Source organism: Nonomuraea sp. NPDC059023 (assembly GCF_042740095.1).
Taxonomy (GTDB): domain Bacteria; phylum Actinomycetota; class Actinomycetes; order Streptosporangiales; family Streptosporangiaceae; genus Nonomuraea.
The window spans coordinates 164,804-221,648 of record NZ_JBHYIO010000018.1 but is presented as its reverse complement, the minus strand read 5'-3'; the positions used below and the strand labels follow the sequence as shown (position 1 = coordinate 221,648).

The window sequence follows — 56,845 nt, the reverse complement described above, 5'->3', positions numbered from 1 at the left end:
CCTGGCGTTCGTGGCCGCGTTCCTGGTCGGCGCGCTCGTCCTCGGCGAGTCCAAGGACGACATCGTCGGCGGGTTCCCCGGCGACCTGTTCGTCATCCTCGTCGGGGTCACCTACCTGTTCGCGATGGCCAAGGCCAACGGGACGGTCGACTGGCTGGTCCAGGCCGCCGTCCGCCTGGTACGCGGCCGCATCGCCCTCATTCCCTGGATGATGTTCCTGGTCACCGCCGCGCTGACCGCGGTCGGCGCCGTCGTGCCCGCGGCGGTGGCGATCATCGCGCCGGTCGGCATGGGCTTCGCCCTGCGCTACCGCATCAACCCCATGCTCATGGGCCTGCTCATCATCAACGGGGCCAGCGCCGGCGGCTTCTCCCCCATGAGCATCTTCGGCAGCATCGTCAACGGCGTCGTCACCCGCAACAACCTGCCCGGCGATCCCGCGCTGCTGTTCGTCAGCTCCTTCGCCTTCAACCTCGTCCTGTCCGCCGTCGTCTTCCTCCTGTTCGGCGGGCGTGACCTGCTGCGCCGCGGCCGGGAGGTCTCCGAGGACGGCGTCGCCGGTGATGGCGGCGGTGGCGGTGGCGGCGGTGGCGGCACCGCTGTGGCCACGCGGCTCGGCAAGGAGCGGGTGCTCACCCTCGGCGGGCTCGCCGTCCTGGCCGGGGGCGCGCTGCTGTTCGGCCTCGACGTCGGGTTCACCGCCATCACCGTCGCCGTCGTGCTCTCCCTGGTCTCGCCCAAGGGCGCCAAGGACGCCATCGGCCAGATCGCCTGGCCGACCGTGCTGCTCATCTGCGGGATCGTCACCTACGTCAGCCTCATGGAGCGCGTCGGGACCATCGACTTCCTCGGCGGCAAGGTCGCCACCATCGGCATCCCCCTGCTGGCCGGACTGCTCATCTGCCTCATCGGCGCCGCCGTCTCCGCCTTCGCCTCCACCACCGGAATCCTCGGCGCACTCATCCCGCTGGCGGTGCCGTTCCTGCTGACCGGGGACATCGGCGCCGTGGCCCTGGTCATCGCACTGTCGGTGTCGTCCTCGGTGGTCGACTCCTCACCCTTCTCCACCAGCGGCGCCCTCGTCGTCGCCAACTCCCAGGAAAGCGAGCGCGACTACGTCTTCCGCGGCCTCATGCGCTGGGGATTCAGCATGATCGCCATCGCGCCCCTGCTCACCTGGCTGATCTTCCTCGCACCCAGCTGGTCCTGACGCATGGTGGCCCTACGGAGGATGTACTCTTCCGTATGGTAGAAAACGCCACCTGCCTCCGGAGACTGTGGACATGTCGGCACCACGCTCGTCCAACGGCGTGCAATCGCTGGAACGGGCTTTCGCGATACTGGAGCTGATGGCGGAAGCGGGCGGAGAGCTGCAGCTCAGCCGCCTGTCCACGCTCTCGGGCCTGCCGCTGCCGACCATCCACCGGATCATCAGGACCCTGGTGGGGTCGGGCTACGTCCGCCAGCTCCCCTCCCGCGGCTACGCGCTGGGGCCCCGGCTGATCCGGCTCGGTGAGAGCGCCTCCAGCATGTTCGCCACCTGGGCCCGGCCCGTCCTCACCGACCTCGTCGCCGCGGTCGGCGAGACGGCCAACATGGCGGTCATGGACGGCGACCGCGCCGTCTACGTCGCCCAGGTACCCTCCACCCACTCCGTGCGCATGTTCACCGAGGTCGGCCGGCGCGTCTACCTCCACTGCACCGGGGTGGGCAAGGCCCTGCTCGCCCAGCTCCCGCCCGAGGACGCCCGCGCCCTTGTCGAACGCGCCGGCATGCCGGCCCAGACCCCCAACACCATCACCGACCCTGACCTGCTCATGGTCGAACTCGCCGAGATCAGGCGGCGCGGCTACTGCGTGGACGACGCGGAGCAGGAACCCGGCGTACGCTGCCTGGCCGTACCGGTCACCGGGGCGCCGACGCTCTCGGCGATCTCGGTCTCGGGCCCGGAGGGCCGCATCGGGGCCGACGCCGTCGAGTCCATCGCCGCCCAGCTCCAGGCGGCCGTCCCCAAACTCCTCGCCGAGATCACCTGACCCCCGCGCCGGTGGCGCCCTATCCGCTCCATGAACACCGCAACGTACTTGGAGATACAGCGATGGACACGTCCGCGTATTTGAAGGCCGTCGTCGAGCAGACGAGCACGTTCGCCGGCTGGGTGCACGGCAAGGACGCGGCGGCGCCGGTGCCGACCTGTCCGGAGTGGAACCTGGCCGATCTGGTCGACCACGTCGGCGGGGTACAGCGCATGGTCACCATGCTCGTGGGCGAGCGGATGACCGAGCCGGGCAAGGCGTTCGCCGGCTACGTCCCGGGTCCGGCCGACCCGGGCCGGTGGCGCGCCTGGCTGAACGACTGCGCGGCCGAGGCGAGCCGGGCGTTCGCATCGGTCACCGACGACACGCCGGTGTGGGATCCCTCGGGCGCCGCCTCGGGTGTGACGTTCTGGTCCCGCCGGCTCCTGGGCGAGGTCTGTGTGCATCGCGCCGACGCGGCCGCCGCGCTCGGCCTGCCGTACGAGCTGGCGCCGGAGTTCGCCGTCGCGGCCCTCGAAGACTGGCTGGAAACGCTGACGTCCCGCGGCTACTGGGAGAACCGGCCCGGCTTCGCCGACGCGATGCGCGGGAGCGGCCAGACGCTGCACTTCCACGCGACCGACGCGCCCGGGGAGTGGGTGGCCCGCCGGGAGGCTGACATGGTCGTGCTGGAGCGCACGCACGCCAAGGCGGACGTCGCGGTACGCGGCCCGGCCGCCGACCTCCTGCTCGTGATCAGCAGGCGCCGCCCCCTGGACGCTGCTCCCGCGCTGGAGGTGCACGGGGATCGGGCGCTGCTCGACCACTGGATCGAACACATGGACTGGGTCGCCAACGGCTGACCCCCGCCTGGGCCCAACCTCGCGCCCCGCACACCCGGCCGCCGCCGTCTGGGCCTGATCCGTTCGACGGTTGCCGGTGCGGGGATCCGCATCCTGTCGTGTGCCTGCGACATCTGCCGGTCCAGCTCTTCGCCTGTTGCGACGAATGCCGATATCGAGCGTGGTGGCGGCATGAGTAACGTGCGAATGGCCCGGCTCAAGGATCAGCGAGGAGCCCGATGAGCACGCCTGTCTACATGTCCCACGAGCACATCGAGCAGATGAACGACCTGCTCGCGAGGTCTGACGAGGTGGCCGCCGCCTGCGCGGAGCTGGACCGGGACTACGTGATCGCCTACGAACTCGGCGACGGACCCGGGGGCACGGTCTTCTGGGTGCTGAGCTTCGACCGGATCACCGGCGCCAGGTTCTCCCTCGATGAGCCCGCGCACGCCGACGTGACGTTCGCCGGCGACTGGCGGCGGCTGGTGCGGGCCGGGCAGGCCCACCGGCAGGGGACAGAGGTGGATCCGGCCGTCGAGGTCCGTGGCGATCCGGGCGTGCTGGACGCGGTTTCCCCGGCCATGGCCGTGGCGCGCCGCGCCGCCACCGTCGACGTCGAGTTCCCCGAGGTCTGACATGACGACGGTGAACGGCCCGGCCGACGACGCCGGGGAACACGCGTTGCGGACGGAGCCGCGGTTCGCGCCGCGCGCGGGCAGAGCAGACCGGTGGAGCGTCTGCCACGCGGCTCTGGTCCCACCCAAGTCAAGGTTTGGAGGCGGAGTGAGCACCGACCCGTATGAGTGGCTGCGGCCCGACACCGGCGATTCGCGCGCCTGGCAGGAACGGCAGGACGCCATCGCCGGCTCCTATGTGAGCGAGTGGGAACATTTCCCGCGGATCCGCGATGAGCTGGCGGCGGGGACCGCGGCGCCGAGCGCCTCGGACAGTCTCGGCGGGACGACCCCGCGCCGTCTCGGCGGCCGCTGGTTCCGGCTGGCGCCCACGTCGGCGGAACGGGCGGCGCTCGGTCTGTGGGTGTCGGACTCCCCGGACGAGCCCGGCAGGTTGCTCGTCGATCCGCAGGCCGCCGGTTACGCGCGCGACGGCGAGCCCGCTCAACTCGTGTGGTACGAGCCCACGCGGGACGGCTCCCGCGTCGTCTTCGGCCTCTACCACGGCGGCGAGATGATCGGCCCTCTGCGCGTCGTCGACACCGCGACCGGCCGCGATCTCCCCATCGGGGCGCACCGGCACCTGCTCACCGGAGCCGTCCCCGGCTGGCTGCCGGACGGCAGCGGCTTCTACGTGTGCGATCGTTCCGAAACCGGCGATCACCAGGTGTGGTTCGTGCCGGTGGAGCCGCCCGGTGAACCCGGCGAGCCGATCTTCGTGATCGACCGCAGCGAGCTGGGCACGTCCCCGTCCGGGCTCACCCCGCAGGTCTCTCCCTCCGGCCGCTGGATGATCACCTTGACCGGGCAGCACGAACAGGTGGCCGGCCACGTCCTCGACCGGCGTACCGGAGAGTGGCGGCGCTTCCTGCCCGGCGGCTACGCGGGTGAATGCCATGGCGTCTGGTACGGCGAGGACACCTACGTCGCCGTGGTCACCGGAGACGCCCCGCGCGGCCGGCTCGCCGCCATCCCGGTGGCGACCTCCGCCGACCCCGGCACCTGGCGTGAGCTGGTGCCCGAGTCCGACGCGGTGCTGCGCTGCGTCACCAAGGCCGGCGACCTCCTGGTCCTGTGCGAGGTGGTCGACGCGGTCGTGGGATTCCGGCTCGTCACCGCGGACGGCGAGCCGGCCGGGCGCATCGAACTTCCCGGCATCGGCAGTTCGCCGACGGCCATGGTCAGCCGCCGCTTCGACCGATCGGAGGTGCTCACGTTCTCCCACAACACGTTCGCCGACCCGCTGACCGCTTATCGCTACGACGTCGAGCGGGGCGAGACGGTCCCGATCGGCGCCCGGCGGCCGGGGCTGGCCGGAATGACCGTCGCCCGGCGTTACGCCACCAGCCGGGACGGGACCCGCGTGCCGTACTTCATCGTGCACCGCGCCGGCCTCGACCTCGATCGCCCACATCCCGCGGTGGTCAACGCCTATGGCGGGTTCAACGTGGCCTGGATGCCGCGCTTCCTCGGCAACTACGCGCCGTTCCTGCGCGCGGGCGGCGTCTATGTGCACGCGATCCTGCGCGGCGGCGCCGAATACGGTCGCGACTGGTACGAGGACGGGCGCCTGGCACGCAAGCAGAACACCTTCGACGACCTCTACGCCGTCGCCGAGGACATGATCGCGGCCGGTCTGACCGAGCCCGCCAAGCTGGGCTTTCACAGCGCCAGCCACGGCGGGCTGGTGGCCGGGGTGGCGCTCACCCAGCGGCCCGATCTGTGGCGCGCGCTGGTCGCCGAGGTGCCGCTGTTCGACATGCTGCGGCCGCTCAGCGCCGATCATCCGGCCCGCCAGGCGGTCCGCTCGGTCTTCCTGGAGGACTACGGAGATCCGGACGAGCCCGCGGACGCCGACGTCATCCGCGCCTACTCCCCCTACCACAACATCAGGCCGGATACCGCGTACCCGGCCATCCTGCAGGCGTTCGGCGAGCATGACCTGGGTTGCCAGCCCTTCCACGGCCGGCTGTTCACCGCCAGGCTCGGCCCGGCGAGCACCTCCGGGCATCCCGTCCTGCTGCGGGTGTGGAAGGGCGCCGGCCACGCCGCGCTGGACAGCGCCGAGGTGACCGGCCGTGCCGCCGAACTGCTGGCCTTCCTCATGCGGGAGCTGGGCATGACCCCCGCGTAGCCTGGTGCCCATGGCATCGGAGCTCCAGCGACTGGTCGACAGCCTCGGCGCCCGCCTGAGCCGGTCGGTGGCGCTCGACGACGTGAGCATCCGCCTGCTCGCCTACACCGCGCACACCGGCGAGGTGGACTCCGCCCGCGTCGAGTCGATCATGCGCCGGCGCGTCTCCCCCGAGGTGGTGGCCCACATCCACGCCAGCGGTGCGCTGGCGGCCCACGACCTGTTCACCGTGCCGGCCATGCCCGAACTCGGGCTCGACGTGGCTCGCGTCGGCATGGCCGTCCGCCACGAGCAGTCGCTTCTGGGCTTTCTCTGGTTGCTGCAGTCGGACGGCCCGGTCAAGGACAAAGATCTCGCCGCCGTACGGCAGGCCGCCGAGAGCGCCGCGCTCACGCTCCACCGGGAGTACTTGATCGGCGAGCTCAGCCGTGGCCGCGAACGCGAGCTGGTACGCGATCTGATCTCGGCCGACCCGCGGCTGCGCGATGACGCCGCGCAACGGCTGATCGAGGAGGAACTGATCACGGCCGGCCCGGTGCGCGCGCTGGTGGCGACGATCACGCACGACCGGACCCGGCCGCTCGGCGAACGGGACCGGCTCGCCCTGACGGCCGGTCTCGACCACGTACGCCGCCGCCTGCCGCCGCGCACGACCATCCATCTGGAACGCCCCGACCACGGCATCCTGATCCTGGTCCAGCCCGTCTCAGCCGGCGCCGAGATCGACGACCTCGCCGCCACGCTCCACCGGCGCCTGGCCGCCGAGAGCGGCAGGACCCCGCAGGAATGCTGGGTCGGCATCGGCGGCCATCAACCGGGCCTGACCGGCGCGTACCATTCCTATGCCGAGGCCAGGCAGGCCGCCGACGTGGCCGGCATCATCCGCGTCCTCGGCCCCGTCGTCGCCCACGCCAAGCTCGGCGTTTACGGGCTGCTGGCCGAACTGCCCGCCGACCGCCTCGGTCACAGCCTTCACCCCGGCCTGCGCCGGCTGCTCGACCACGACGCCGGTCACGAGGCGCTGGTCACCACGCTGGAGACGTTCCTCGACCACGCCGGCGACGTCAAGCGCACCGCGGCGAGCCTGTGCATCCACCGTGCCAGCCTCTACTACAGGCTGCGCAGGATCGAGGAGATCGCCTCCGCCGACCTGTCCAGCGGAGACGACCGGCTCACCCTGCACCTGGGGCTCAAGATCGCCAGATTGACCTCTCTGAGATGAGCGCCCCGTGGCGCACGGGCCGTCGGGTCAGGGAGTGCCGCCCGGCTTGTGCCGCCCGGCTCCCCGCGCGGCTCAATGTCAGCGCAGGCCTCTGAGGCGGCCGGCGGCGGCGAGCACGGGGGTCGCCGCGGTCGTGACGGCCGCGCCCAGCGGGGTGTCGGTGGCCAGGATCCAGCGGACCGTCCGCATGGCCAGGCCGAGGATCTCCGCGCCACGCACCCGCATGTCCGCCTCGAACCGGCTGACCGCCACGGAGAGGGTGGTGGTCCCGGCGGTGACCTCGCACAGGTTCGTGAACAGGCCGGCGGCGTCGCGGATCGCGGCGCCCGCTCCCATGCCGGCGGTCGGCGGCGTGGCGTGGACGGCGTCGCCCAGGGCGGTGATGGACCCGGCGGGCCAGGGAGCGAGGTCCTGTGCCCGTGTCGAGGCGGCGTTGAACCGGAACGCGGCGATGCTGTCCGCATCGGCCTTGGCGATGACCTCGAGCGGGCCCTCGCCCCACCCGTGGCGGCGGAACCTGGCCAGCAGGGCCTCCCGCAGCTCGTCTCCGCGCAGCCCGCGTACCGAGCCGGTCTCGGCGGACTCGGGGAACATCGCGCCCCAGATGTAGGTGGGGCCGGTCGTGACCGAGGCGCGCAGGTGAGGGGCATCCAGTACGGCATTGCCCACCGGGTCGAGGAAGCCGACGTACAGTGCCGCGCCCCGAGGCGCGATCACCATCCCCGACCGCGGCCCGAGCCGCTTCCGCTCCACCGGGCTCAGGTCCTCGGCCGCCGTCCGGCCGGAGAAGCCGATGATCCCGACGGGCTTGTTCGTGGGGCCTCCGGCGAGGTGCCTGGCGACCAGCGAGTGGGCGCCGTCCGCGCCCACCAGCAGGTCGCACTGCCGCGTGGTCCCGTCCGCGAGAACGACCTGCGGCGTCCCGTCGCCGGCGTGCCCGATGCCGGTGACGGTCTGTCCCAAGTGAAGGTCGTCGCCGACCGCGTCGGCCAGCAGGGTCCGCAACGTGATGCGGTCGATGTCCACGCTCGGGCTGTCGGCCAGCCGCGGCCCGTAGCCCAGGAGGCGTCCGTGCCAGTCCCAGAACGCGTCCGGGTCGCGGAGCCGGAGCGCCGATGACGAGGCCAGCAGTCGTTCGACGATCTCCGGCGGGACGAGCCGGCGCAGGGCCTCCTGGGCCCGGCCGTCGAGGGTGATGTGGTAGCCCCCTGTTGCCGTGACGTCGGTGTCTCGTTCGAAGACCGCCACGTCGAATCCGTGCCGGCGTAGACCCGCGGCCAGCGCCAATCCGCCGATGCCGCCCCCGATGACGATGATGCGCATCCTTCGCAGGACTCCTTTGTTGCTTGTCCGAACAGGTATCGCCGGAGACAGTGCCATCGGTGGTGGACATCAAGTGTCCACTACTCGTGCAGGATGAACCTCATGGCCGAAACCTCACGACGTGCGCTGCGACTGCTGTCGCTGCTCTCGACAGCTCGATGCTGGTCGCTGGGTGAGCTCGCCTCGCGACTGGAGGTCAGCGAGCGCACCGTCCGCCGCGACATCGAGACCCTGCGGGCGCTCGACTACCCCGTCACCACCGTCCACGGCCCGGGCGGCGGCTACCGTCTGGGCGCCGGGCACGCTCTGCCGCCGCTGCTGCTCGACGACGAGCAGGCGCTCGCGATCACGGTCGCCCTGCAGACCGCGCCCAGCAGCGTCTTCGGACTCGGCGAGGACGCCGAACGAGCACTGGACGCGCTGAAACGCATCATGCCGGCCAGGCTCAGAACGGCCATGGAGTCGCTGAACCTGACCAGCCTGCAGAACTACTGGGAGTTCCCGGCCGATCCCATCGGTTCCGAACGGCTCAGGGCCGCCGGAATCGCGGTACGCCACCGCCACGTCCTGATCGTCGACATGGTGAGGGCCGACGGCACCCGCCCGGCCCCGGGCGAGGACGACTTCTCCCCCGCCCGCCGGATCGAGCCCCACCACCTGGTGATCTGGGCCGGGCGGTGGTACCTCGTCGCCTACGACCTCGCCGACGGCGCCTGGCGGGTTCGCCGCCTCGACCGCCTGCACCTGCGCTCCCCCACCGGCGTTCCCTTCCCGCCCAGAGACCTGCCCGGCGGCGACGTCGCGCGCTTCGTCATGACCAGCCACGACCGCGGCGACACTCCCGCCACGTGGCCGTGCACCGGGACCGCGCGCCTGAACCTGCCCGCCGAAACCGTCGCGCGCTGGGCGCCGGGCGGATCGGTGGTCGAGCACCTCGGCCCCGATCACTGCCGTCTCACGCTCGGAGCGTGGTCGTGGGCGGGTGTCGCCGGCATCCTCGCCACCTTCGACGCCGATCTGGACCAGGTGACACCGTCCGAGCTGAAGCACGCCTGCCGCCGGCTCGTACGCAGGTGGCGTGCCGTGGCGGCCGGCAATTGACAGCCATGCGGCCCTTGCCGCGAATCCGCGCACGGCTCTTTCCGCCCGTATATCGACCTGATGGGGTGGCCGATGTGAAAAAGCTGCTGAACGCCGTACTCATATCGACCGCTCTCGCCGGCGGGCTGACGACCGCCGTTCCCCTTCCCGCGTCCGCGTCCGCCGACGGGAAATTCCACGTCTGCTACAAGAACTCCGACTGCAGAATGGGCTTCTCCCAAGGGGAGATCCACTGGAGCCTTCCAAGCTCGCTGCCGAGCATTTCGGGGAGTGTTTACAGCCGCACGAACAGGAGTTACTCGACCACGGTGGTTTTCGAGGGCTTCAACGACAAGGACCAGAAGCTGACGTCGGACAGCCGGACCGTGGCCGACGGCACCAAACGCTTCGCCTTCCACCTCAGCCGGTCCTGGATCTACCGGGTCAAGATCACCGTCTGCCAGAACTTCGCCGACGGGCAGCAATGCGGGAGTCCCAAGAACTATTATCGCTAGACATGAGCGATCGTTCATGGTCCACGAGTGGTCCCGCATTGGCGCTCAGAGCGGGATAGCCGCACGATGAGGGTCATGGACCGAACACTGCGGGTCGCGGTCATCGGCGACCGCGACCCGGCGTTTCCCCCGCACCAGGCCACCGATGGCGCGCTGGTGCACGCGGCCGCGTACCTGGGCGTCGGTGTGGACGTGCGCTGGCTCGGCACGCAACCGCTCGAATCCGACCTTGCCGAGGTCAGGGCCGCCGACGTGCTGTGGTGCGCGCCCGGCAGCCCGTACCGCAGTCTGCGTGGCGCCCTCGAAGCGCTCCGGTACGGCCGGCGGCACCACGTGCCCACCCTCGGCACCTGCGGCGGCTGCCAGCACATGATCATCGAGTACGCCCGCCACGAGCTCGGCTACGAGGATGCCCAGCACGCCGAGTACGACCCCTACGCCTCCACGCTCTTCATCTCGTCGCTGGCCTGCTCGCTGGCGGGCAAGACCATGCCCGTCACGCTGAGCCCCGGCTCCCGGGTGGCCGGCTGGTACGGGCGGACCGAGGTCGAGGAGGAGTACTACTGCAACTTCGGCCTCGACCCCGCGCGGCAGCGGACCCTGCACGACGGCGGCTTCTCGGTCACCGGGGTGGACGCCGACGGCGAGGCCCGCGTGCTGGAGATCCCCGGCCACCCCTACTACGTGGCGACGCTGTTCGTGCCGCAGGCCCGCTCGCGCCCCGAGGCGCCGCACCCGCTGGTCGTCGGCCTGCTGCGGGCGGCCCTGTGACCTTCACCCAGCTCAGGATCCTGCAGGCGGTCGCGCGTACCGGCAACATGACCCGGGCCGCCGAGGAGCTGTGCGTCACGCAGTCCGCCGTCAGCCACGCCCTGCGTACGCTGGAGAGCGAGCTCGGCGTCGCGTTGCTGGTGCGCGGCAACCACGGGGTGAGCCTCACGGCGACCGGACGGGCCGTGTGCCGCCGCGCCACGCTCATCCTCACCCAGGTGGAGGCGCTGGAGCAGGAGGTCGCCGGGGTACGCGAACGCGGCAGCCTCCGCCTCGGCACCATCCCCAGCGCCAACGTCCGCCTGCTGCCGCCGATCCTGCGCCGCTTCGAAGACGCCTGCCAGCAGGTGCGGCTCACCGTCATGGAAGGCTCGGACGACGAGGTGCTGGAGTGGCTGGAAACGGGCGCGGCGGACGTCGTGACGGTCTCGGCCGGGATCCCGTTGCCCGCCGGGACGATGACGCGGACGCTGGCCACCGACCGCATGCTGGCCGTCCTGCCCAGCGGCCACGACCTGGCCGTGCGCGGCTCCGTGACGATGGCCGAGCTGGCCCGGCGCCCGTTCATCATGTCCACGGGCGGCTGCGAGCCCCTGATCACGAAGGTCGCCCAGGCGGCGGAGGTCAGCCTGCGCTGCCATTACCGGGTACGCGACACCAACAGCATCCTGGCCATGGTCGCCGAGGGGCTCGGCGTGAGCATCATCCCCGAGCTGTCCCTTCCCGCCCACAGCCCGGGCGTGCACGCCATCCCGCTGGACCCGCCGGCTGAGCGCTCCGTCCTTCTCGCCCTGCCCGCCGACCCGCTCCCCACCGCGGGCGCCTTCGCCGAGCTGGCGGCCGTCCCGCCGGCGCCGCGCCCCGGGTCGCTTGAGTCCTCAGCGCATCTGGCCTGAGCACTTTTCCCGCATCGCCCGTATGACAGGAGGAGGATTTGTTGTGTGGTTGTGGGGTTCCACGGACGAGGTGGCGGCCGGGGAGCGGGTGGAGTGGTACCGGGATCTCGTGTCCCGGTCCGCGGTCCCTTACGACCTGGCGGTCACCGACCCCGCGACGTTCCGCGTCCACTCGGCCATGCTCAGCCTGGGACAGGTCACCCTTTCCCGCCACATCGCCGCGGGGCACCAGGTCTGGCGGAACATGCGGCTGATCCGCCGCGGCGATGCGGAGCACTACCTCCTGGGGCTGGTCACCCATGGCAGCTTCGACCTCTCCCAGGGCCGTGCCGCCGTCCGGCTGGAGGCCGGGGACGTGGTCCTCTGGGACACCTCCCACCCCTGCACCGCCGCGCTGCCCGGGCCGGGAAACACCGAGCTGACGGTACTCAACATCCCCCGCACGATGATCACCCTGCCGGCCGACCGGCTGGACGCGGCGCTGGGCAGCAGATTCACCACCGGGCAGGGCCTGGGCGCCCTGTTCCGCCAGTTCCTCACATGCCTGCACACCCACGCCGCCGAATGCGCCCCGCAAGAGCTGCCCGCGCTGGAGCAGACCGCGCTGGACCTCGCCTCCGGGCTGCTCGCCCAGCGCCTCAACGCCACCGACCGGTTACCGCCCGAAACCCGGCAGCAGGTACTGCTCCGCCGCATCGACACCTTCATCGACCACCAGCTCACCGACCCCCAGCTGGCACCTCGATCCATCGCCGCCCACCACCACATCTCCCTGCGCACCCTCTACGCCCTGTTCGACAACCGAGACGAAGGTGTCGCCTCGCTGATCCGGCGCCGCCGCCTGGAACGCTGCCGCACCGACCTGGCCAACTCCAGCCAGCCCATCCACACGATCGCGGTCCGCTGGGGCTTTGCCAGCCCGTCCGCCTTCACCCATGCCTTCCGCCGCGCCTTCGGCCTCACCCCCCGCGCCTACCGCCGCTCCCTACCGGCCCCACCCGGACAGTGACGTTCTCCTCCCTTCCAAAGGAAGTGGCGACAGTGCTGTACTCCCATCCGTGCGCGGATCTTCCTGGCCGTGGCGGCGGCCTGCCGGGTCAAGAAAGGTCAGCAGAGTGTCCGACGACGCCGTCCCCCGGCCGGGCACCACCTCGCCGGGACCCCCGTCAAGATCGATCCTGTCGGGGCTGGAGCGCGCGTCGACCAGGTGGGGAGACGCGGTTTACCGGGCTGGGCAGAATTCGGCTTCCACCGTGGCGGTGAGGCCGGCCAGGGTTCGTCCGCCCCTTCCCCGCGCACGTGACCCGGTACTGGTCCATGCCCCACGTGCGGTGGCTGCCCATCACGGACATGCCCGCCCTCCGGTACGCCCTGATCCGGCGCACCGCGGCTGGCAGTGCCGCCGTCCGCGCCCTCGGCCAGGTCGTTCACGACCTCGGAACGCTGGAACTGTGATCCCCTCCGCGTGCCGTCTCTCAGGAGTTCTCGGCCCGGATCGACGCGCGGAAGTCCGCGAAGTCGCCGCCCTGGCCGCCGGCCACGGGCATGGCGTCCAGCAACGCCTGGGTGCGGGCCTTGATGAGGTCGATTCCCGCGCGGTCGGTGTGGACGTAGAGCCGGTCCTCGCGGATGGCCGCCACCACGAGTTCGCCGACGTGATCGGGGGCCACGCCGTACCTGGCGAGGGTGGCCTCGACCTTCGGGGTGAGTCGTTCGACCCGGTCCCGGGCCGTGGACAGGCCCGCGGACGGGTCGGCGAACGCCTTGCGCGTGCTCGCGGCGATCTCGGTGGTGACGGCGCCGGGGCACAGCACCGTCACCCCGACGAGGCTCTTGGCGGCCCGCAACTGGTTGCTGAGCGACTCCGACAAGCCCACGACCGCGTACTTGGACGTGGAGTACATGTAGCCGACGGCGGCGACCAGTCCGGCGGCGGACGCGGTGTTGACGATGTGGGCGGGGGTGCCGCGCTTCAGCATCCGGGGCAGCAGGGTCTGCACGCCGTTGACGACCCCGCCGAGGTTGATGCCCAGGGTGAGGTCCCACAGGTCGTAGGTCATGTCGTCGACGGTCTCGGGGAAGGCGATGCCCGCGTTGTTGCACAGTACCGAGATCAGGCCGAGCCGGCGTTCCGCCTCGTCGACGGACTCGGCGAAGCGATCCCGGTCGCGGACGTCGAAGGCGAACGTGGCCACCTCGGGGCCGGGCCCCAGCTCCGCCTCGGCCGCTCGCAGCGCGCTGGGGTTGATGTCGGCGAGTGCCAGCCGTACGCCCTGGTCACGCAGGGCGCGGGCGATGCCGAACCCGATTCCCTGGGCGCCGCCGGTGATGAATGCCGTGGTTCCCGCAAGTTGCTTCATGGGGTGATCCCTCTGATCGGTGTTTCGTTACCTTCTATGCGAAAAACTTAGACAGTGTCAAATTTTAGTCGTCGTCTACTATTGGTAAGCATGAACACCGAGTCCGGGCTCCGTGAGCGCAAGAAGCTGCGCACACGACGCGAAATCGCCACCACCGCCCTCCGCCTGTTCGCCGAGCACGGCTACGAGCCGGTCACCGTCGCCCAGATCGCCGCGGCGGCGAACGTCTCACGTGCCACGTTCTTCAACTACTTCCCTGACAAAGAAGCCGTGCTCTTCGACGACACCACCGCGCACCGCGACCTCCTCCGGGAGGTCCTCACCGACCCGTCCCACGCGACCACGCCCCGGCAGGCCCTGCTTGAGGCCGTGGACCACATGCTCGACGAGCCGGTCTGGAGCCTGGATCCGGACAGCGAACTGGTCCCGGTACGAGCCCGCCTGATCTCCACCGAACCGGCTCTGCGGGCCCGCGCGCTGCTCCGCGTCGCCGACGTACACACGATCTGGGCCCGCACCCTCCATGAGGCGTTCTCCGAGCAACTGGACCAGGTGGAGGCCGCCGCGCTGGCCGGCGCCGCGATCGGCGCGGTGCTCGGCGCCGCCGCCGTTCACCTGAACAGCGGCGCCGAGCACGGTTCCCTCCCCGAGATCGTCCGCAGGGCGGCTCGCTCCGTCCTCGTTTCCGAAGCCACGTCCTAGGGACTACCGAGATCATGGGACTTCCCGCCCATCTCCCCCCAAAGACCTGTTCGACGCCTTTCGCACGGTCGGCCTCCCCTGGCCCGACCTCCTCGACGGGCTGGTCGCCGAGCTGGTGGGCCCGCTGACCGCCGGCGACCCTGCTCGCCTACACCCCGTAGTCACCGATGCGGGGCCGCGTTGGACGCACCGGTGTCAGCCTCGGGCGAGGACACGGCGAGCTGCCTCAAGCTGCCGGTCCTTGACCGCCTTCAGCTCCCGGAACTTCTTCGGATGAGCGCGGATCGCGTCGTTCTGCAGGCGGGTGTCGGCGGCTGCCCAGAGCGCCACGAGACCGGTCCTCTCCTTGCAGCGCACGTCCGCCTGGGCCGTGCGTATCTCCTGCTCGGTGGGCTGCTTGGTCGACCAGCGCCGGTCGGTGATCGCGCTGAGCGGATCCGGGTAGCGCGAGCCCGCCTCCGCCATGCAGGCGCTCCACGCGCCGAACGCCCGGGTGACCCGCTCGTCGCGCTGGGAGGCGTCGAAGGTGGCGAAGATGGTCTTGTTGAAGAAGGCCGCGTCGGCTTTCGGGGTTCCGGCGCCGAGGTGGTCGCGAGCCTGGCCGAGGCACTTCCTGGCGGCCTCGCGCACGTACGGCGTCGCTCCGGCCAGGCGGGCCAGGGCGTCAGCCTTGCGCGCGGCCACTCCTGGCCGGTCCGGAGGCGGGTGGTAGCCGAAGAGGCCGGCCGTTCGCGCCTCGATGACGCCGTAGCGGCGGAGATGCGGCGGGGCGCTCTCGCTCTCGGCGGGACCGGGCAGCGCCCGCCAGGCCAGGCCGCGGCCCTTCATGCAGTCGCGGACGAGAAGGTCCTCGGCGACGTCGAGCGTCATGACCTCGGCCGGGCTGAAGTTGTAGGCGTCGAAGGGCAGCGTGAGCCGCCGCGCCTGCACGCCGGGTTCGGGAATGGTGATCTTCGCCGGTGGGTCCGAGCACGCCGAGGCCGTACCGGCGAGGAGCATGACGAGGGCCGCGCCCCATCGCCGGAACGGCATGGCTCATCTCCTACGTTCGGGTGGGCGTTCGTGCTCCCGCGGGAATCACAGCAGGAGCGAGCTGGTCTTGTTGTCGAAGCCGTTGTTCGTCAGGTCCTTGTCCTGGCTTTCGGCCCGAGCGCTGTAACCGTGCGTTCCGGAGCAGTTCGCGCGGTCGTAGAACCACACTGACCGGCCGTTGGTGTTCTTTTGTGAACTCGCCCAGTTGTTGTATTCGGCGGGCAGATTCCCGCAGATACCCGCCCTGAGTTCGATCTGCAGGTAATAGCGACCGGCGAAATTGTCGTGCTCATACAGGCAAAGCCGGTTGTTGCTGCATGCGGCTTGGGCGGACACATCGGAAGTGTCGACGACTTCGACGAGCGCCTCCTCCACAGACTGAGCGGGGGGCTTGTCGGCAGCCTGAGCGGCAGGACCGAATCCCGCGAACCCCGCGACACCGAGCGAGAGAGCGCCGATAATAAGAGCGGCTTTCCGTTTCACGCGCATTCCCTTCCTTGCTTGCGGACGCTTCACAAAGTAATTCGCCGCGGGAATCACCGGAAGATCGTTGCACGGAATCCTCGAAACCCCGCACACCGGTCAAGCGCCTTGACCGCCACGCAAGATGGCTGTGGCACGGGAACCGATCCTGGTGTTCGGGGTAGGCGTCCAGGCACAGCATGTCCGCCCAGCGCTTGAACAGTTCGCGGTCGCTCGCGGGCACGCCGAGGAGTTCGGCGATGACGACCGGCAGCGGGTACGCCAGATCCGCCACGAGTTCCAGCCGGCCGCCCTAGCGGGAGGCGTCGAGCAGCTGGTGCGGGATGTCGTACTTCTTGGCGAACTCGACCATGGTCAACCTCACTGTCCGAAGTCTCGGCGGCGCAGGGTGTGCAGCCCGCCGTACAGCAGAATCGCCGTGATGATGAGCAGGGCGGCTTGGGCGCCCGCGTTGAACGGCTCCCCGCCGAAGGGGTTGGGGATGTAGTGGAACGGCTCCAGCGGGCTGCCGCCCCACAGCCCGTACAGCGGCCCGGCGACCTGGCCGAGCGCGGCGGTCAGGATCCAGGCGATCCAGCAGATCGCGGTGCAGGCCCGGGGAAGCAGGCCGTAGGCGAGCACGCAGATCGCCCCGACGCACCACGCCGCCGGCACGACGCTCAGCGCGCCCCCCAGAAATCTGGGCAGATCGGTGGACAGGTCGCCCACGAGCACGGAGAAGAGCGTGCCGAAGACGAGCCCGGCCACCGCCATCAGCGCCGCCGTGCCGAGCCCGGCCACGACCAGGTGCCCGCCGGCCCACCGCAGCCGGGTCAGCGGTGTGGCCTGAACGGCTTCCGCCCGCCCCGAGGTCTCCTCCTCGCGCAGCCGCAGCGTCATGAGCACCGGGTACAGCGCGACGACGTAGGCCAGGATGAGGATCAGGTACCAGGAGTAGCCGCCGATGGCCGCGGCCGGCATGCCGAGCAACTCGATGATGCCGTCGGTGACGACACTCGGCCGCGCGAGCAGGTCCCGGACGAAGGGGCTCAGCCCCGCGGCAGCCGCGGCGAAGAAGGCGACCCCGGCCGCCCACGCCATCAGCAGCGAACGGTGCAGCCGCCAGGCGATGCTGACCGGGCCGCGCAGGCGCGTGGTTCCGGCGGGCCCGAGGCGTTCTGGCAGGATGCCGGCGCCCAGGTCGCGCCGGTCGAGCAGCCGGTAGGCGAGCGCCAGGAGCGCGACGCCGACCAGGATCGACAGGCCGAGCATCCACCACCTTTCGTCCTGGTACGGCCGCACCAGGTGGCTCCACCCGATCGGTGACAGGTTGATCAGATAGTGCTGCCCGGTGGCGTCGCCCGCGTAGCGCATCACGTACGACACGGCCAGGACGGACAGGCCGATCATGGTGGCGGTCCGGGCGTTGCGCGCGAGCTGGGCGGCGACGGCGGCGATGCCGCCGAACACCCAGCCGGCCGCCGTGACGGCGGCCGCGTAGGCGAGCGAGCCGACCGGCTCGAACCCGATCCCGATCAGCACGGCGGCGACGGCGAGCCCGCAGGCCACGCTGACACCCGCCGCCACCAGGATGGCGGCGGTCAGCGGGGCGCGGCGGCCGACCACGGCCGAGCCGACCAGTTCGGCGCGCCCGCTGTCCTCCTCCCTGCGGGTGTGCCGGACGACGGACATGACGGCGGCGAACGCGCTGAACACGTACAGGAATCCGCCGCTGCGCCAGGTGGCGAGCACTTCCAGCCGGGGTTCGACGGTGCCGCCGCCGAGGGCGTACAGGAAGGCGTTGCGGCTGATGGTCTCGGTGTATTCGACCTTGAGCGCGTAGGTGCCCATACGGGTGGTGATGTAGTTGACCATGATCAGGGCCAGGGCCACGATGAGCAGCACCCACCAGGGGGCGATGACCCGTTCGCGGCGTAGCGCCAGGCGGGTGAGCCGGCCGGTGCCGGTCAGCGCGCTCACCTCTGGGCTCCGGTCCGGTCGTAGTGCCGCAGGAACAGTTCCTCCAGTGTGGGCGGCTGGCTGACGAGGCCGCGTACACCTGCCTGGGTGAGGTGGCGCAGCGCGCCGTCCAGCGCGGGCGCGTCGACCTCGAAGGCGACGTGGGCGCCGTCGATGCGCAGGTGGTGCACGCCGGGCAGGACGGCCAGCCCGTCCGCCGGCCCGGCCAGCTCGGCCTGGATGCTGGTGCGGGTCAGGTGCCGCAGGCCGGCCAGCGTACCGGTGTCGACCGTGCGCCCGTCGCGGATGATGGTCACGCGGTCGCACAGGGTCTCGACCTCGCTCAGGATGTGGCTGGACAGCAGCACGGTGCGGTCGCCACGGGCCTTCTCCTCCCGTACGGCCTCGCGGAAGACCTCCTCCATGAGCGGGTCCAGGCCGGAGGTGGGTTCGTCGAGGATGAGCAGTTCGGCGTCACCGGCCAGCGCGGCGACGAGGGCGACCTTCTGCCGGTTGCCTTTGGAGTAGGCGCGGCCCTTCTTGCGCGGGTCGAGGTCGAAGCGTTCGATCAGCTCGCCACGGCGCTTGGGGTTGAGGCCGCCGCGCAACTCGCCGAGCAGGTCGATGACCTCGCCGCCGGACAGGTGCGGCCAGAGCGTGACGTCACCGGGCACGTACGCCAGCCGGCGGTGCAGCGTCGTCGCGTCGTTCCAGGGGTCGCCGCCCAGGAGCCCGATGTCACCGGCGTCCGCCCGGACCAGGCCCAGCAGGATCCGGATCGTGGTGCTCTTGCCCGCGCCGTTCGGCCCGAGGAAGCCGTGCACCTCGCCGGCGCGGACGACGAGGTCGAGGCCGTCCAGCGCGCGGGTCGAGCCGAACGTCTTGACCAGCCCGGCCACCATGACGGCGTCAGTCATCGTCTTCCTCTTCATCGTCGTGGGATCGGAGTGCGGCCACGCGCTCACGCGGGGGCGGGTTGCCGCGATGCTTGTCGAGGGCGTTGACGGCGGCGGCGGCCTGCTCCGGGGTGAGCATGGGGTGCGAGCGGATGTCGAGGAGGGCACGGGCGAGCAGGTCGTCGCCTTCGGGGCTGAAGATGTCGATGCCGATGTTGCGCGACAACTGCCGATGCAGAATCGGTACGGCCAGCGCCATCGCCACCCCGAGCGCCGCGCGGACCCGGCGGTCGGCGAGCGGAGGGTCGGGGCGGTCACGTTCGGCTTCGGCCAGCCATTGCTCGCCCATCTCGACCATGCCGTCGAAGACGGGCGCCGCCCAGCCCTCGGTCAGGGCGCGTGCCAGGTACGGCTGGTAGGGCCCCAGGGCGGCCCGGCTGAGCGCGACGTAGTTGACGTCGGCGGCGCTCATGTCGCCGGCCCTGGCCTGGTCGTTGAGCCTGCGGAGCATCTTGGCGAGGTAGGTGTCGCACTTCTCGCGCAGTGCCTGTTTGGAGCCGAAGTGGTGGCGGACCAGCCCTGCGGACACGCCCGCGGTGTCGGCGATCTCCTTGAGGGTGGTGCGTTCGAACCCGTACTCGCCGAAGTGCCGCAGGGCCGCGTCCCTGATTCTGGCGCGGGCGGTCAGGTCTTCCGAGTCGGGTGCGGGTGTGGTCATGGCCACTGATCCCCTATTCCGTCATGCAGATTACTATATGACGAAAAAACATACTACACACCCGTGTAGCCGACCTGTCCGGCAACGGCTCGGCATGAGCGATGACTCATGGCCCCCGAGCGGTCCGTCATTGGCGCTCGGGACCGCGTCGCCGCACAGCGAGAGGCACGCCGGTCGTGGGGTGGCCGAGCGCGGGTTCGACTTAGCCGTGGAGGTACACCGCGTGATTGCCGGCGCGTACACCGTCAACTTAGAGTGCACAGCGTGAACGTCTTTGACACCCCGAAACCCATCCACGCCACGGTCGACCTCGCGGCGGGAGATGTTCGGCTCGTGGCGGAGCGCCGCGCCGACACGCGGGTCAGGGTGCGCCCGCTCGACCCGGCCGACGACGACGATGTGACCGCGGCCGGCCTGACCGAGGTGGAGTACTCCGGTGGCCACCTGAAGGTGCGCGCACCGCGCCTGGGTTCGGTCGAGGTGGAGATCCGGCTCCCCGAAGGTTCCGGCCTGGAGATCGACCTTGCGGCCGGCCAGGTGCGGAGCCATGGCCGGCTCGGGGAGACCAGGATCCACAGCGCCCACGGTGGGATCCAGCTCGACCAGACCGCCGGGCTCGACGTGGAGTCCGGGGCGGGCGAGGTGTGCGTCGCCGCCGTCGAGGGTCCGGCCGTCATCACGATGCGGCACGGCGACCTGTGCCTCGGCGAGGCCGCCGGCGGTCTGCGGGTCACGACCGGCCGTGGCCGGATCGTGGTCGAGCGGGCCCACGACGACGTCGAGGTCACGACCGGGGACGGCGACATCAGGATCGGCGAGGTGGCCAGAGGCTCGGTGACGATCACGGCGTCGGGGCAGGTCGAGGTGGGCGTCAGACGGGGCAGCGCCGCCCGGCTCAGCCTCGACTCCACCTACGGCGCCGTGCGCAATCTGCTGGAGACGTGGCCGCCGCCCGAGGAGAGCGTGGAGATCCACGCCTCGACCATGTTCGGCGACGTGGTGGTGAAGCGGTATCTACCGAAGTAGGCGCGCGCCGAGGGGCTCTACGTGCACACCGACCGCGCGGGAGCCGTTCTCATCGAGCCCAGGTGAGCTCTACGAGGCGGGGGCGTCAGACTCCTGCCAGCGGCCGTCCGCCTGGGCGCGCTCGACCTCGGCGAGCCCGGCCGGCCGCATCCGGCCCTCCTGCCGCAGCCGTGCCACCCGCGCGATGTTCGGCCGCGACCATGAGCTGCGCGGGCGGCGTGGGGTGTAGCGCTGGGTGTAGGTCGCCTCGTCGCGCCGGCGGGTGAGCCCGTCGATCCAGCCACGGCACAGCGCTTCCTGCAAGGCCTGCTCGTAGGTGAGGCTGGTCGGCTCGGTGGTGCCCTTCTTGGCCAGCACCACCCACACCTCCGTGTCGGAGGTGTGGTGGGCGCTCAGCCACTCCCGCCAGGCGGCGGCATCGGCGAAGATCTTCATGACTCGCTCTTCATGGTGCTCAGCACCTCCAGGTAGTGCGGGTTGTACATCAGGCCCAGGATGTTGCCCCACGGGTCGATCACGGTGGCGGTGATGAAGCCGGTGCCGCGGTCGCGGGGCGCGTCGTGCTCCTTGGCTCCCATCTTCACGAGCCGGTCCAGCGCCGCGGGCACGTCGTCGACGTGCCAGAAGACCACCGCGCCCGCCGGCCGGCCGACCGCCTCCGGCGACGGGGTCCTGGCCAGCTCGCTGTCGGCGTAAGTGCTGTCGATGACGCCGAACTCGTGCTGGTAGTCACCGATGCGCCACTCCAGGTAGGCCGGGGTGTCCATGTAGGGCGCGATCCCGAACAGCTCGGTGTACCAGCTCTTGGTGGCCTGGAGGTCGGGCGAGTAGAACGACGTGGTGGTGAGCCCTCGCAACATGTGATCTTCCTTCTCTCTCGAGGTCGTGTATCCATCATCCCGCTCAAAGTGCTCATCAACTGAGCACTTTGTTTGCCAGGATGAGGACATGCGTGCCGACCGTCTCGTGGCAGCCTTGCTGCTGCTTCAAACCCGTGGCCGGGTGACCGCCGCGGAACTGGCCGCGGAGCTGGAGACCTCCGTGGCCACCGCCCGCCGTGACCTGGAGTCGTTGTCGGCGGCGGGCATCCCGGTCTACCCCCAGGCGGGCCGCGGCGGCGGATGGTCGCTCGTCGGCGGCGCCCGTACTGACCTCACCGGCCTGAACGCGGCCGAGACCCGCGCCCTGTTCCTCCTTCTCGGCCGGGCCGGAACGGCCACCCCCGAGCTGACCTCCGCCCTGCGCAAGCTCGTCCGCGCCCTGCCGGCGACCTTCCGCGCCGACGCCGAGGCCGCCACACAGGCCGTCGTGTCCGACCCGGCGGGCTGGGGTGAGGCCGGCCGGGAGCATCCCGTCCCGCACGAGTCCCTGCAGTCCGCGGTGGTGCGCAGAGTCAAGGTACGGCTGGCCTACAACGGGCAGGAGCGGCTCGTGGATCCCCTGGGCCTGGTCGACAAGGACGGCATCTGGTACCTCATCGCGGACACCCCCAAAGGCCGGCGTACCTTCCGTGTCGACCGCATCACCGAAGCGGTGATCACCGACCAGCCCGCCGAACGGCCAGAGGACTTCGACCTGGCGGCCGAGTGGTCACGCACCGTCGAGCAGATGGAGCAGCGACGCTCGCTCGTCACCGCCGAGGTGCTGATCGACGCCAGGTTCCTGCCCGTGCTGCGCTCGCACTTCGGACGGCACTGCGAGGTCGTCGCGACCGAACCCGGCGGCCGCGTCCGCGCTCGCGTGGCCGCTCACATGCCACGCGCGATCGCCGAGCAACTGGCCGGCTGGGGCGCGATGGTCGAGGTGACCGAGCCCCGCTCCGTCCGCGACGAACTCGCCCGCATCGGACGAGAACTGACCAGCCGCTACGCGGAGTCCTGACAGTGGAGCGCCGAACCCGGAAACGTGAGACTCCCTTCCATGGAATGCGGCCGGGACCGGCACCTGTCCTTTAGGCGGGATGCGCGCCAGAGGCGACGGCCGGCTGGAAGAGATCAGGCCGGTGCCGGCGGACCCGGTCGCCCATAGGGCCGGATTCCCACAGGGGATCGACGGCACCGAGGGGGATGCTGATTTTCCGTAGCCCCGATGCCGGATCGACGGGCAGCCGGGCCCGATAGGCCGGCAACCAGCGGGGGGCCTGGTGCGGAATCTCGTAGTCGCCCCAGCCGATCAGGCCGATGCATCGCCTGGCTCCCGTTCGAACACCTATTTTGCCGGCCTTGGCAATGGTTCGTGGACTGGGAAACCGGCTTTCCACGGCATCGATGCGGTCGATGTGCCGCCATGCCAGGTGCACCCGCGATCCGTACCGGTCCTCCATCTCCACGCTCTCAGGAGAGAAGCGCGCAACCGTGGCAACGGCTAATTGCCGCCATCTGGCCAACCGCACTCCGGGTACGACCACCGTCGCCACTGCCGCAAGGAGCACCGGCCCGATTCGATGATGATCAGGGATGAGGGCAATGAATATCAGCCATACGGGAATTAAGAGCACAAAAGGGAGAACCAACCGAACAACGGTCACGACGGAAATGCCCGCGCCATGCGAAACTCTTCCATCACCCCAACCTGGGACCTCGACGCCATCGATGTCAACGCGGACGTTCTTCCCGATCGCGTTCCCCTCGGTCGTGGGCACCGACGTCGCCGGGACCATCGAGCGCGCCGGCCCCGGCGTCGCGGCGAAGAGCCTCGCGGCCGCCCCGGCTTCAGTCCCGCTCGACCTGACCGCGGGGCCTCGTGACGGCCGTAGGGGAGGCTCCCGAGCGACGCCGACCGTGACGCTGATGAGGTCGAGCGTCACCCCTGCCCGCGCAGCACGGCCGAGCCGGCGAACAGCACAATGCTGGACGCGTCCGGCCCGGAGGAGGGCAGTGTCCCGTGGACGGTCACCGAGTCGAGGAACTTCACCCGTCACTGGTTCCGCGCGGGGGTTGGCGCTGCGGTTGCCGTCCGTTCGGCGGGTGACGCGGGGCGGAATCGGAGTTCCACACGATGGTCACCGGAACTGCAGGCGTGTAGGTCAGCCGCCCGAACCAGCCGATCTTCGCGAGCACCCACGAGTGGCTGCCCGGCCTGAGGTCGTGTGGCGCCGTCATGGTGAAGTGCAGTTCAGTGCGCCCGCCGGGCTCGATGGCGAAGGCACGGGTCCAGTCCGGGATGAGTTCCCAGGTGCCGAACGGGCTTAGCAGTTGCACCTCGCCCCGCACTCGCGCGTCAGCACTGGTGGCCAGCCTGAGCACCAGCTCACCGCGTTCCCCCGGCCGCAACGCGAGCTCTGGGCCCGACGGCCGGGCGTTGGACGGCTCGGTCCAGAGTTCCGCGGTGAGGGTCACGGGCTCGGCCTCGATCAGGATTTCCGCGGTGTCTTCCAGGATCTGGCCCAGTTCGTCGCGGATCCGGGCGGCCAGGTGGCGTGCGCCCTGCTCGCCTCGCACCGTGAGGGCGAATTCGGCCCACTCCCCCGGCGCCAGGTCGTAGCGCAGTTCGGGGGCCTCGACTTTGAGGCCGTGCGGCACGTCGAGCTCGACCGTGCCGTGGGCGTGGTGGGTGGAGGACGCGACAGTGAGCCGCAGCGCGCCTTGCTCTCCGGGCGCCAGCCGTACCGGAGAAGGCGACAGGTGCACGGCGGTGGGCAGGTCGCCCAGCGGCGCCGGCCCCTTGTCGTGCAGCCAGTAGCGTGTGTGCACCGGCTGCACGGGCTCCGCCTGCGGCGCTATCACGACATTTCCGGTACGGCGGGCCGCGGGGACGACCGTCACGGTGGCCACCTGCGCGGCGGCCAGGTCGACTTCGGCACGCTCGTCGCCGTCACGTTCTTCCAGGATGTTCGCCCGGTAGGCCGCCGCGATGCCCCCGTGCAGGGCCGGCCGGGCTGTTGTCGCCCGGCCGTGTGGCTCGTAGAAGCGGAAGACCACGTCGCCGGAGTTGTCCTGCTTGAGCGCGGTCAGCACCGCTGAGTCCGGACTCACCGACGCGAGGCTGAGACGCGGCGGCAGTTCGCCGTCGTGTGTGCCAGGCTCGCCGGCGAGCATCGGGTGATTGACCTCGTGGCCGGCGTGTACGAAGCCCGCGTCGCGCCAGTCGCCGGGGCCGGAAACCAGGCTGTAGGCGAAGGTGTGGCTCCAATGCTGCCAGCCGAAGTCGGAGCCGTCCGGGGCGGTGCGGCGCTCGCCGTCCAGCCAGATCCCGCTGGGCCAGCCGGTGCAGGCGCGCATGAGAGCCATGTACGCGGTGCCGTCGGGCTCGGCGACGAAGCCGGGGGTGCCCCGGTTGATGAGAGCGACCGAGTAGGGGGTGAGCGACCCGGCGACCTCCGGCAGGTGCGGGGTGCGCTGCCGTACCTCGATCACGGCGTCGTCGAGGTCGGCGGCCAGCGCGTCGGGGTCGGTGATGATCAGGGCGGGCAGGGCGTGGGGGCCGCGGACGTCGGTGCGCGCGCCCGCGGGCGTTGAGGCCGGGACGAGAGTGCGGCCGGTCCGGGCGAGTTCGAGGGCGTGGGTGTCGTGGCCGTGCAGGATCTCGGCGGCGAGGGTGTTGTGGTCGGGTCCGCCGATGACGATGCGGGTGTCGGGAAGGTTGGAGTCCAGGTCGAGCCGGCCGTACCGGGGCCCCTCGGGGACGCCGGAGGTCGCGGTGACGCCACAGGCGGCCAGGGCGGCCAGGAGCGGGCGGACATCCACGCCGTCGGGAGCGACGACCTCGGCCACCCCCACGGCGAGTTGCGTGTCGCCGAGGTCGAGGCGGACTGCCGAGCTGAGGCCCGCCCAGTTGAGCGCCGGGTTGTCCTGCGCCCACAACATCTGCGCCGCATCGGCGTTGGGGTGACCGAAGGAACGGCCGATGGCCGCGTAGCCGGTCTCGTAGACGGGTCTGGTGCCGGGCAGGTCGAAGTCGAAGCGGGTGCGCAACAGGCGGTCACGGCCGATGGAGCCGTCGGCGTGCAGGCGAAAGTCCACCCGATCCACGCCCTTCCACAGCAGTACCTCCTGGGTGAGGGTGAGCCCGCCGAGGGCGGTCTCGATGATCAGGCGGCGGCCCAGCGGGGAGGCCTCCGCTCGGACGGTGCCGGTCTGCGGGAGGACGCCGGGGCCCTTGGGTAGCAGGTGCCACGGCCCTTCACCCCATTCGGGGTGCTTGTCATACTCCTCCTGCAGGTACGGCACGCCGCCCAGCCCGCCCTCACGCAGCAGTTCACGCCCGGTGCGGTTGTCCCGGATCGAGGTGAGGGCGGGGCCGTCGGCGGTGAGGGTGAAGGCCTCGCCGGAGATCGTGGTGCCTGGCTCGGCCGTCCAGCAGGGCAGGTCAGGGGCCGCGATGAGATGGAATATCCGGTATCCGAGAGCCGGGACGTCCCGGGCGAGAAAGGTGATCGTCGCCTCGGCCAGCGACCCGTCCGCGCGCCTGACCACGCCATCGGCCACTGCCGGAACGGACGACGGCCCAGCCATGAGGGTGAAGCCTTGGTGGCCCTCGGGGAAGGTGACACGGATGGTGACCACATCGGTGCGGGCCCAGGACAGGGTGTTGAACACCGATACCGGCACTCCGGGCCCTCGTGTGTCGGCCTGGGCCGCCAGGTGCGCGGCGGCGGAGCGGCGGATCATGTCGCCCAGGTCGTGCGCCTCACGCCAGTTCCCCAGGAGGTCGAGATAGACCTGATCGGATTCGGTGCCGGTGAGGGCGTCGTGGTGGGCCAGGTAGACCAGCAGCCGCCATGCCTTGTCGAGGGCCTCACGCGGATAGGCGGCGCCGCGCAGCGAGGCGAGGGTGGCGAGGCGTTCGGCGTCGAGCACGGCGACCTCGGCGGCCCGGTGGGCCTGCTTGGTGTCGATGAAGGAGACGTCCTTGCCGGTGTAGACCGGATTCATGTCCCGCGTCTGGGGGCTGGGCCGGCGGCGGGATCGGCCGAGTTCGGCGCGGACGGCGGCGAAGAAGTCGCGGGGCAGCCCGACGGTGAAGCGCGGCCACAGGTAGGGCCACTGACGGTGGATCTCGGTGCACCAGCGGGAGGGCACGACGTGGTCGCCGCCGACCGGGAGCATGACGTTGCGGGTGGCGGCCACGGGGGCGAGTTCGGCGAACTGCTCGTAGGCGACCTTCAGGGCCTCGTCGGTCGAGGACGCCTGGTGGTCCATGGCCCAGCCGGTGCTGTAGTGGTTGGCCATGTAGTGGGTGAGCAGGCCGCGCCCGTCCGGGGAGATCCACTCGAACTCGCTGGGGAACTGCATCAGCCGGTTGTCGCCGACGTGCCTGTTGGGGCCCCACTGATGGAAGGGCCCGCGGGCCCAGGCGCTGGAGTCGAGTCCGGCGTCGGCCATGAGGCCGGGGTAGGCGGGGTCGTGGCCGAAGACGTCGAGCATCCATGCGCTGCGCGGGTCACCGCCGATGACCTCGCGCTGGTAGGCCATGCCGTACACGGCGTTGCGAACGGTCGTCTCGGGGTGGGTGAGGTTGGTGTTGGGTTCGTTGTAGTTGCCGCCGACGATCTCGATGCGGCCTTCGTCGAGGAAGCGGCGCAGGTCCGCACGGTCTTCTGGGCACGAGTCCCAGTGCGGCTTGAGGTAGTCGACCTCGGCCAGGACGAACTTGTAGTCGTGGTCGCGCCGCGCCGCTTCCAGGTGGGCGCGGACCAGGTCGAAAGCGGTGAAGACGGTGGTCTTGGGCCGGGGCTCGTCGGCGGCGGGGACGTCGTACCAGGTCTGGGTGTACCCGGCCTGGGTGTTCCACCACACCGGGTCGTAGTGGAAGTGCGAGACCATCCACATGGTCCATCCGGGCACGGCCGCGCGGATCTCACCTTCGGCCCGCGCGCCGCCGCCGGAGCCGGTCGCCATGGCCACGACGCGGCGCGGCGAGCCTTCGGTGACCGGCTCGGCCAACGCCACGCCGACCTCGGCGACCCGCTCGGAACCGGCGCGCAGCGGTGGAAGGCGGACCGGTTCGACGGTCGTCACGGCGGGGCCTTCCACCCGCACGGTCACCGGTTCGAGCGACGGTCCGGCCACGGTGACGCGCACGACCTGGAGCGGCCGGGAAGGCTTGCCCTTGAACAGATCGGTCCCCGTGATCCCGGCGATGCGCATGCCACTCCCACCCACGATTTGCTACTACCCGATGGCAAATCGAAGCGTCCGGCTTCAAGCGATGTCAAGGCCCGTGATCGCGCTGATCATGTCAGCGGCTCTGGCGACCGCCTCTTCGGGGGTTCGGCGACGCGACAGCACGTCTTCGCACATGGCCTGCAGACGGGCCGAGACCAGCGCGTAGACCGGGCTGGACGGCCGCATCACGGCGTGTTCGAGCCGCCGGCCGGTCTCGGCGTGAAACTGCGAAGCCGTGGCGATCTCCGCCATCGCCGACATCCGGGGCGGTAGCTGGCCGGTCTCCAGGCACCCGCGGACCAGTTCCTCACGCGCCAGCGCGGCCCGTAGCAACCGCATCGCGAGATGCGGGTGGCGAGCCTGGCGCGGCACCGCGTACGCCATGCCGCCGCAGAGCACCGCGGCGCGCCCGTGCGGCCCGCGCGGCATCGGCGCGAAGCCGAACTCCTCGCCTATGTGGTCGATGGAGTCACCCGCCCATCCGGCCAGGTCGCTGGCGCCCACGAACAGGTCCGCGCGCCCCTCGGCCAGCAGCTGGACGGCGTCGTCTGAGCCGTAGCCGATGACCTCGGGCAACAGGATGCCGTCGTCGATGAGACGGCGAAGGAAGCGCATGGTCTCCACCGCGGCCGGGCTGTCGAGCACCACGCCCTCTTCGGTCAGCACCGGCGCGCCATTGGAGGCCAGGAACGCGGTCAGCGCGTACGTCGTGGTTTCGGCGGCCCGCCGGCCTCCGGGCATGGCCATCACGTGACGGCCCGGCGGGCGGACGGCGGCCAGGCGACGGCCCAGTTCGTGCAGGTCGGACCAGGTGGCGGGGGCGTTCATCTCGGCTCGCCGCAGCGCGTCGCGGCGATACCAGAGCCCGGCCACGTCCGACGGGCCCTGTACCGCGACCACCGCGTCGCCCGAGCGGTAGGCCTTGGCGAAGGTGGGCAGGAAGTCGGCGTCGTGCTCGCCCTCCACCCACTCGGGGTCCAGCTCGTTGAGCGGGGTCAGGAAGCCGCTGCCGGCGAACTCGGCGATCCACACCGAGTCCAGCACCGCCAGGTCCGGGCCTTCACCTGCGGCGATGGCCGACAGGAAGGTCTGGTGCAGCTCGCGGAGAGGCGGCCGGATGACTTCGAGGGTGATGGCGTCGCCCGCCGCCGCGCGCATCGCGCCCACCCAGGTGCCGTCCGCGCGCAGGATGCGCAGGGTCGGCTTGGGATCTGTTCCGGTACGGCGCTGCCGTACCGGAGGAGCGAAGCCGGGGTTGACGAACGTGCCGCGGCGGCGATGCCTGATGATCACGCCCTCGTCGGCCAGCTCGGCCAGGGCACGGGTGACCGGCGTGCGGGACAGCTCGAAGCGCTCGCACAACTCGTGTTCGGTCGGAAGGCGGCCGTCCAGACCGTAGACCCCGTTCTCGATCTCCTCGCGCAGCTTGGCCTTCAGCTCACGATAGAGAGGCGTGGCCCGCATCGAACTCCTTCCCGCATGCCTCTTGATTCGCCACGCATTTTGTCATTATTGTCACGGCACCTCCAGAGAGGAGCCCCCCATGAAAAAGACAATTGCCATCGCCGCCCTCCTCGCAGCCGCCCTCACCGCCTGCAGCAGCGGCGGCAAATCAGGCGCCACCGGCCAATCCGCCCAGCCGGGCAGTACCCAGGCAGCGGCGAGCGACCAGAAGCCGATGGTGATCGACATCGGTTTCGGCGGCACCACGATCAACCGCAACTTCAGCCCGTTCAACCCACAGGCCTCCCTCGGCATGAACGGGTACGTCTACGAGAACCTCTGGACGTTCAACATTCTCAAGGGTGGCGAGTTCGTCCCGTGGCTCGCGACCAAGTATGACTGGTCCGAGGACGGCAAGAAGATCACCATCCACCTCGACCCGCGTGCGAACTGGAGCGACGGCAACAAGCTGACCAGCAAGGACGTCGCGTTCACGCTGAAGTACGGCCGGGAGAAGAAGGCCGTCCAGAACGGCGCCCTCCTTGAGTGGACCAGCGTGGAGACCCCCGACGACCAGACCGTGATCCTCGGCTTCGACGCCCCCTCCTTCACACTCACGGACACGATCGGCCGCCTGCGCCCGGTCCAGGAGAAGGTCTACAAGGACCAGGATCCCAACACCTTCACCAACCCCGACCCGGTCGGAACCGGCCCCTACAAGCTGGAGTACTCACCCCAGCAACTCACCTTCACCGCCCGGCCCGACTACTGGAAGCAGGAGGTGCCGGTCAAGACGCTGAAGATGCCCATCATCGGCGGCACCGGCGCGCTGCCGCGCATGCTCACCGGTGAGATCACCTGGTCGGGCGGCGCGTTCCCGAACGTGATGAAGAGCTGGGTGGACAAGGATCCCGAACGCAACAAGGCCTGGTATCCCACCTACGGCTCGCTGCTGATGTGGATGAACACCGAGAAGAAGCCCTTCGACAACGTCCACGTGCGCAAGGCCATCTCCCTGGCACTCAACCGCCAGGAGATCGCCGACGCCGGCAACCCGGGCATGTTCCACCCGATCAACGCCACCGGCCTGGACCAGGAGACCATGGCCTCCTGGATCGCCCCCGAGTACGCCGGCGCGGTACAGAAGGACGCCAGGGCCGAGGAAGCCAAGGCCGAACTTGCCAAGGCGAACCTCAAGCCGGAGGACATCTCCTTCGACATCCTGGAGAACGGCGAGTGGGGCGACGCGGTCCAACGCGACAAGATCATCGCCCAGCAGCTCAACGCGATCGGGATGAAGGTCAACGTCAAACCGATTCCCGGCACGCAGCTCGCCGACCTCCGCAAGAAGGGTGACTTCGACGTCATCACCGGCGGCTCGGTGTACCAGGGCCAGACGCCCTACGCCTTCTACGACTCCATCCTGTCGAGCAAGAAGATCGGCATCGAGTACAACTGGGGCCGGATCAAGAACGCCGAAGTGGACGGCCTGCTGAAGAAGATGTCCTCCACGGCCGACACCGAGGAGGTCAAGAAGCACGTCCACGCGATCGAGAGGTACATGGTCGAGCAGGTGCCGATGATCCCGCTGGCCAACATCGGCGCGTCTGCCGAGTACAGCACCAAGGACTGGGTGGGCTGGCCCGACAAGGACAACCCCTACACCATCTCCGCCCCCTGGTCGGGCCCGCCGGACAACATCCAGACGCTGCTGTCGCTCAAGCCCGCGACCCAGTAGCCCATGTCCCGATTCCTCCTCCGCCGGGTCGCCTTCTACCTGTTCACCGCGTGGATAGCGATCAGCTTGAACTTCCTGCTGCCCCGGCTGATGCCGGGCGACCCGGCGGAAGCCCTCATTTCCTCGATGTCGCAGCGGCAGCCGCTGCTGCCGGAGCAGGCCGACGCGATCAGGGCGATGTTCGGCGGCACCCAGCGCCCGCTCCTGGAGCAGTACTTCACCTACCTGAACAACCTGTTCCACCTGGACATGGGCGTTTCCACCTCCTTCTACCCCCAGCCGGTGTCGGAGGTGGTGGGTGACGCCATCTGGTGGACGATCGTGCTGGTCGGCACCACGACCGTGCTCGGCTTCCTGATCGGCACCGGGCTCGGCATCCTCATCGGCGGCAATCCGGGCGGCCGGCTCGACTCGGTGCTGACGCCGGTCTCCACTTTCCTGGGGGCGCTGCCGTACTTCTGGGTGGCTCTGCTGACCGTCATGATCTTCGGGCTGAACCTGCAGTGGCTCCCGGTCAGCGGCGGCTGGAATCCCGACATCCCGCTGGGGTTCACCGTCGAGTTCGTCGCCAGCGCCGTGGAGTTCGCGATCCTGCCCGCGACCACGATCTTGCTGTCGTCGTTCAGCGGGTGGATGTTCGGCATGCGCAACATGATGATCACCACGGCGTCCGAGGACTACGTGCTGCTCGGGACCGCCAAGGGCCTCAAGCCGCGCGCGGTGCTGATGAACTACCAGGCGCGCAACGCGATCCTGCCCAGTGTTGCCGGATTCGCCACCGCGATCGGCGGGGTTGTCGGCGGGTCGCTGCTCGCGGAGATCGTCTTCGCCTATCCGGGGGTCGGCACGCTGATGTTCAAGGCCATCGGCCAGCTCGACTACCCGCTCATGCAGGCGCTCTTCCTGGTGATCTCGCTGTCGGTGCTCGGCGCCAACTTCATCGCCGACTCCGTCTACGGCCTGCTCGACCCACGCACCAGGGAGGTCAGGTGAAAAGCGCCAAGGTCACGGCGGGCGTCTGCATGATCGTCTTTGTCGTGCTGGTCGCCGCCTTCGGACCGTTCGTCACCGACGCCATGGGACTGTCGGCTACCCACCTCGACACCGCCAACCCGCTGGCGCCGCCGTCGGCCGCGCATCCGCTCGGCACCACGCTGCTCGGCGAGGACGTGCTGGCCCAGCTCGTCGTCGGCGCCCGGACCTCACTGCTGGTCGGCCTGGTCGCCGGGACCATCGCGGTCGTGCTGTCGGTGCTGGTCGGTGTAACGGGGGCGTACCTGGGCGGCAAGGCCGACGCCACGCTCACCTTGATCACGAACGTCTTCCTGGTGATCCCCGGCGTGCCGCTGCTCATCATCGTGGCCAGCTACGTGCGCGGCCAGGGCGGCTGGCTGCTGGTCGCGCTGATCATCGGGCTCACCGCCTGGCCCTGGGGCGCGCGCCAGAAGCGCGCCCAGACGTTGTCGCTGCGCAACCGCGACTTCGTCATGGCGGCCGAGCTGAGCGGCGAGAAGAAGTGGCGGATCATCGTCTTCGAGCTGATACCCAACCTGCTGCCGTTGATCTTCACCGGTTACCTGGGAGCGGTGGTCGGGTCGATCTTCGCCGACGCCGGGCTGGCCTTCATCGGCCTGGGCAACATCAACATCACCAGCTGGGGCTCGATGCTCTACTGGAGCAACAATGCCCAGGCGCTGGTGCTCGGCGCATGGTGGTGGTTCGTGCCGCCGGGAGCGCTCATCGCGTTGCTCGGCACCGCGGCCGGTCTGGTCAACTTCGGCATCGACGAGCTCACCAACCCCAAACTGCGCAACGCGACGCTGAAGGTGGCCAGATGACACCACTGCTTGAGGTCACCGGCCTGAACGTCGAGTACTACGACCCGCAGGCACCCGTCCGCGCGGTCAACGACGTCTCCTTCACTCTCGGCCGGGGCGAGATCCTCGGTGTGGCGGGTGAGAGCGGCAGCGGCAAGACCACGCTGATCACCGCGTTGCTGAGGCTCGATCGGCCGCCCGCCCGCGTGACCGGCGGCCGGGCCATGCTGGGCGACGTCGACCTGATGAAGGTGCCGCAGGACCGGCTGCGATCCATGCGGTGGGAACGGCTGGCGATCGTCTTCCAGAGCGCGATGAACGCCCTCAATCCGGTGCACCGGCTGGAACGCCAGTTCGTCGACGTCATCCGCGAGCACCGCAAGGTCTCCAAGGCCGCGGCGCGGGAGCGGGCCGCACACCTGCTCGGCCTGGTCGGCATCCCCGCCGACCGGCTGCGCGCCTTTCCGCATGAGATGTCAGGCGGCATGCGCCAGCGCGCCACCATCGCCCTGGCGCTGGCGTGTGACCCCGAACTGGTGGTGATGGACGAGCCGACCACCGCCGTGGACGTCGTCATGCAGCGCCAAATCATGCGGCAGATCATGCGCCTGCGCCGCGAGCTGGGATTCGCCGTCATCTTCGTCACCCACGACCTGAGCCTGCTCATCGAGATGGCCGACAAGATCGCCATCATGTACGGCGGGCGGATCGTGGAACTGGCCCACGCCAAGGACCTCTACCACTCCCCCAAACACCCCTACACGCGGGGCCTGCGCGACTCCTTCCCGCCCCTGCACGGGGAACGCAGACAGCTGCGCGGCATTCCCGGCTCGCCACCCGACCTGCGGAAGGCATCCGCGGGGTGCGCGTTCGAGCCTCGGTGCGCCGTCCGGATGGAGGCATGCGGCTCGACCGTGCCCACCCTTCTCGACCTCGACGGGCGGCAGGTCGCCTGCTTGCTGCACCAGGGAGCCGACCATGAGTGAACCAGTGCTGGAGGCCGTGCACGTCAGTAAGTCCTTCCCGGTCGGGCGGGGCAAGGCCGTGCACGCCGTACAGGATGTGAGCCTCAGCCTGCACGCGGGCCGGACGATCGCGCTGGTGGGTGAGAGCGGCAGCGGCAAGACGACCCTGGCGCGCATCCTGGCCCGCTACTACCCGCCGACCTCCGGCGCGGTGAAGCTGCACGACGGCGACGGCGCCACCTACTTGCGGCAGGTGCAGCTGATCTTCCAGGACCCGTTCGCTTCACTGAACTCCGTGCACCGCATCGGCTACATCCTGGGCCGGGTGTTGCGCATCCACGGCCACGCCCGCACCAAGGCCGCGGCCCGCGAGCAGGCGGCCGAACTGCTGCGCAGGGTGAACCTGCCGGAGGCGTTCCTGGCCAAGTTCCCGCACGAGCTGTCGGGCGGACAGCGGCAGCGGGTCGTCATCGCCCGTGCTCTCGCCGTACGGCCCCGCGTCCTGCTGGGTGACGAGCCGATCTCGATGCTGGACGTGTCGATCCGGCTGGACATCCTCAACCTGCTGGCCCGGCTGCGCGATGAGGAGCAACTGGCCATGCTCTACATCACCCACGACATCGCCAGTGCCCGCTACTTCGCCGACGAGATCCGGGTGATGTACGCGGGGCAGATGATCGAGGGCGGCCCCACCGACGCGATCACCGAGACCCCCAAACACCCCTACACCCGGCTACTGCTCGCCTCCGCCCCCGATCCGGATCGGACCACCGAGGACAGCGACGAAGATCTCGGCGAGCCGCCCAGCCTCATCGACCCGCCGCCCGGCTGTCGTTTCCATCCGCGCTGCCCGGTCGCGATGCCCGTCTGCGCCGAGCGTTTCCCGCCGCGCAGCGAGCAGGGCGACGGGCATTGGACGCACTGCTGGCTCCACTCCGCCGAGGAGGATGCGTGAAAGACCTCGCCGCCCGCTGCCTGATGGCCGGCATATCCGGCACGTCGCTGACCGGCGAGTTGCGCGGGCTGCTGGAGGGGGGACTCGGCGGCGTCATGCTGTTCGAGCGTAACGTCTCATCCGCCCAGCAGTTGTGCTCGCTCACCGACTCCGTACGCGCGGCCGGGCCCGGCGCCTTGATCGCCACTGACGCCGAAGGCGGCGTCAACACCAATCACCTGGCTGCGGCGGGCCTGCCGCAGGGCGAGGGCAACCGGTCGCTGGGCGCGCGCGACGATCTCGAGTACACCCGGGAGGTCGCGCGGGAGCTCGGGATGATCGTGGGCGGGCTGGGGCTGAACGTCGTTTTCGGGCCCTGCGCGGACCTCGGCTCACGGCCGGACAACCCGATCGTGGGTGCGCGCTCGTTCGGGGCCGATCCTGAACTGGTGGCCCGGCATACGCTCGCCTATGCCACGGGGCTGCGGGAGGCGGGGATCATCGCCTGTGCCAAGCACTTCCCCGGGCATGGCGGCACCACCAAGGACTCGCATCTGGAACTGCCGGCCGCTTCGCTGAGCGACGACGATCTCGTACCGTTCCGGGCCGCGGTGCGGGCCGGGATTCCCATGATCATGACGGCCCACGTGCGGTATGCCGGGTATGGCGATGCGCCCGCGACGCTCAATCCGCTGCTGGTGGCCCGGCTGTTGCGGGAGCAGATCGGATTCGCGGGCGTGGTGGTCACGGACGCGCTGGAGATGCGGGCGATCAGTGACGCCTTCACGCCTGGCGAGGCGGCCGTGGCAGCGCTGGCGGCGGGCGTGGACCTGGTCCTGATCGGGGATCAGGCGGTGGACATCCCACAGGTCAGGGACGCCATCGTCACCGCTGTCGCGCAGGGACGGCTGGCGCAGGGACGAGTGGAGGAAGCGGCCTCGCGGATCCTGTCGCTGACGCCGTGAAACACGGGGACCGCCGAACATACGGCGCGAAACCCGGGAAGCGCCCAACGACCCAGACAGTACTGCACGCAACCCTGGACACGGATCAAAGGCAGTAGGAATAGACGGCGATTAGCCAGCATATGGCGGCAGCCGTACCAAGAAAGGCTTTCTATGCATTTCGGGGCGAACTACACCCCCGCACGGGGATGGTTTCATCATTGGCTGGATCTTGATCTCGCCGTGGTGCGGAAGGAATTTGAGCAGATCGCCGAGCTAGGGCTCGACCATGTCCGGATATTTCCGTTGTGGCCGTTGTTGCAGCCGCATCGCGGGTTGATCCGCCGCAGCGCGATCGACGACGTGTGCCGTGTGGTGGACACAGCCGCGGAAGCGGGCCTGAACGTGCAGGTGGACTTGCTGCAAGGGCACCTGTCGAGCTTCGACTTCTACCCGACCTGGCTGCAGACCTGGCATGAGCGCAACGTCTTCACCGACCCGGACGTGGTGGAGGCCCAGGTGGAGCTGGTGCGGACGGTAGCGACCGCACTGGCGGACAAGCCCAACCTGCTCGGCCTGACGCTGGGCAACGAACTGAACAACCTGGTCGCCCACAACCCCGTGGCGGCGCCGGAAGTGGACGCGTGGCTGGACAGGCTGCTGGCAGCCTGCCACGAGGGCGACCCCGGACATCCGCACGTGCACTCAGCCTACGACGCGGTCTGGTACAACGATGAGCACCCCTTCACCCCCCAGGCCTCGACGACCAAGGGGGCGATGACGACGGTCCACCCGTGGGTGTTCTCCGGCGATTGCGCGGGACGTTACGGACCACTCGCACCGGAGACCACGCACCTGGCCGAGTACGTGGTAGAGCTGGCCAAAGCCTGGGCAGCCGACCCCGGCCGCGCCGTTTGGGTGCAGGAGGTGGGTGCGCCGGAGCCGCACATCCCGGCCGAGCACGCCGCCGAATTCGCCACCAAGACTCTGCACAACGTGCTCAGCTGCACGCAGGTGTGGGGGCTGACGTGGTGGTGCTCACATGACGTCAGCCGCGAGTTGCTGGACTTCCCTGAGCTGGAGTACACCCTCGGGCTTCTCGCCAACGACGGGACGGAGAAGCCACTGGCCGCCGCCTACCGTGCGGTGGCCACAAAGGATCACCTTCCCGCGGTCCGGTCCCAAGCACTGGTGTTCGATGGCATACGCTCGTCGTCCGCGCCGGGCGGGGCTTTTTTCGAAGCCTGGATGGCGCGGGCGGCGGCGGGGGAAAGGGTCGCCATTGCACTCGCCGATCGGGCTGACGATTCTGACTATCTCGCTACTCGCGGCATTCTGGAACTCTCATGACACCCCCGCGGCGACAACCTCACGCCGCTTTGGGTCAGGCATTGTTTCGTAAAGGCCGTTGCGGCACCAGGTGGAGCGACGGCCATGGCCGAAACGGCGAAGTCGGCACACGTTTCTTCCTTGAGACGAACCTTGATTCGCCAGCGAGAATCCATTCATTTGTTTTCACATCCCAAGCTCCTTCAATGTTCGAGGATCGATTCGAAGCGGCACAGATACTTCCGCCACCTTGGTGCTCGTTGACATCGATACCCCCTCGCAGTCCCTGATCTCCCGGATGACTCGCAGAAGAATGGCTGTGTCGATCGACACCCAGTCGCTCGCGGAGCTCATACTCTTGCCGTGCTGGCGATGGAGGCACGTTTGTCGGGTGGCCAGGCGGCGGGGAATGGCCGCGATCGTCAGGATGGCCAACAGATTTTCGGCGGGTGGGAACGTACTGGGCTCCCAGGCGTCCACATCGTTGACGGTCACTTGCGACCATCTGCGGCAGCGTGTCGTGATCCGTGTGGTCGGCGACGTCTACGTCACCAGCGCCATCCTCCTGGACGAGGTGTTGCTCAGGAGGCGACCGCGAGCGCATGCCTCATCGTCGACTTCGGCGCGATGTCCTTCCTGGTCACTAGCGGCCTGTCGGTCCTCCTGCGCGCCCACCACTACGCCGTCCGGCAGGGCACGATGCTGTGCCTGGCGGCGCCACCAAACCGGCCGCTACGCCTGCTGGCCGTCACCGGAGCCCTGTCACACCTGCACGTCGACCTCACCGTGCACGACGCCATCGAAGCCGCCGCAGCAGCCCGAACAGCGGGAGAGGGAGGGGACCGCGCGCGGCCCACCGCATACGGTCCCCTCCCGGCGGCGGAGGCCAGGCCGCGCAATCACCTGGACCGGCTCAGCACCCGCCTCGGACGCAACACGCCGCCTGGCACGCGCACCCTTCACCCCCTTGCCGCCCAGCCTGTGCGGGGTCAGGTGCCGCTGGCCGAGGTGTCGAGGTGGACGGCGCTCAGTGCCTGCTGCAGCGATGGGTGGGTGTGGAACAGCTGGCAGGTGCCGGTGATCTGCAGGAGACGCAGGACGCGCTCATGCGGGGAATTCGGCTACTTCCATGACATTCTGATCACTCCCCACTGGGAGTTCACAACTGCTGAGCTCCCGAAGGCGTTCCGTATCGCGTTCGACATCCGTCGTGAGCTCCGCCGTACTTGTAGGCAAGATTCTAAGGAGGTTCGGTTGTTCAAGATGATGCTGGCAAGCACCGTTGTGGTGGCGTTGCTGGTCGGATCCGCTGTCCCCGTTCATGCCTCGCGCACCGAGAATTACGGTGAGTACTCGCGCATGTCAGTGCGTAGCGCGGGCCAGTTCTGGGCTGACGGCAAGGCGGCCGGGCAGTGGGCATGGAAGCCGCAGTCATCGACCACGTCCGGCATCAGCTGGGGAGACCCGGCTACCTGGCCGCCGGATTCTTCCGAGACGTTCATCCGCGAGGGCGACTGGGTGATGCTGGACGGCTGGGCCGACAACGGCACCTATTACAAGCTGCGGATCACCAAGGAGCAGATCGGCGACGGGCGTTGCCAGAATCTCCAGACCCTCGCTACCACTGGACGGCAGCACTATGTGAAGTGGGACATTCCTTCGCAGCCGTACTGTCTGAAGGCCTGGGGCACGCTCACCGAGGAGTCGTCCGGCAAGGTCGTCAGCTTCGGCCACACGCAGATCTGGTCGCCGCCCGCCCCCTGCTCCAACCCGCACTATGGGACGCAAACCTGCATCAAGCAGTGGGAATCCTGGTGGGATGACCAGAGCGCGCCCGGCAAGCCGATCACCCGCAAACTCGAACGCGACCAGTACATCGCCCGTGACATCGGGATGGCCTTCACCATCATGCAGTACTACCCGAAGCAGTGGCGCGCCGACCTCCGTTCCCACTGGATCTGGTGACCATCGCGGGCTACACGCCCCGACGCCACGGCGAGCCCGCCCGCGGCCGCCGTTCGGCCCGCCACGGCGTCCCGGATGCGATCGCCCAGGACCCGGTTGACCTCAGCCGCTGGGCCTGACCCCCTTTGCAGATTCTTGCAGGCAGACCCCCGGCCACCGGCCTGGCCTGAACCCTTACCGAGCGGGGATCGCGCTTGTAGTTCGTCTAGATCTGTCCCGTCGCAAGGGATCACCGACGCCACGGGAGTCACCCGCCATCGGGCGCGCCTGCGCATTGAAGGCCGAACGCGGCCCGGGCCGCCCATGGACATTGTGCCGGCGGGGCAGTCTCGGCGGTCGACGAATCCCTGTGTGATGGACTGCACGGTGTGGGGCAGCGTGGTGACGCTGGATAGCTGCTGCAGCGGGGCGCAGAGCACCAGCACCGACAACTCGCCTGACCGGCCGAAGGAGGCGCTGACGTACATGCCGGTCCCGTCGGGGATTGGTGTCATGCCGGTGATCCGCCCGGACGCGCTGGCTGCGGTAGCGCCGCCTGTCACGACCTGCGTGCCTGGCGGGCACAGAACAGTTCCGCGAACAATGCCGGCTCTATCCAGAGGGAAGCGCCGGTTGACCTCCTGATACGTCGTTGGCGCCAGCCTTGCGGGGGCATGTGTCTGTGCTTGCTTGCCGCTGCCGGTCGCAGCCGAGGCTTTCAGGAAGCGGTGGTTGCCCGCGACCTGGACCGGCAGGAGAACTGGGCCGCTGACAGGGCTCACCCCGAGTTGGCTTGACGCGGACGTCGGCAAGACCGTCAAACGCGGCCGCACCCTCGCACGAAACAATCCGGAGGATGGCTGACGTGTCGTTTCATGGTGCTCTCCTGGCCTGGCGGGATCAATCCCCTGTCCGGCACCACGTGCCGACGCGCGCATCGACCATCTCCTGGAAGTCGGGGCACTGCTCCAGTGGTTCGTGGGCGCACATCAGCAGGTGGCTCAGGTACGTCTGCGCTGCACCCAGCCGTTCGATTTGGTCGCCGATGGCGTTGATCCGGTCGCGCACGGTGTGGCGCCAGTCGCTCGTCTCCTGATCGGTGAGGAGGCGCGAGATGTCGCCGATGCTCAGCATTCCCGTCTCGCGCCACAGGTGGACCAGCGCGATCCGCCGGATCTGGGCGGCGTCGTAGAAACGCTGCCCGTGGCGGCGATGCGGTGTGAGGAGTCCTTGGCGCTCCCAGTAGTGCAGGGTCGAGAGCGGGATTTCGAGGCTGTCGGCGATGGTCCGGATCGAAAGGATCGAAGGCAGTCCCCGATCCTCAGATGAGGGTTCCCGCCGGTCGGCGGCCATGGCCGGGGGCTCGGTCTCGGCCTGGGGGTGCTCCTTGGTCCTGTCGAACCAGACGAAGGTCCGCCGGTCGTCGTCCGCCTGCGCGGAGGCGGCTGGGGTCATGAGGCTCGCCGTCCCAGCCGGTGCGTCGGTGTGGTGTCCGCCGCCTGCTTGGCCGTAGCCTGCCTGAGCGCCGCCGGCCTGGTCATGGTCGGCCTGGGCTTCGGTGAGGGCGAGCCAGATCTCGGTGAGGCCGCGCCACAGCCGGCGCGGGGCGACGTGCGCCCGGATCTGCGGGTGGGTGGCGAGCCAGTCGTGGATCGCGGCGTTTACGTGCGCGGCGTCATCCTCGAAGACCAGGCGCAACGCCGGCTCGCTGCCGTCAGGTGGACAGGTGCGCGCCACGTGGTCGAGGAATTCGAGCAGATCGAGGACGTAGCCGAGGTTCCCGTCCCGATGAGGGGGCGTGGCCCACTCGTGAGGTGCGCTCCGTATCGCGGTCAGCAGGTCGGCACCACCGAAGCGGCCGGCACCACCGAATCGGCCGGCGCCGCCGAGGCGCTCACCGGCGTCGGGGCGGGGCGTGGGTGGCCGGCCCCGCGAGCCGGCGGCGGGGGCGGCCTTCGCGTGCAGCGCGATCACGTTCACCGGCGGGGCGAGATACAGCCCGACGACCTCGACGACCTCTGCCACCAACGCGGGAGCCGTGGCGAACGCGAACGTCCCCGAGCCCCTGGGAGAGATGCCCGCGTCACGCCACGCCCGGGCCACGGTGGCGGCGCCGATGCCGAGGCGGGCCGCGAGCAGCCGGCTGGACCAGCGCGTGACGCCCAGGCTCTCGGGTGGCGGCCTGAGCGTCGCCGCGACGATCTCCCGATGATCGAGGCGGCGCGGCCGTCCCCGCCGAGGCCGATCGTCCAGACCGGTCAGCCCTGAGCTGTCGTAGTGCCGGCGCCACGCGCTGACGGTCTTTCTGGTCACGCCGAGCCGCTCGGCGATGGCGTGGTTCGTCATCCCGTCGGCCGCCATCAGGACGATCTTCGCCCGTCGGGCGACCCGTGCGGGGACGCCCTGGTCGCGGCTCAGGGCCGCGAGCGACGCGCGGTCATCCTCCCGCAGGACCGGCGCGGCGGCCGTCCCGTTCCGCATGCCTCACCTCTCCGCGCCTCATGGGTAATGACTAATGATACGAAGCGTATGTCCTGGCTGAACGGCGGCGCCGGGAGGCCGCTCGCACGCCGGGGCCCGAGCTCGCAGGCGGCTCCGCGCCGCCGTCGGCGGAGCTGGGCGTGTACGGCAGCCGGCGGGTGCGGCAGGCCAGTACGCGATCCGCAGTCGCGACCTTCCCCACGGGCGAGTTGCACTCAACCCGAGTTGAGAAATGAGGCTTACCTAACAGGGCTGTGGGCGCGTGCTCACGGCGGGGTGACGCCTGCAGGAGGGTGCGATGTTGACGACCAACACCGATGCGAGCGCCGAGACCGGCCTCGGTCCGGGTGACCTGGTCGGTCTGGGGTCGGTTGATGGGACCATGCTCGGCCTGGTCGGCGGCAAGGCGGTCGGCCTCGGCGTGATGACGGCCGCCGAGTTCCCGGTGCCCGCCGGGTTCTGCGTCGCGACCGCCGCGTACCGGAGGTCGGTGTCCCTCGACGGCGTGCTGGAGGAGTTCGACCGGGCGACGACGGAGGAGGACCTGGTAAGGCTCGCGGGCGACGCGCGCCGGCGGATCATGAGCGCGCCGGTGCCACCGGACCTGGCCGAGAGCGTCGCGGCCGCCTACCGGCTGCTGGCCGTTGAGAAGGCCCCGGCCGTGGCGGTACGGTCGTCCGCGACGACCGAGGATTTGCCCGAGGCCAGCTTCGCCGGGCAACACGACACGTACCTCGATGTCCGCGGCGTCGGCAAGGTGCTCGACGCCGTCCGCCGGTGCTGGGCATCGCTGTGGTCCGACCGCGCGGTGCTGTACCGGGCGGCGAACGGCGTCGATCAGCGCGAGGCCGAGATCGCGGTGGTCGTGCAGGTCATGGTCGAGGCGCGGCACGCCGGTGTGCTGTTCACCGTCGACCCGATGAGTGAGCGGCGTACCGAGATGGTGGTCGAGGCGGTGGCCGGTCTCGGTGAGGGCCTGGTGTCCGGCACCGTCAGGCCCGACCAGTACCGGATCGGGCCTGGCGCCGTCAGCGTGCGGGGCTCCGGTGAGCTCAGCCGCGCTCAGTTGCGGGAGCTCTGGGCGCTGGGCCGGTGCCTGGAGGAGCTGTTCGGCTCGCCGCAGGACATCGAGTGGGCCTACGACACGTCCGGGCGATTGTGGATCACCCAGTCCCGACCGATCACCACACTGTTCCCGGTGCCCGAGGCGGCTCAGGAGCGGCCGCGGGTGTATTGGTCGCTCAACGCCTACCAGGGCCTGACTCAACCGTTCACGCCCATCGGCGCCTACCTGATCCGGCTGCGGCAGATGTCGTTCCAGCCAGGACTGGCCGGGTCCGGCATCGCCCCGCAGATCCCCGGCGTGCACGGCTGGCTGTACTGGGATGTCACCGACGGCGCCTACAGCGACAGCCGCCGCGCCCGGCTGGCCCATCTCATCGACGCCTTCACCGCCCCGGCCGGGCGGGCGCTGCTCGATCACGCCGACGAGCTGCGACCGTCGTCCGGAATCGATCCGCTGGCCTGCGCGCCGCCCCGCGAGCACCGCGCACACTGGTGGCGCGTCGTCTACGCGCTCGCCTTCCCCCGGGCCGCGCGGGCCGGCATCGTGGCCAGGTCGGAGAAACTGGTGAGCCGGTACGCCGGCCCGGCGCGGGCGAGCGCGGAAGAGCGGCTGGACTTCGTCGAAAGGGTCGCGCCCGAGGTCGCGCGCATCGAACTGGACCTGCCGCGCGAGTACGCCGGGCAGCGAGCGGCGCAGATCGGCTCGCGCCTCCTGTCCCGCGTGGCCGGCGAGGCCGAGATCAACGCCGTCTTCCGCGGCGTCCCCGGCAACCCCACCACCGAGATGGACCTCTCCCTGTGGCGGCTGTCGCGGCGTATCCGCGACGACGCGGCGTGCGCGGCGCTGTTCGCCGAGCACGATCCCGCGCGACTGGCCGCCGGCTACGCGGCCGAGACCCTTCCCGAGACCCTGCAGCAGGGCGTGTCCCGGTTCCTGCGGGAGTACGGGTTCCGGGCCCGCGCGGAGATCGACCTCGGCGTGCCCCGCTGGTCGAACGATCCCGAGCCGGTCTTCGCCATGCTCGCCACCTACCTGCTGACCACCGACCCCGCCCAGGACGCCGAACGCTACTTCACCGACGCGGCGCACGCGGCGGAGAGGACACTGCGCGAACTCGTCGGACGGCTGCCTCTGCGGCGCCTCCCGCACGCTGTCGCGGCCGGGTTCATGCTCCGCCGTTCCAGGGCGCTGCGCGGACTGCGCGAGCACGGCAAGGTCTACCTGATGCGCGGGTACGCCCACATCCGCGACCAGCTTCTGCTCATCGGCGAGGACCTGGTCCGGCACGGCAGGCTCACCCGGCGCGAGGATGTGATGTTCCTCGTCCCCGCGGAACTGCGGTCAGGGCTGGGCGGTGAGGACCTGCGGGCGACCGCCGACGAGCGGCGGGCTCGATACGAGCGGGAGTGCAGGCGGCCACGGGTTCCGTCACTGGTGCTGTCCGACGGGCGGGCCCTCGAACTGCGCGGGCAGCCTGCCGGGGACTCCTCCGGCCAGAGCCTGCGGGGCCTGGCCGCCGCGTCCGGCGTCGTGACGGCCACCGCGCGCGTCGTCCACGATCCGAACGCGGTGCAACTCCAGCCCGGCGAGATCCTGGTCGTCGCCGCCACCGACCCCGGGTGGACGCCGCTGTTCCTCACCGCGGGCGCGCTGGTGTCGGAGACGGGTGGCCTCACCTCGCACGGGACCACGGTCGCCAGGGAGTACGGCATCCCCGCCGTCGTCGGGGTCAGCGACGCGACCCGCGTCATCCGCACCGGCGACAGGATCACCGTCGACGGCTCCGCCGGCACCGTCACCATCCACCACGACTGACGAGCGGGTCATCCTGTACGGCTACTGCCACTCGCCTATGGAACGGACCCAGCTCGGCTATGTTGTCGCCGCGACGGAGTGGCGCATCGCTGGGCATGGTGGGCCGTGTACATCGACTTACGGAATCGCGATCAAGGACCATGCGCCCGCTCTGCATGATTACCATCCGTCACCGCTTCACGGAGTTTGATCCAGATCCACTTGTCATCGACAGAACCAGTGGGGTGAACGGTGCGGGTCATGGCTTTGTTGAAGGCAGCTTGACAGCAGGAGGGTGTTGTCGGGCGAGGGTGGCCAGGGTGCGGCCACCCAGTCGCATGCGAGCTCACTCGCGCTGCGGTCCTGTGTTCAGGGCGGTCATGAAACGGGTGAGAAGCGGGCCCATATCCCCGGCCCGCCAGACCAGGTGCAAGGTGGTGGCGGTACCCGCGAGTCGTCGAGCCGTCACGCCATCTCGGTGCAGCACTCGATAGGAGTCGGCCATCACGGCCGCGCCGAACCCGGCGGCGACGAGCGCGAGGATGGTCTGGACGGTCCGGCCCCGTGCGCCGACGCGCGGTACGATCCCGGCGTGGTGGCACAACGAGGTGATCTCGTCGTGCGCGTGGGGCGCGGATTCGCGTGGCCACAGCACCAGGGGGATCTCGCTGAGTACGGATACCGGTGCCGGTTCACGGGTCGTGGCCAGGGCATGCCCCGCCGGCAGGAAGAGGGTCAACGGCTCTCGCGTCCAGACTCGTGTGGCGAGACGGGCGTCGCGGACCGGCAGCCGCTGCACGGCCACGTCGAGGCTTCCGTCCAGGATGCCGGCCGACATCTCGGCGTCGTCGAACAGCTCCACCAGGGACAGGTCGACGTCGGGAAGTTCCGCTCGCAGCCGGCCGAGGGCGCCTCCCAGCACGCCGTTGATGCCCGATCCGGCGAACCCGACCGTCACCCGGCCGGTCTTGCCTTCGGCGGCCAGCCGTACGTCGTGCAGAGCGGCTTCTGCTTCGGCCAGCATGCGCACGGCTCGCCGGAGCAGCGCCGCGCCGGCCGCGGTGGGAGCGAGGCCTCGGCCGGTGCGGACGAACAGCTCAGTATCCAAGCGTCGTTCCAGGTCACGCAGTTGCCGGCTCAGGGTCGGCTGGGTCAGTCGCAGGCGGCGAGCGGCTCCGCTGATGGATCCCTCTTCGGCGATCACCACCAGGTAACCCATCACCCGCACATCCATCCATGCCTCCACAGCATGGATGGTATATCGATCGATGCCTTGCAGTAGGCGGGTTGGGGTCCTCGGGGGAAGAATGAAGCCGTCCCGCTGTTCTGAAACGCCGGAGTCGTCGTGAAACACCTTGGAGTCCTCGCTCACAGCACGGGAGGAGCCGCCCTTTGCTTCCTCACCTTCTGCGAGGAGGGATTTCGCCGGACCGGTCGCAACGAGCATCCCGACGTCGCCCTGGACTACGTCGCCTTCGGGTACAGCATGCCCGCCTGGGAGAGCGGAGATCACGCGACCGTCCGGGCCACCCTGGCCACCAGCGCGCGGCGGCTCGCCCGGGCCGGCGCCGACTTCTTCGCCTGTCCGGACAACACCGCCCACATGGCTCTGGAGGTGCCGGGACCGGACCTCCCGCTGCCGGGTCTCCACATCGCCGAGGTCGTCGCGGACCAGGCCGCGGCCGAGGGGCGTACCCGTGTCGGCGTGCTGGGCACCACGTACACGATGGACGGCCCGATGTACCCGCGGGCGTTCGCCTCCCGTGGGATCGCCGCGGAACTGCCGGACGCCGACGACCGTGACCTCGTCAACGAGGTGATCTTCAAGGAGCTGGTGAACGGTGTGATCAGCGATGCGTCGCGCCAGCAGTACCTCCGCGTCATCGAACGGCTGGCCGGCCGGGGCTGTGACGCGGTCGCGCTCGTCTGCACCGAGATCCCGTTGCTGATCACGCCCGATGTTTCGTGCCTGCCGACGTTGGATTCGACCCGTCTGCTGGCCCGTGCGGCCTACGACGTCGCTGTCGGCGAGCGTGCGATGCCTGATTGGCGCGGTGGACCTCGATGAGCCCGGGAGGCCGCGCGACCTTCTCCCATCCCGAACGGCGCCTCGAGGCGCTGGGGCTGAGGTTGCCGGAGGTCGTGCCTCCGGTCGCGGCCTACGTGCCCGCCGTACGCAGCGGTGATCACATCCACATCTCGGGCCAGGTGCCGCTGCGGGAGGGGCGGCTGATCGCGACCGGCCGGCTCGGTGACACGGTCAGCGTGGAAGTCGCCTACGAGTGCGCGTGTCAGTGCGCGCTGAACGCGCTGGCGGCGCTGAAGGCGGAGATCGGCGATCTGGCGGCGGTGGCCCGCGTGGTCAAGGCCCTGGTGTTCGTCGCGTCGACGCCCGGTTTCACCCGGCTCCCACAGGTCGGCGATGGGGCGTCGGACCTGCTCTGCGAACTTTTCGGCGACGCCGGACGGCATGCCCGCTCGGCGGTCGGGGTGTCGGCGCTGCCGCTGAACTCCCCCGTCGAACTGGAACTTCTGATCGAGATTCGCCGACCGGCACGCGGCTGAGCCCGCGAATCCCCGGAGCCCCCGGCCGCCGGCCCGTGGGGACGGCAACACCTTTCCGTCACAAGGGAGCGCGTACGCATGCCCGTGAAAGTCCCGGCGGCGATCGTCGGTTCAGGCAACATCGGAACGGACTTGCTCTACAAGTTGCGCCGATCCGAACTCGTCGACCCTCGCTTCATGATCGGAATCGACCCGGGCAGCGAGGGCCTGCGGCGGGCCAAGGACCTGGGTGTCGAGGTGTCCGCGGAGGGCGTCGACTGGCTGCTCAGCCGATCGGACCGGCCCCCGTTGGTCTTCGAGGCGACCTCGGCGAAGGTACACGCCGCGGCCGCGCCACGCTACGCGGCCGCGGGGATCACCGCGATCGACCTGACACCCGCGTCGGTCGGCCCCTGGGTCGTCCCCGCCGTCAACCTCGACGATCACCTGCAGGCGCCGAACCTCAACATGGTCAGCTGCGCGGGGCAAGCCACCATCCCCCTCCTGTACGCGATCGACCAGGTCGCCGACGTCTCGTACGGCGAGATCGTCGCCACCATCGCGAGCGCCGGTGCGGGTCCGGGCACTCGGCGCAATCTCAGCGAGTTCAGCGAGAAGACCGGACAGGCCCTGACCGCCGTCGCCGGGGTCGACGAGGCCAAGGCGTTCTCGCTGATCAATCCTGCCGAGCCGCCCATGGTCATGCGCGACACCGTGTACGCGAGGGTTCGCCGGTCTGACGCCGAGCGAATCGAGCAGGCCGTAGGAGACATCGTCGCCGAAGTCCAACGGTACGTGCCGGGTTACCGGCTGCGATTCCTGGAGGTCGACGGCAACCTGGTCACCGTCATGGTGCAGGTGGAGGGCGCCGGCGATTTCCTGCCCGCCTACGCGGGCAATCTCGACATCATCACCGCCGCCGCGATCGCCGTCGCCGAACGGATCGCGGAGAAGACCCTGGGAGCCGCCCGATGATCACTCTCGTGGACACGAGCCTGCGCGACGGCATGAGCAGCGTCTCGCACCAGTTCACACCCGAACAGGTCGGCGCGGTGGCCGGTGGCCTCGACCGGGCGGGTGTCCGGGTCATCGAGGTCGCCCACGGCATCGGCATCGGCGCCTCCTCGATCCAGTACGGCTTCGCCGCCGCGACGGACGTCGCGTATGTACAGGCCGCCGTCGCCGCGGTGGACAGAGCCGACATCGCCGTGTTGTACGTGCCGGGGATCTCGACGCTCGCGGCCTTGGACGCCATCCGCGACGCCGGGGCGAGCACGGTACGGGTCGCCACGCACTGCACCGAGGCCGACTGCGCCGAGCAGCCGATCCGCCACGCCCGCGAGCAGGGCATGCGCGTCATGAGCTTCCTGATGATGAGCCACAAGCTCGAACCGGCGGCACTCGCCGAGCAGGCCGCCAAGCTGGACTCCTACGGCGCGCAGGTGATCTACGTGGTCGACTCCGCCGGGGCGCTCGTGCCCCGTTCCGCCGGAGCCCGTGTCGCCGCGCTGCGCGACGCGGTCCACGCGGACATCGGCTTCCACGCCCACAACAACCTGGGCGTGGGCATCGGCAACACGCTCGCCGCGGTCGAGAACGGCGCGACCTACGTCGACGGTTCGCTCCGAGGCCTGGGAGCCAGCGCCGGCAACGCCCAGACGGAGGCGCTCGCGGCGGCGCTGGAACGTTCCGGTCACCACCCGGGAGTCGACGTCCTGGCCCTGATCGAGGTCGCCGAACACCTCCTCGCGCCGTTGATGACCGAACCGCAGATCATCGACGAGACCGCGCTCCTGCTCGGCTACACCGGTCTCTACTCCACCTTCTTCCACCCGGCGAAGCGCGCCGCGGACAAGTACGGCCTACCAGTGCGCACGCTTCTCCTGGAACTGGCGCGACGCGAGGTCATCGGAGGCCAGGAAGACATGATCATCGACGTGGCGGCGGAGCTGTCGAGCCGAGCGCGAGGCGCGTGAACGATGAAGCCCTCTGAGGTCCGGGAGGCGGCGGCCGCGCTGCTCCACGCCCACCGGTCCGGCCTACCGATTCCTCCCCTGAGCACCACCTATCCCGGCGCGACCATCTCCGACGCCTACCGGATCCAGCAGCAGCAGGTGCGGTCCTGGACCGAGGCCGGAGACCAGGTCCGCGGCCACAAGATCGGCCTCGTCTCGGCCGCCATCCAACGGCAGATGGGCGTCCACGAGCCGGACTACGGCCATCTGACCGCGAGCATGTTCCACCCCGAGCACCGGCCGATCCCCTACCGCGGGTTCATCCAGCCCCGGATCGAGCCGGAGATCGCCTTCGTCCTGGGCGCCCCTCTCCGGGGACCCGGCGTGACCGTCGACGACGCCATCAGGTCGGTGCGATACCTGCTGCCGGCGCTGGAAATCGTCGACTCCCGGATCCAGGACTGGAAGATCTCGATCGTCGACACGATCGCCGACAACGCATCATCCGGGGCGGCGATCCTCGGAAGCACGCCGATCGATCCCGCGGACGCCGACCTGCGATCCGCGAACTGCACACTGATCAGGAACGGCATAGCCACCGAAACCGGCAGCGGAACGGCGGTCCTCGGTACTCCGTTCAACGCACTGGCCTGGCTGGCCAACGCCATCGGTGCGCTGGGGGTGTCGCTGGAGCCAGGCCAGGTGGTGCTGTCCGGCTCCATCACCAGGGCCATCACGATCGCGCCGGGCGACAGCGTCACAGCGGACTTCCCCGGGATCGGCCGAGTCACGGCAATCCTGGCTGAAGAAGGCTCGTCCTGACATACGACTTGGGTCGTGGGATCGAGACCCGCGTGACGCGAGTGCAGGCCCGCGCCCACGCCGCGGACGCCCGCGGCGACGACACTCTGGAGCGCGGCGCGGAAGCATTCAACGTCGCCGCGCTCATCCTCCGCGACGGCGGCCACCCCGCCCTTGCACGAGACTTGTGCTGACAGCACACCCGTGCCTTCCTCGCCGGCGGCCGTTCGCCATCCCGGCAGCCAAGATGGCCCTGCAGCCACTGATCAACCTCGGCAGGCTCCTGCCCGCGACGGCGTTTCCCGACAGAAGACTGTGTGCAGCTGAAGTCCAAGGTCGAATCGCTCACGGCGATCAAAAGCCACTCGAGCGTCTCCCGCCGCGAATTCTGGAGAGGCACTCCCTGACCGATACCTGTGATCAGGCCGCTCAGGGGATGCGCCGTACGGTGTCGGTGACCTTGCCGTCCTTCATCTCGGCGGAGAGCTTGAACGAGCGGGACTTTACCTCGGTAGAGAACCAGCGGACGCCGCCTGGGCCGCCCGCCGGGCCGAGCGGAAGCTCTGCCGAGGTGCCGTCCGAGTAGCTGATGCGGATCTTACGCACTCCGGTCCCCGCGAAGCCGATGAGGACGTTGTCGCTGGGCAGGCCGAGCTCCAGCACGTCATGCATGATTGTCATCGGCGCCCGGCCGTACTCCGGCTTCCAATCGAAGGTCCCGCCGCCGCCACCCACGATCTCGGCCCGGCGGGAGAGCACGCGGAGCGCGGACGTGAAGGTTCCGTCCTGCAGTCCGGCGCTCATGGCCCAGGCCCGTTCGACGTTCCTGCCGTCCGTGACGACACGCAACGGACGGTTCTCATCGTCGGTGGGCGGGAACAGAAGTTCGGGAGGATACTCCAGGATCTGGCCACGCGCCCGCTCGACGGCTTCAGGGCCAGCCGGGCGCAGACCTCGTACGAACGCGTCCACCACGTGGTCGGCCAGACCCAGCGCGGACACCTTGACGATCACGCCGTTCTCCCGCCAGAGCCGGACCTTGGGCGTCATGAGGACCCGGTCCTGGTGCACCCAGTCCATGCTGAGCGATCCGCCGGACAGCAGGTCGCCACCCGCCAGGCCGGTGGTGCCGCGGATCTCCCGAGGCTCTCCCATGACGGTGGCACCGGCGAGAACCGCCATGCCGGCATCGCCGGGCAACTGGCTGACGGAGACTCTGGCGCGCGCCTGCCGGTTGGTCCAGACCTGCTCCGTTCCGCCGAGTTCAGCCTGCCAGTTGCCGACCGGTAGCGAACCGGTCTTGACGAGATCCAGTCCCCGCGGCAGATAGGCGGCGTCGATCCGGGGCCGCCGCAGATCCTCTGCCACTCCGTTGGCCGCCCTGATCAGTTCGGCATCCGACAACCCGTGGCCCAGCACCGCGAACGACTCGAAGTCCTGACTCGTCTTAACCGGCCAGGTGATCCAGCGGTGCTGTCCCGCTCCGCCCATGGTCGCCTCGTGCTTGTCCAGCTTGACCGGCTTGCCAACGTGCGGCTGCTCCCAGTTGTACGGCTGCTCCCAGTCCTCCGACTGTGTTACCAGGACGGCCAGGGTCCTGTCGCCGGGTGCGTCACCTTCCGCGTACGCCGTGACCGGATCCCGCTCGGCGTCCGATGTGACGATCTGCTCCAGATGGAGGTCTCCTGGCTGCTCCGGCAGAAGCAGCGCCGCAGCGGCCGCCACGTCGCCGCCGCATCCAGTGCCCAGGACGATGAGTGCAGCCGCCACGAACACGCGTAAGGATCTCATCCCTGCTTTGACGCGATCTTCCGTGCGCGAGTTCTCCCTGCCGCGGGATTCTCTTGCCTGAATCAGGCCGTACGCCGTCTGACGACGTCATGCCTGAACCTCACAACGGCGAGCCTGTAGTCACAAAGCGAGAGCTGTGCTCGGATGCGGAATGATCGAGACCGCTCCGATGGTCTGTTTCGGGCTCAGCGTGATCCGACGGTCGTTGCCGCGGGCGGCGACACCGATGTTCGCCGGCGCGCAACCTGCTCCAGCACACGCCGATCCGCTTCGCTGACAAACAAGGGCCGCCTAGGCCTGCCGCCCTTCGCCATACAGACATCGTACTAACTTCTTAATCGAATTAACGACTCAGAACACTAGGTAGTCGTTGAGGTAGGTTGCCAGGTCAGCGGCCAGCCGGTGGCGCCGGTCTGCCGGCCGGTGCTGACCGCGGCCACGAGGCTGAGACGCTCGGCGTCGAACCAGATCAACGCTGCTGCCCAGTCAAGGCGGTCAGCGCGGTGCCGGCGGCCCGCGTCCGGTGCAGGTGGTCCTCCAGCAGCCGGCGGATACAGCCCCCGGTGGCTACCGCGGATTGATCGGGGTCAGCGGAGGGGTTCGTGCCTCGATCGCCTCGGCGGCGTCCAGGCACAGGTCCTCGCGGAAGCGCGGCCCGATGATCTGGACGCCCTGAGGCAGCCCCTCAGCCGCTCCCGTGGGGACGGCCACCGCCGGAAGCCCCAGGAGGTTGACGGTCCACGCCATGCGCAGGGACGCCGGCCACCGAGCGAGCCGGCCTGTGTCGAGGTCGGATCCCACTGCGAAGGCCGGGCTGGTGCAGATCGGCGCGAGGACGAGCGGAGCCTGGCTCATCCACGCCATCCAGGCACGCGCGATCGCGGCGCGTTCCATCATGGGATCGAAGGTCGCCTGGCCGGCCGCCCGGTTCCAGTGCGGCTCGTACTCCGCCCAGAAACGGACGAACCCCTCGGAGGCCACCGACTCGACCGCCGGTTGCACTTCGTGCACCCGGCCGTACGCGGACAAGAGCTGCGTGTAGATCTGTCCGGCCCGCACCAGGTCCGGGGCCCGGCTCTCCGTCACGACGTACCCCGCGTCGGAGAGTCGCTCCGCCGCCTGACGCAGGGCGTCCGCGACGCTGGGGTCCAGATCGGGGCCGTCCGGGTCGGTGGCGAGCCAGACTCTTATGGGTACGGGAACCAGGGGACCCTGCAGGGGCACCGGCGCGTGCCAAGGGTCGCCGCCGTGGTCCGCGCACATGTGGGTGAAGGCCAGGCGCAGGTCCCGTACGCTCCGGGCGATCGGCCCGTGGACGGCCAGCAGTTGGAATCCGAACGGCGTCGGCTGCGGCGGACGGCCCGCGCCGGCCGGCAGGCCGACCTGGGCCACGCGCCCCAGCGAAGGCTTCAACGCGGCGACGCCGCAGCACTGGGCGGGCCAGCGCAGGGAGCCGCCCCCGTCGTTGCCCAGCCCCACCGCCGCCATGCCCGTCGCCACGGCCACGGCGTCGCCGCCGCTGGAGCCGCCGGGCGTGTGCGTAGCCGACCACGGGTTACGGGTGGCGCCGTGCAACTCGTTGTCGGTGTGCCAGCGCATGCCGAACTCCGGCATGTTGGTTCGCCCGATCGGGATGGCCCCGGCCGCGCGCAACTCGGCGATGTGCGGCGCGTCCGCGGCGGCGGCCGCGTCGCGCAACGCGACGATGCCCAGCGTCGTGGCCGATCCCGCGACGTCGATGTTCTCCTTCACGGTCACCGGGACCCCGCACAGCGGGCCGGCCGGCGTGCCTGAGCCCACGGCCCGGTCGGCCGCGTCCGCCGCCTGCAGCGCCTGCTCGGCCAGGACCGCGGTGACCGCGTTCACCCGGGGGTTGACCTCGGCGATGCGCCGCAGATGCGCCTCGACCACCTCGCGGCTCGACACCGTGCGAGCTTGGATTTGCCGTGCCAGCTCCCAGGCGAACAGCTCCCATATTTCCGACATTGCGCCCCTTCTCCGTTGCCGTGCCGAGGAATCTAGGGGGCATCGTCACAAAATTGCAGTCTTGTGCTTACGGACTGTGTCAGCCGCCCAAATATCGAGACGCCTATCCACGTTCGGGACACCTGTTTACAGCTCACGGCACAGTGTCGTCGCAGGCCCGGAATGCCGGCAGCAATGCCTGAGGGTTCCCGAGCCGGGACGTGCGACCAGCGGGCTGATCAGCCTGGGCTGCCACAACCCGGCCCTCATCCTGCGCGCCGACGGCACCGTGCACGAGGCCGGCCGGCCCGGCCACCTGCTGGGCCTGTTCGACCAGGTGGACCTGCACGCCGAACTGGTGGAGCCGGCGCCGGGTGATGCGCTGCCGCTCTACACCGACGGCGTCACCGAGGCCCACCGCCGCGGCCCGCAGGCGGCCATCTGGGGCATGGCGGCGCTGGCCGATGCGCCGCCCAGGTACTGGACCGCCTCACCGCCGGCATCACCGGGCATGCCGGAAGCTATCGCAGCGACGACGCCACCATGCCGCTGCGTCTTCCCCCAACTCGTGAGGGTCCGACATGAACGCGTCACCGGTAGCGGACTGGCCGCAAAGCATGCACGACATCTGCGCAGGCATCGGCCGCCTGCACGAGAGCTTGCTACAGACCGGCGCCGAGAGTCTGCTGACACTGGATGAGCTCCAGCAGGCCCTGGCCGACCTGCACGCCCAAGCACGCGACCAGGCCATCACCGCCGCCCGCGCCGACGGGCTGCCACTACGCCGGATCGCCACCGCCGCCGGCTGCTCACACGAACAGATCCGCCACATCCTGCGCCGCCGACCACCATGGGCCCATCGGCGCGCTGGAGACCTTCGGGCTCCAATACAACTCGGTGTAGGCGCGGTTGAGCAGCTTGTGGTTCTGCAACGCCAGGGCGAAGCGGACCAGATCAGGAGCCGAGGCGAAGCCATTACCTCCACCGGATCCGATGAACCCCCGTGCCGAGTTGGTCCCCGCCACCCCGAGTGTGCCGCCCTTGTCCAGATGCCGGACACCGTCGATGCGCGAGCCGTCCTCCTGCAGCATGTACGGGTGCGCGATGCGCTCATCCTTCAACCACTGCGGTGTGGTGTAGTACGCCGAACGTTTCATGCCCGCGGGCAGGAAGATGTGCTTGCGCACATACTCGTGGAACGGCATGCCGGAGACCTTGGCCACGATCTCGCCGAGCACCTCATAGCCCGTGCTGGCGTACTCCTTTTTCGTGCCGGGGACGAATCTCAGCCTCTGCTCCCGCGTCTGCTTCGCGAGTTCGGCCAGCCGTTCCTCGACGCTGTTGAAGATCCTCTTGTCGACGTCACTGTTGGTTGGATCGCTCATGCCGCCGGTATGGGTGAGCATTTGGTGCACCGTGACGTCGCCGACGTCTTTGGGGAAGCCGTCCAGGTAGGTGCTGAGCTTCTCGTAAAATTTGATCTTTCCCTGCTGGGCAAGCTGTACGATCGCCAGGCCGGTGAACGGCTTGGACGCCGACGCCAGGGCGTAGACGGTGTCCTTGACGTTGCGGATCTTTCTTTCCTTGTCGGCCATGCCGTACGCGCGCGACAGGACGGGACGACCATGATGGGCCACCAACACCGTCCCCGAGAACTGGTCCTTGTCAGCCAGCTCCTTGATAAAGGTGTCGAACGCCCCGCCCGGCCGTATGGCCTTCTGGGGCCGCAAGGCGGCTTGGGCGGGTTCTGCGGCTCCCAGCCCGATGCTCGCAGCCAGCGGAACCGCGCCGAGCAGCCCCAGCGTCGAACGCCGGGACGGGTGGTTTGTCATTGGCTGGTAGCCGGTCAAGAGACCCTCCTTCTACGCGCCGGACTCGGGTCCGGCTGTGGTGGAAGGAGATACCACCGGACCGGGTGTTACCTCTGTGTAAAGAGGGAGAACAGTGCGTCGAGGCCGTCAGGGGCTGCTCCAGCGCCATGGCCGTCCACCGCGGCACTCCGGTGCTGCTCAGGCTCGAGGAGCAGCCGGGCGCCGGCGAGGACCTCGACCTCGACGGTCACGAGGACCGCAGCCGGATCACCGCGTGGGACCCGGTCAGCGGCGCCCGGCGTGCCGCCATCGACGTACCGGGGCACGTGCGCGCGCTGGCCGCCGAAGGGAACCTGGTGGTCACCGGCGGTGCGGACAACGCCCTGCGCTCCTTCGACCTCGACACCGGGCGCGAAATCTCGCGCGTGCACGGCTCGCCCGCCGACCGGCTGACCAGGCTCGTCCCCGCCGGAACGCTGGCCGTCACGATCCGCGACCAGGGCGGCTGGCAGGTGGCCGACCCCGCGACCGGGCAGCCCGTCGGCGAACCCGTCGCGCCGGACACCGGCGTGCGCGCGATCACGGCCGACGCGAGCACCGTGGTCACCGGCGGCGGCACGTTCGCCCCGGTCGTCAAGGTCTGGGACCTACGAACCCGCAGGGAACGCGGCCCGCCGCTGAGCGGCTTCTCCCGCTACGTGAGCCACGTCGCACTCTCCGATGATCTGATCATCGCCGCGGGAGACGGAGGAAAGCGGGGCACCCTGCGCTTCTGGCACCGCACCGGCCGGATCGCCCACCCGCCCCTCCGCCTGCCCGGCCGCCTGCTCGACCTCGAAGTGACCCGCCTGTACGGCAGGCCGGTCGCGCTGGCACTGGGCCACAAGGCGCTCTGGGTCATCGACCTGACCACCGGCACCAGGACGGCCAACCTGGCTCTGGGCAAGGTCCGCGGCGACCCGGGAAGGCTGGGCGCGCTGGCCACCGGCATGGTCGGATGCGCGCCCGTCGCCGTGATCGAGCGCGACGGGATGGCGGTCGTCGTCAACCTGGCCACAGGCAGGCCACTGGGGACCCCGTTCGACCTCAGGGCAGAGTCGTGGCCGATCATCCTGGGACTGCGCGACGGACTCCTGGCCGCCGCCGACCACGGCGGACGGGCGGTGCACGCGGTGTTCGACGTCACGACGGGTCAGTCGCTCACCGGACCGCGGATGTGACGGCCGCCGGTGGTGGCGGTGCCGTAGGGCGGGTTCCAGGCCAGGGCGCCGCCGACGGCCTTCATGAGCAGCGGGGTGGGCAGGGCGGCGGTGATGGTGTTGCGCAGCAGCGCCGCGGTGGGGCTGGCGGTCTGGAGGATGTGCCCGAGCCGGCCGGACAGGCGGGCCATGCTTTCCGTACGGGGCCGCCGGAGCCTGTCGTAGGCACGGAGCCCGCCGTCGATGCCCCGCTCGCCGATCGCGGCGGCGAGCGTCACGGCGTCCTCCACGGCCAGGCACGCGCCCTGGCCGATGTCCGGGGTGACCGCGTGGGCCGCGTCGCCGAGCAGGACCACCCGGCCGTGGACGAAGCTGGGCAGACGTTCGCGCAGGTAGTAGACGTCGTGCCGGAGCAGCGTCTCGGGAGGGCTGGCGGCGAGCATGGCGGGGATGGGCTCGTGCCAGTTCCGGAATCGGGCGGCGAGCCGCGCGAGGTCGTGGGCGGGCCGCGCGTGTTCGGCGATGGTTTCGGCGGCGAACCAGTAGATCTGCCCGTCGTTGACGGCGGCGTGGCCGAACCGGGCGCCG

The 56,845-nt window shown here is 69.8% G+C and carries 52 protein-coding genes (2 of these 52 cut by a window edge); 33 read left to right on the top strand and 19 right to left on the bottom strand.

Features of this window, described 5'->3' with window-relative positions; translation table 11 throughout:
* The 6 genes from ACFWYW_RS29600 to ACFWYW_RS29575 all read left to right on the top strand — a co-directional run.
* Positions 1–1,210, top strand: partial view of an SLC13 family permease gene (locus ACFWYW_RS29600; RefSeq protein ID WP_379626147.1) — the 3' portion only. 80 nt of this gene lie to the left of the window's left edge; 1,210 of the gene's 1,290 nt are visible here — the last part of the coding sequence; its start codon lies off the left edge, out of view; the stop codon is at positions 1,208–1,210.
* Between the two features lie 73 nt (positions 1,211–1,283).
* Positions 1,284–2,036 (top strand): IclR family transcriptional regulator, encoded by a 753-nt coding sequence (locus tag ACFWYW_RS29595; protein WP_379626149.1) that lies wholly within the window; start codon positions 1,284–1,286, stop codon positions 2,034–2,036.
* A 62-nt stretch (positions 2,037–2,098) separates the two neighbouring features.
* Complete coding sequence (locus ACFWYW_RS29590; protein ID WP_379626151.1) at positions 2,099–2,878, top strand: maleylpyruvate isomerase family mycothiol-dependent enzyme; 780 nt, start codon at positions 2,099–2,101, stop codon at positions 2,876–2,878.
* 218 nt (positions 2,879–3,096) lie between these two features.
* Positions 3,097–3,495 carry a hypothetical protein gene (locus ACFWYW_RS29585; RefSeq protein ID WP_379626153.1) on the top strand — a complete coding sequence of 133 codons (399 nt, stop codon included), beginning with the start codon at positions 3,097–3,099 and terminating at the stop codon, positions 3,493–3,495.
* Positions 3,496–3,643: 148 nt separating this feature from the next.
* Positions 3,644–5,668 carry a prolyl oligopeptidase family serine peptidase gene (locus ACFWYW_RS29580; protein ID WP_379626155.1) on the top strand — a complete coding sequence of 675 codons (2,025 nt, stop codon included), beginning with the start codon at positions 3,644–3,646 and terminating at the stop codon, positions 5,666–5,668.
* 10 nt (positions 5,669–5,678) lie between these two features.
* Positions 5,679–6,890: a PucR family transcriptional regulator gene (locus ACFWYW_RS29575; RefSeq protein WP_379626157.1), complete on the top strand. Its 1,212-nt coding sequence runs from the start codon at positions 5,679–5,681 to the stop codon at positions 6,888–6,890.
* A gap of 78 nt (positions 6,891–6,968) precedes the next feature.
* Here ACFWYW_RS29575 and ACFWYW_RS29570 read toward each other — a convergent pair whose 3' ends face one another.
* A complete protein-coding gene (locus tag ACFWYW_RS29570) occupies positions 6,969–8,213 on the bottom strand; it encodes an FAD-dependent oxidoreductase (protein ID WP_379626159.1) in 1,245 nt (414 codons plus the stop codon).
* Positions 8,214–8,315: 102 nt separating this feature from the next.
* Here ACFWYW_RS29570 and ACFWYW_RS29565 point away from each other — a divergent pair, with 102 nt between their 5' ends.
* The 6 genes from ACFWYW_RS29565 to ACFWYW_RS29540 all read left to right on the top strand — a co-directional run bounded on the left by ACFWYW_RS29565 (position 8,316) and on the right by ACFWYW_RS29540 (position 12,930).
* The gene (locus ACFWYW_RS29565; protein ID WP_379626161.1) at positions 8,316–9,314 is read left to right on the top strand and encodes a helix-turn-helix transcriptional regulator; all 999 of its coding nucleotides are present in this window, start codon (positions 8,316–8,318) and stop codon (positions 9,312–9,314) included.
* 74 nt (positions 9,315–9,388) lie between these two features.
* Positions 9,389–9,808: a hypothetical protein gene (locus ACFWYW_RS29560; protein ID WP_379626163.1), complete on the top strand. Its 420-nt coding sequence runs from the start codon at positions 9,389–9,391 to the stop codon at positions 9,806–9,808.
* Between the two features lie 75 nt (positions 9,809–9,883).
* Positions 9,884–10,579 (top strand): hypothetical protein, encoded by a 696-nt coding sequence (locus tag ACFWYW_RS29555; RefSeq protein WP_379626165.1) that lies wholly within the window; start codon positions 9,884–9,886, stop codon positions 10,577–10,579.
* Positions 10,576–11,475 carry a LysR family transcriptional regulator gene (locus ACFWYW_RS29550; RefSeq protein WP_379626167.1) on the top strand — a complete coding sequence of 300 codons (900 nt, stop codon included), beginning with the start codon at positions 10,576–10,578 and terminating at the stop codon, positions 11,473–11,475. The genes ACFWYW_RS29555 and ACFWYW_RS29550 overlap by 4 nt, the downstream gene beginning before the upstream one ends.
* A gap of 43 nt (positions 11,476–11,518) precedes the next feature.
* A complete protein-coding gene (locus ACFWYW_RS29545; protein WP_379639489.1) occupies positions 11,519–12,484 on the top strand; it encodes a helix-turn-helix domain-containing protein in 966 nt (321 codons plus the stop codon).
* Between the two features lie 308 nt (positions 12,485–12,792).
* Complete coding sequence (locus tag ACFWYW_RS29540; RefSeq protein ID WP_379626171.1) at positions 12,793–12,930, top strand: hypothetical protein; 138 nt, start codon at positions 12,793–12,795, stop codon at positions 12,928–12,930.
* 20 nt (positions 12,931–12,950) lie between these two features.
* Here ACFWYW_RS29540 and ACFWYW_RS29535 read toward each other — a convergent pair whose 3' ends face one another.
* Positions 12,951–13,835, bottom strand: a complete 885-nt coding sequence (locus ACFWYW_RS29535) for an SDR family NAD(P)-dependent oxidoreductase (protein ID WP_379626173.1) — start codon at positions 13,833–13,835, stop codon at positions 12,951–12,953.
* 90 nt (positions 13,836–13,925) lie between these two features.
* Here ACFWYW_RS29535 and ACFWYW_RS29530 point away from each other — a divergent pair, with 90 nt between their 5' ends.
* Positions 13,926–14,537: a TetR family transcriptional regulator gene (locus ACFWYW_RS29530; protein WP_379626175.1), complete on the top strand. Its 612-nt coding sequence runs from the start codon at positions 13,926–13,928 to the stop codon at positions 14,535–14,537.
* 195 nt (positions 14,538–14,732) lie between these two features.
* Here ACFWYW_RS29530 and ACFWYW_RS29525 read toward each other — a convergent pair whose 3' ends face one another.
* The 5 genes from ACFWYW_RS29525 to ACFWYW_RS29505 form a co-directional block, all read right to left on the bottom strand.
* Positions 14,733–15,569, bottom strand: a complete 837-nt coding sequence (locus tag ACFWYW_RS29525; RefSeq protein WP_379626177.1) for a hypothetical protein — start codon at positions 15,567–15,569, stop codon at positions 14,733–14,735.
* A gap of 45 nt (positions 15,570–15,614) precedes the next feature.
* Positions 15,615–16,109, bottom strand: coding sequence for a peptidase inhibitor family I36 protein (locus ACFWYW_RS29520; RefSeq protein ID WP_379626179.1), 495 nt, complete (start codon positions 16,107–16,109; stop codon positions 15,615–15,617).
* 303 nt (positions 16,110–16,412) lie between these two features.
* A complete protein-coding gene (locus ACFWYW_RS29515; RefSeq protein WP_379626181.1) occupies positions 16,413–18,011 on the bottom strand; it encodes an ABC transporter permease in 1,599 nt (532 codons plus the stop codon).
* On the bottom strand, positions 18,008–18,907 hold the full coding sequence (locus ACFWYW_RS29510) for an ATP-binding cassette domain-containing protein (protein ID WP_379626183.1): 900 nt from the start codon (positions 18,905–18,907) through the stop codon (positions 18,008–18,010). Before ACFWYW_RS29510 ends, ACFWYW_RS29515 begins: the two co-directional genes overlap by 4 nt.
* Entirely contained in the window at positions 18,900–19,604 is a 705-nt protein-coding gene (locus ACFWYW_RS29505; protein WP_379626185.1) for a TetR/AcrR family transcriptional regulator, read from the bottom strand. The genes ACFWYW_RS29510 and ACFWYW_RS29505 overlap by 8 nt, the downstream gene beginning before the upstream one ends.
* Positions 19,605–19,868: 264 nt before the next feature.
* On the opposite strand from ACFWYW_RS29505, the gene ACFWYW_RS29500 reads away from it, so the two are divergent.
* On the top strand, positions 19,869–20,630 hold the full coding sequence (locus ACFWYW_RS29500) for a DUF4097 domain-containing protein (protein ID WP_379626187.1): 762 nt from the start codon (positions 19,869–19,871) through the stop codon (positions 20,628–20,630).
* A gap of 69 nt (positions 20,631–20,699) precedes the next feature.
* On the opposite strand, the gene ACFWYW_RS29495 is transcribed toward ACFWYW_RS29500, so the two are convergent.
* Together ACFWYW_RS29495 and ACFWYW_RS29490 are read right to left on the bottom strand one after the other, a co-directional pair.
* Positions 20,700–21,065, bottom strand: a complete 366-nt coding sequence (locus ACFWYW_RS29495) for a YdeI family protein (RefSeq protein ID WP_379626189.1) — start codon at positions 21,063–21,065, stop codon at positions 20,700–20,702.
* Positions 21,062–21,490 carry a VOC family protein gene (locus ACFWYW_RS29490; RefSeq protein ID WP_379639500.1) on the bottom strand — a complete coding sequence of 143 codons (429 nt, stop codon included), beginning with the start codon at positions 21,488–21,490 and terminating at the stop codon, positions 21,062–21,064. The genes ACFWYW_RS29495 and ACFWYW_RS29490 overlap by 4 nt, the downstream gene beginning before the upstream one ends.
* Before the next feature lie 88 nt (positions 21,491–21,578).
* Here ACFWYW_RS29490 and ACFWYW_RS29485 point away from each other — a divergent pair, with 88 nt between their 5' ends.
* Positions 21,579–22,511 carry a helix-turn-helix transcriptional regulator gene (locus ACFWYW_RS29485; RefSeq protein WP_379616122.1) on the top strand — a complete coding sequence of 311 codons (933 nt, stop codon included), beginning with the start codon at positions 21,579–21,581 and terminating at the stop codon, positions 22,509–22,511.
* A 70-nt stretch (positions 22,512–22,581) separates the two neighbouring features.
* Here the strand turns inward: ACFWYW_RS29485 and ACFWYW_RS29480 are convergent, their stop codons facing one another.
* From ACFWYW_RS29480 to ACFWYW_RS29470, 3 genes are all read right to left on the bottom strand, one after another.
* The gene (locus ACFWYW_RS29480) at positions 22,582–23,271 is read right to left on the bottom strand and encodes a hypothetical protein (protein WP_379616120.1); all 690 of its coding nucleotides are present in this window, start codon (positions 23,269–23,271) and stop codon (positions 22,582–22,584) included.
* 268 nt (positions 23,272–23,539) lie between these two features.
* Entirely contained in the window at positions 23,540–27,718 is a 4,179-nt protein-coding gene (locus ACFWYW_RS29475; protein WP_379616118.1) for a glycosyl hydrolase-related protein, read from the bottom strand.
* A gap of 54 nt (positions 27,719–27,772) precedes the next feature.
* Entirely contained in the window at positions 27,773–29,200 is a 1,428-nt protein-coding gene (locus ACFWYW_RS29470) for an extracellular solute-binding protein (RefSeq protein ID WP_379616116.1), read from the bottom strand.
* A gap of 79 nt (positions 29,201–29,279) precedes the next feature.
* On the opposite strand from ACFWYW_RS29470, the gene ACFWYW_RS29465 reads away from it, so the two are divergent.
* The 7 genes from ACFWYW_RS29465 to ACFWYW_RS29435 all read left to right on the top strand — a co-directional run bounded on the left by ACFWYW_RS29465 (position 29,280) and on the right by ACFWYW_RS29435 (position 36,927).
* The gene (locus ACFWYW_RS29465) at positions 29,280–30,917 is read left to right on the top strand and encodes an ABC transporter substrate-binding protein (protein ID WP_379639504.1); all 1,638 of its coding nucleotides are present in this window, start codon (positions 29,280–29,282) and stop codon (positions 30,915–30,917) included.
* Between the two features lie 3 nt (positions 30,918–30,920).
* Entirely contained in the window at positions 30,921–31,910 is a 990-nt protein-coding gene (locus tag ACFWYW_RS29460; protein WP_379616108.1) for an ABC transporter permease, read from the top strand.
* Entirely contained in the window at positions 31,907–32,755 is an 849-nt protein-coding gene (locus tag ACFWYW_RS29455) for an ABC transporter permease (protein WP_379616106.1), read from the top strand. The genes ACFWYW_RS29460 and ACFWYW_RS29455 overlap by 4 nt, the downstream gene beginning before the upstream one ends.
* Positions 32,752–33,720 carry an ABC transporter ATP-binding protein gene (locus tag ACFWYW_RS29450; RefSeq protein WP_379616104.1) on the top strand — a complete coding sequence of 323 codons (969 nt, stop codon included), beginning with the start codon at positions 32,752–32,754 and terminating at the stop codon, positions 33,718–33,720. The genes ACFWYW_RS29455 and ACFWYW_RS29450 overlap by 4 nt, the downstream gene beginning before the upstream one ends.
* Positions 33,713–34,654, top strand: coding sequence for an ABC transporter ATP-binding protein (locus ACFWYW_RS29445; protein ID WP_379616102.1), 942 nt, complete (start codon positions 33,713–33,715; stop codon positions 34,652–34,654). Before ACFWYW_RS29450 ends, ACFWYW_RS29445 begins: the two co-directional genes overlap by 8 nt.
* Positions 34,651–35,598 carry a glycoside hydrolase family 3 protein gene (locus ACFWYW_RS29440; protein WP_379616100.1) on the top strand — a complete coding sequence of 316 codons (948 nt, stop codon included), beginning with the start codon at positions 34,651–34,653 and terminating at the stop codon, positions 35,596–35,598. The genes ACFWYW_RS29445 and ACFWYW_RS29440 overlap by 4 nt, the downstream gene beginning before the upstream one ends.
* Positions 35,599–35,751: 153 nt before the next feature.
* A complete protein-coding gene (locus ACFWYW_RS29435) occupies positions 35,752–36,927 on the top strand; it encodes a cellulase family glycosylhydrolase (RefSeq protein ID WP_379616098.1) in 1,176 nt (391 codons plus the stop codon).
* Positions 36,928–37,092: 165 nt separating this feature from the next.
* On the opposite strand, the gene ACFWYW_RS29430 is transcribed toward ACFWYW_RS29435, so the two are convergent.
* Positions 37,093–37,401 carry a hypothetical protein gene (locus ACFWYW_RS29430; protein WP_379616134.1) on the bottom strand — a complete coding sequence of 103 codons (309 nt, stop codon included), beginning with the start codon at positions 37,399–37,401 and terminating at the stop codon, positions 37,093–37,095.
* On the opposite strand from ACFWYW_RS29430, the gene ACFWYW_RS29425 reads away from it, so the two are divergent.
* On the top strand, positions 37,291–38,871 hold the full coding sequence (locus tag ACFWYW_RS29425) for an STAS domain-containing protein (protein ID WP_379616132.1): 1,581 nt from the start codon (positions 37,291–37,293) through the stop codon (positions 38,869–38,871). The two genes, ACFWYW_RS29430 and ACFWYW_RS29425, sit on opposite strands and share 111 nt — an antisense overlap.
* Positions 38,868–38,990, top strand: coding sequence for a hypothetical protein (locus tag ACFWYW_RS29420; RefSeq protein WP_379616096.1), 123 nt, complete (start codon positions 38,868–38,870; stop codon positions 38,988–38,990). Before ACFWYW_RS29425 ends, ACFWYW_RS29420 begins: the two co-directional genes overlap by 4 nt.
* Positions 38,991–39,750: 760 nt before the next feature.
* On the opposite strand, the gene ACFWYW_RS29415 is transcribed toward ACFWYW_RS29420, so the two are convergent.
* Positions 39,751–41,331: a MerR family transcriptional regulator gene (locus ACFWYW_RS29415; RefSeq protein ID WP_379616094.1), complete on the bottom strand. Its 1,581-nt coding sequence runs from the start codon at positions 41,329–41,331 to the stop codon at positions 39,751–39,753.
* A gap of 298 nt (positions 41,332–41,629) precedes the next feature.
* Here ACFWYW_RS29415 and ACFWYW_RS29410 point away from each other — a divergent pair, with 298 nt between their 5' ends.
* On the top strand, positions 41,630–44,212 hold the full coding sequence (locus ACFWYW_RS29410; RefSeq protein ID WP_379616092.1) for a PEP/pyruvate-binding domain-containing protein: 2,583 nt from the start codon (positions 41,630–41,632) through the stop codon (positions 44,210–44,212).
* Positions 44,213–44,537: 325 nt separating this feature from the next.
* Here ACFWYW_RS29410 and ACFWYW_RS29405 read toward each other — a convergent pair whose 3' ends face one another.
* Positions 44,538–45,437 carry a LysR family transcriptional regulator gene (locus ACFWYW_RS29405; protein WP_379616090.1) on the bottom strand — a complete coding sequence of 300 codons (900 nt, stop codon included), beginning with the start codon at positions 45,435–45,437 and terminating at the stop codon, positions 44,538–44,540.
* Between the two features lie 99 nt (positions 45,438–45,536).
* On the opposite strand from ACFWYW_RS29405, the gene ACFWYW_RS29400 reads away from it, so the two are divergent.
* From ACFWYW_RS29400 to ACFWYW_RS29375, 6 genes are all read left to right on the top strand, one after another.
* Positions 45,537–46,259, top strand: a complete 723-nt coding sequence (locus ACFWYW_RS29400) for an aspartate/glutamate racemase family protein (protein WP_379616088.1) — start codon at positions 45,537–45,539, stop codon at positions 46,257–46,259.
* Complete coding sequence (locus tag ACFWYW_RS29395) at positions 46,256–46,756, top strand: RidA family protein (protein WP_379616086.1); 501 nt, start codon at positions 46,256–46,258, stop codon at positions 46,754–46,756. The genes ACFWYW_RS29400 and ACFWYW_RS29395 overlap by 4 nt, the downstream gene beginning before the upstream one ends.
* A gap of 78 nt (positions 46,757–46,834) precedes the next feature.
* Entirely contained in the window at positions 46,835–47,710 is an 876-nt protein-coding gene (locus tag ACFWYW_RS29390) for an acetaldehyde dehydrogenase (acetylating) (RefSeq protein WP_379616084.1), read from the top strand.
* Entirely contained in the window at positions 47,707–48,711 is a 1,005-nt protein-coding gene (dmpG, locus tag ACFWYW_RS29385; RefSeq protein ID WP_379616082.1) for a 4-hydroxy-2-oxovalerate aldolase, read from the top strand. The genes ACFWYW_RS29390 and dmpG overlap by 4 nt, the downstream gene beginning before the upstream one ends.
* 3 nt (positions 48,712–48,714) lie before the next feature.
* Positions 48,715–49,512 (top strand): 2-keto-4-pentenoate hydratase, encoded by a 798-nt coding sequence (locus ACFWYW_RS29380; RefSeq protein WP_379616080.1) that lies wholly within the window; start codon positions 48,715–48,717, stop codon positions 49,510–49,512.
* A 32-nt stretch (positions 49,513–49,544) separates the two neighbouring features.
* The gene (locus tag ACFWYW_RS29375; protein WP_379616078.1) at positions 49,545–49,685 is read left to right on the top strand and encodes a hypothetical protein; all 141 of its coding nucleotides are present in this window, start codon (positions 49,545–49,547) and stop codon (positions 49,683–49,685) included.
* 235 nt (positions 49,686–49,920) lie between these two features.
* On the opposite strand, the gene ACFWYW_RS29370 is transcribed toward ACFWYW_RS29375, so the two are convergent.
* Both ACFWYW_RS29370 and ACFWYW_RS29365 read right to left on the bottom strand, forming a co-directional pair.
* Positions 49,921–51,282, bottom strand: coding sequence for a hypothetical protein (locus ACFWYW_RS29370; RefSeq protein ID WP_379616076.1), 1,362 nt, complete (start codon positions 51,280–51,282; stop codon positions 49,921–49,923).
* Positions 51,283–51,849: 567 nt separating this feature from the next.
* Positions 51,850–53,268, bottom strand: coding sequence for an amidase (locus ACFWYW_RS29365; protein WP_379616074.1), 1,419 nt, complete (start codon positions 53,266–53,268; stop codon positions 51,850–51,852).
* Here ACFWYW_RS29365 and ACFWYW_RS29360 point away from each other — a divergent pair.
* Positions 53,168–53,947 carry a SpoIIE family protein phosphatase gene (locus tag ACFWYW_RS29360; protein ID WP_379616071.1) on the top strand — a complete coding sequence of 260 codons (780 nt, stop codon included), beginning with the start codon at positions 53,168–53,170 and terminating at the stop codon, positions 53,945–53,947. The two genes, ACFWYW_RS29365 and ACFWYW_RS29360, sit on opposite strands and share 101 nt — an antisense overlap.
* A gap of 109 nt (positions 53,948–54,056) precedes the next feature.
* On the opposite strand, the gene ACFWYW_RS29355 is transcribed toward ACFWYW_RS29360, so the two are convergent.
* The gene (locus tag ACFWYW_RS29355) at positions 54,057–55,097 is read right to left on the bottom strand and encodes a serine hydrolase domain-containing protein (RefSeq protein ID WP_379616069.1); all 1,041 of its coding nucleotides are present in this window, start codon (positions 55,095–55,097) and stop codon (positions 54,057–54,059) included.
* A gap of 128 nt (positions 55,098–55,225) precedes the next feature.
* Between ACFWYW_RS29355 and ACFWYW_RS29350 the strand changes: the two genes are divergently transcribed.
* Complete coding sequence (locus ACFWYW_RS29350; protein ID WP_379616067.1) at positions 55,226–56,278, top strand: WD40 repeat domain-containing protein; 1,053 nt, start codon at positions 55,226–55,228, stop codon at positions 56,276–56,278.
* Here ACFWYW_RS29350 and ACFWYW_RS29345 read toward each other — a convergent pair.
* Positions 56,251–56,845 carry the 3' end of an FAD-dependent monooxygenase gene (locus tag ACFWYW_RS29345; RefSeq protein WP_379616065.1) on the bottom strand. 617 nt of this gene lie beyond the right edge of the window, so 595 of the gene's 1,212 nt are visible here — the last part of the coding sequence; its start codon lies beyond the right edge, outside the window — the gene reads right to left on this strand; the stop codon is at positions 56,251–56,253. The genes ACFWYW_RS29350 and ACFWYW_RS29345 overlap by 28 nt on opposite strands.

Coding starts and splice junctions, on each gene's coding strand:
- ACFWYW_RS29370 (WP_379616076.1), bottom strand. CDS start 51,282: ATGAGATCCTTACGCGTGTTCGTGGCGGCTGCACTCATCGTCCTGGGC.
- ACFWYW_RS29460 (WP_379616108.1), top strand. CDS start 30,921: ATGTCCCGATTCCTCCTCCGCCGGGTCGCCTTCTACCTGTTCACCGCG.
- ACFWYW_RS29525 (WP_379626177.1), bottom strand. CDS start 15,569: ATGCCGTTCCGGCGATGGGGCGCGGCCCTCGTCATGCTCCTCGCCGGT.
- ACFWYW_RS29365 (WP_379616074.1), bottom strand. CDS start 53,268: ATGTCGGAAATATGGGAGCTGTTCGCCTGGGAGCTGGCACGGCAAATC.
- ACFWYW_RS29470 (WP_379616116.1), bottom strand. CDS start 29,200: ATGCGGGCCACGCCTCTCTATCGTGAGCTGAAGGCCAAGCTGCGCGAG.
- ACFWYW_RS29570 (WP_379626159.1), bottom strand. CDS start 8,213: ATGCGCATCATCGTCATCGGGGGCGGCATCGGCGGATTGGCGCTGGCC.
- ACFWYW_RS29415 (WP_379616094.1), bottom strand. CDS start 41,331: ATGCGGAACGGGACGGCCGCCGCGCCGGTCCTGCGGGAGGATGACCGC.
- ACFWYW_RS29395 (WP_379616086.1), top strand. CDS start 46,256: ATGAGCCCGGGAGGCCGCGCGACCTTCTCCCATCCCGAACGGCGCCTC.
- ACFWYW_RS29495 (WP_379626189.1), bottom strand. CDS start 21,065: ATGAAGATCTTCGCCGATGCCGCCGCCTGGCGGGAGTGGCTGAGCGCC.
- ACFWYW_RS29445 (WP_379616102.1), top strand. CDS start 33,713: ATGAGTGAACCAGTGCTGGAGGCCGTGCACGTCAGTAAGTCCTTCCCG.
- ACFWYW_RS29540 (WP_379626171.1), top strand. CDS start 12,793: ATGCCCCACGTGCGGTGGCTGCCCATCACGGACATGCCCGCCCTCCGG.
- ACFWYW_RS29590 (WP_379626151.1), top strand. CDS start 2,099: ATGGACACGTCCGCGTATTTGAAGGCCGTCGTCGAGCAGACGAGCACG.
- ACFWYW_RS29585 (WP_379626153.1), top strand. CDS start 3,097: ATGAGCACGCCTGTCTACATGTCCCACGAGCACATCGAGCAGATGAAC.
- ACFWYW_RS29475 (WP_379616118.1), bottom strand. CDS start 27,718: ATGCGCATCGCCGGGATCACGGGGACCGATCTGTTCAAGGGCAAGCCT.
- ACFWYW_RS29555 (WP_379626165.1), top strand. CDS start 9,884: ATGGACCGAACACTGCGGGTCGCGGTCATCGGCGACCGCGACCCGGCG.
- ACFWYW_RS29575 (WP_379626157.1), top strand. CDS start 5,679: ATGGCATCGGAGCTCCAGCGACTGGTCGACAGCCTCGGCGCCCGCCTG.
- ACFWYW_RS29535 (WP_379626173.1), bottom strand. CDS start 13,835: ATGAAGCAACTTGCGGGAACCACGGCATTCATCACCGGCGGCGCCCAG.
- ACFWYW_RS29465 (WP_379639504.1), top strand. CDS start 29,280: ATGAAAAAGACAATTGCCATCGCCGCCCTCCTCGCAGCCGCCCTCACC.
- ACFWYW_RS29435 (WP_379616098.1), top strand. CDS start 35,752: ATGCATTTCGGGGCGAACTACACCCCCGCACGGGGATGGTTTCATCAT.
- ACFWYW_RS29485 (WP_379616122.1), top strand. CDS start 21,579: ATGCGTGCCGACCGTCTCGTGGCAGCCTTGCTGCTGCTTCAAACCCGT.
- ACFWYW_RS29380 (WP_379616080.1), top strand. CDS start 48,715: ATGAAGCCCTCTGAGGTCCGGGAGGCGGCGGCCGCGCTGCTCCACGCC.
- dmpG (WP_379616082.1), top strand. CDS start 47,707: ATGATCACTCTCGTGGACACGAGCCTGCGCGACGGCATGAGCAGCGTC.
- ACFWYW_RS29450 (WP_379616104.1), top strand. CDS start 32,752: ATGACACCACTGCTTGAGGTCACCGGCCTGAACGTCGAGTACTACGAC.
- ACFWYW_RS29505 (WP_379626185.1), bottom strand. CDS start 19,604: ATGACCACACCCGCACCCGACTCGGAAGACCTGACCGCCCGCGCCAGA.
- ACFWYW_RS29360 (WP_379616071.1), top strand. CDS start 53,168: ATGCGCCGCAGATGCGCCTCGACCACCTCGCGGCTCGACACCGTGCGA.
- ACFWYW_RS29390 (WP_379616084.1), top strand. CDS start 46,835: ATGCCCGTGAAAGTCCCGGCGGCGATCGTCGGTTCAGGCAACATCGGA.
- ACFWYW_RS29410 (WP_379616092.1), top strand. CDS start 41,630: ATGTTGACGACCAACACCGATGCGAGCGCCGAGACCGGCCTCGGTCCG.
- ACFWYW_RS29565 (WP_379626161.1), top strand. CDS start 8,316: ATGGCCGAAACCTCACGACGTGCGCTGCGACTGCTGTCGCTGCTCTCG.
- ACFWYW_RS29530 (WP_379626175.1), top strand. CDS start 13,926: ATGAACACCGAGTCCGGGCTCCGTGAGCGCAAGAAGCTGCGCACACGA.
- ACFWYW_RS29350 (WP_379616067.1), top strand. CDS start 55,226: ATGGCCGTCCACCGCGGCACTCCGGTGCTGCTCAGGCTCGAGGAGCAG.
- ACFWYW_RS29595 (WP_379626149.1), top strand. CDS start 1,284: ATGTCGGCACCACGCTCGTCCAACGGCGTGCAATCGCTGGAACGGGCT.
- ACFWYW_RS29490 (WP_379639500.1), bottom strand. CDS start 21,490: ATGTTGCGAGGGCTCACCACCACGTCGTTCTACTCGCCCGACCTCCAG.
- ACFWYW_RS29510 (WP_379626183.1), bottom strand. CDS start 18,907: ATGACTGACGCCGTCATGGTGGCCGGGCTGGTCAAGACGTTCGGCTCG.